The sequence below is a fragment of the Pseudaestuariivita atlantica genome, assembly GCF_001205715.1.
GTDB classification, from domain to species: domain Bacteria; phylum Pseudomonadota; class Alphaproteobacteria; order Rhodobacterales; family Rhodobacteraceae; genus Pseudaestuariivita; species Pseudaestuariivita atlantica.
Window position 1 is genome coordinate 1 of the sequence record NZ_AQQZ01000009.1, and the last position, 56,174, is coordinate 56,174.

Sequence of the window (56,174 nt, forward strand, 5' to 3'; positions counted from 1 at the left end):
ACTCTCCGGTAAACCCGGGGCGGTTCAGATCGCCGCACTTTCCACCGTGCGCGTCCGGCTCCGCTCCGCCCGTCCCTTGACCGAAGCAAAGAGATCGTCGAGCGACAGATACCGCTCGTCGTCGGGCCGTGAGAACCACTCGGACGACACGCGGTCCACGTTCTCGCCGCGCGACACATCCACCTTGTAGCCGCCGCTGAAATTACGCCCGGCATCGATGATTTCGGTGTTCATTGGGAAGCCTCCGCGACGGGCGCCGGAGGCCTCTCCTCCAGCCCTCAACCCGTCACGGCCCTCCCTGCCCGCCTCTGGCTCTCAGAAACGCGGTGAACGTCCGCAGGAACACCCGCCGATTTGATCGCATTGCGTCCTATTTGTTCGCCACCTGTCGCCGCCGCGTGCCGCCCTTTTCACGATCAAGGACCCTGCTCCCGCCAAACGCCGCCGCCCGCTCGCATTGATGAACAACGCGGCTGAGGTCAGGATGCGGAGGAGAGAAACCACCGAGACTGACCGATGAACACGCTTTTTCTCCTGATGGCTCAATATGATGGCCGCGCGGTCGTGCCAGTCGATGCGGTCTGCAAAGACTACTTTTCCCATCTGACCTTGCCGAAGTTCCTTAGGAAGGTCAGTTCCGGTGAAATCGATCTGCCGCTGGTGCGATCGGAGCGCAGTCAGAAGAGCGCGAAGGGTGTCCATCTCTCGGATCTCGCCGCCTATCTCGACAAGCGCCGCGAGGTCGCGCTGTACGAGCGGGACGCCTTCAAGTAGTGACTATCGGCTCTTCAGAAGAGGCTCTTCCCAGACCCCAAAACACCGGTTGGATTTGATCTGGGGAGCGGTTTTCTCACCGATTCGGTCCGTCCAATCCAAGTGGCTCAAACCCCATCGCCCAAAATTCGCGCAAAGCCGGTCCGGAAAAAACTTAAACAAATGAAATTAAATGATAAAATGAGATCACTTGGCGATAAAGGGTGAAATTCTCCGCCTGATTTTTGTGCGCAGGGCCGGGACGGACTTACAACATGATTTACAACACGAGTTACAACATGACCTCAAGAAATTGAAAAATCACAGGCTTTTCGAACCGTCGGTCCAATCCATCATCGGCGCGACCGAAAGGCGCGCGGCTGTGTCGAGCGTGGGGGCCATGGCGTCCCCTACCAAAGGCGCGGAGCGGCGTCGATAGCGGGGCGCCGTCACGAGCCATGGCTTGGATGTGCGAATGCCATTGTCGGGCGCATGGTCGGGGATGTCCTTGCCTTCCGGGCGATGTCAGGCGCCTTGGGCGAGGCGCTCGTTCCCGGCGATCAATTCTTCGACGAAAAGGCTGATGAACTGGGCGCGCCCGTCGGAGTTCGATTTGGCGTAGATACTGGTCGCCTGCGCCCGGACCGTCCCCGACGCGGTGTTCCGGACCCGTGCGATCGCGTCATTGTCCAACCCTTTCAGGATCATGAGGGCGACGTCTCTTTCCGCCTGCGTCAGGTTCCACTCGTCGAAGAACTCCCCGACAATCGCCGCCATATGCCCGTGCGCGATATCGAGTCCCGTCTGCATGTCCGACATCCGCGACATCAATCCGCGCAATTCGATCATCAGGAAGATCACACCGGACACCAGTGCCACGGCAGCGATCGATTCAAGCAGCAGGTGGGGGTTGTCGAGATGCCCGTCCTCGCGAAAATCGAGAATCACGTCACCGATGAAAAACAGCGCCGATACGCCCTGCAAAAGGATAAGGCCCGCAAGAACTGTTGCGCGCCTTTCCTTGGTTTTCGCAGGCCAGAGCCCGAGTTTCATTGGACCTTGCGCCCTTCGGGAATTGTCTTCCTGCCGTTTATCATGGCGCGGACCAGATTGACACCGGACCACCATGTATCGAATGCAACGCCCGCAACGTGCAGGGATACCGAGAAAAGAAGCCAGCCGAAGAGGACCTCGTGCGCTTCCTCGACCCACTCCACGCCGAAGAACGTGATCGTCGTCATCATGTAGCCGGTCACGCCAATGGCGATCACGCTTGCCCAGATGTTGTAGACCATCAGCGTCCCGAGGGGGTTGTGCGACAGATGGACCGACCTGTTGCCGCGAACGATCGCGCGCAGGTGTCTCACGGCGCGTGCGGGGCTGGGCGGAAAGGCGGAAAAGCGCGCATAGGCCGGCCCGAACAGCGCCCAGACGAGGCGCAAGCCGACCAATCCGAGAGCGACATAGCCGATCCACTCATGGGCTTTGCTTTCCTCCTCCACGAACGCGCCGTTGAGCAGGATGGTGAGCGCAAGCGACCAGTGGATCAGCCGCACCAGCGGGTCCCAGACGACGACCTCGCGGGCGCTTGCGCGCCCGCTGGCTGTCTGTTCGACGGTGATCATGGCGTCAGCTCTTGAGCTTGAGCTTCGTCACGGCACCGGTCTGCGGGTTGACGTAGACCTCACCCCTCTCGCGGTCGCGGACGAAGTAGACCTCGATCATGCCGTCTTCCATCTCCGCCTTGCGAACCTCGTAGCCCATGGCGGCCAGCGAGGCCTGGACCTCTTGCATCGTGGTGCCAAGAACGCTGTCCATCGTCAGGTCTTCGGCAAGCGCGGGGGTGGCAATAGCCATCAGCGCGATCAGTGCGAATTGGCGCATGTGTCTTTCCTTTGATCGTGGCACCGAAGATGTGGTGCCGAAACGCGGCAACCCATGTTGTCGCTTGCCGTGATGTCGGGGAAGAGATCGCGCAAGAACAGTGGCCAGCGGTTTATGAACCGCCAAATAAACACGTGCTTATGGCGGATCATTGCCCGCTCCGTCGTCGCAGCCATGGAACCGCTTCCCGCATCCGAAGGCGTGAACCTGTAGAACCAGGGAGTTGCGGTAATCGGGGCAGAAATCGGCTGTCGACCCGCACGCCCGCTGCACCGATCAGTTCCCGGCGAACCTGTCTCTCCACCGGTTCGCAAAACGATGAGCTACGTGGAAAGGCACGGCGCGTGGGCCGCACCATCGGTCCGGTGGTCCCGACGCGTAGTGCGCACCGGTTGCGTGCATGTCCGGGAGGGGGCGGCGGCTTGTCAGCCGTCCCGGTTGATCGCGCGCCAGCCGATGTCGCGGCGGGCAAAGCCTTCGGGCCAGTCGATCGCGTCGACCATGGCATAGGCGCGGTCGCGGGCCTCTTCCAGAGTGTGGCCGCGCGCGGTGCAGTTCAGGACCCGGCCGCCGGCAGCCACGGTTGCGCCACCGGCGACCTTGGTGCCGGCGTGGAAGCAGGTCTGCCAGCTGTCATCCGGCAGATCGTCGAGCCCGCCGATGACGCTGCCCTTGGCATAGGCACCGGGATAGCCCTGCGCGGCAAGGACGACCGTCATCGCGTGGTCGTTGCCCCAGTTGGGCGCGACTTCGGCCAGCTTGCCCTCGGCGCAGGCCTGCATCAGGTCCAGCGCCTGCGCGCCCAGCCGCAGCATCAGGACCTGGCATTCCGGGTCGCCGAAGCGGACGTTGTATTCCACCAGCCGCGGCGCACCGTCCTTGATCATCAGGCCGGCATACAGGACCCCTTGGTAAGGCGTGCCGCGCCGCGCCATTTCCGCCACCGTGGGGCGCACGATCTCGTCCAGCGCGCGTTCGGTCACGGCATCGGTCATCACCGGGGCCGGGGAATAGGCGCCCATGCCGCCGGTATTGGGGCCGGTATCGCCCTCGCCCACGCGCTTGTGGTCCTGCGCGGTACCGATGGCGCAGATGTCCGTGCCGTCGCAGAGAATGAAGAACGAGGCCTCCTCGCCCTCCATGAACTCTTCGATCACCACCTCGGCGCCGGCATCGCCGAAGGCGCCGCCGAACATCTCGTCAACCGCCGCGCGGGCTTCCTCGACCGTCGCGCACAGGATCACGCCCTTGCCCGCAGCAAGCCCGTCGGCCTTCACGACCAGCGGCGCGCCCTGCTCCTCGACATAGGCGAGTGCCGCGTCGCGGTCGGTGAAATGGCCATAGGCCGCGGTCGGTGCGCCGGATGCGTCGCAGATCTCCTTGGTGAACGCCTTCGAGGCTTCGAGCCGCGCCGCCGCAGCACTTGGCCCGAAGACCAGCACGCCCGCCGCGCGCAGCCGGTCGGCCACGCCCGCGGCCAGCGGCGCCTCGGGGCCGATGATGACGAAATCGACGGCCTCGGCCTCCACGAATTCCGCGACGCGGCCCCCGTCGAGGATGTCGATCTCGGCGCATTCCGCCAGCCCGGCCATCCCCGCATTGCCCGGAGCCACGATCAGCCGGTCGCATTTGGGGTTCTGGGCGCAGGCCCATGCGAGGCTGTGTTCGCGCCCGCCGCTTCCAAGGATCAGAATGTTCATGCGTCCCGCCCCGCTGGCTCCCGTCTTGGCCTTTTCGTCGGGGCGTTCTAGGCTTGCGCGAGGCCAAGAGCAACAACCGAGCCCCATGGACCTGATCGACGATCCCCAACCCGGCCGCAACGTGCCGGAATTCACCGTCACGGACCTTGCCGGGCGGGTGAAACGGCTGGTCGAGCGCGAGCTTGGCTATGTCCGCGTCAGGGGAGAGGTGGGCCGCGTGGTGCTGGCGCGGTCGGGGCATCTGTATTTCGACCTCAAGGACGATCGCAACGTCCTGTCCTGCATGACGTGGAAGGGTCAGGTCGCGGGGCTGGGCCTGCGCCCCGAAGAGGGGATGGAGGTCGTGGCCGAGGGGCAGATGACCGCCTCGGGCTTCCAGTCCAAGTTCGCGCTGAACGCCACGCGCCTGCAACTGGCGGGCGAAGGCGCGCTGATGGCGATGCTCGAACGGCGGCGCAAGGCGCTGGCCGCCGAGGGGCTGTTCGACGACGGCCGCAAGAAGCCCCTTCCCTACCTGCCGCACATCATCGGCGTCGTGACCTCGCCACAGGGCGCGGTGATCCGCGACATCCTGCACCGCCTGCGCGACCGGTTCCCGCGCAAGGTGCTGGTCTGGCCGGTGCTGGTGCAGGGACAGGGCAGCGCCGAACAGGTGGCCCGCGCCATCGAAGGGTTCAACGCGCTGACCCCCGGCGGCGCGCTGCCCCGGCCCGACCTTCTGATCGTCGCGCGCGGCGGTGGCTCGGTCGAGGACCTTTGGTGCTTCAACGAAGAGGTCGTGGTGCGCGCCGCGGCCGCGTCCGACATCCCGCTGATTTCCGCCGTGGGGCACGAAACGGACACCACGCTGATCGACCACGCCGCCGACCGGCGCGCGCCGACGCCCACGGCGGCGGCGGAAATGGCGGTGCCGGTGCGCCGGGACCTGCTGGCATGGTGCGAGGAACAGGGCGCGCGCATGACCTCGGCGCTGAACACTCGGCTCGACCAGCGGCGGCAGCGGCTGGCCGACCTCGCCCGCGCCCTGCCGACGCCCGACCGGTTGTTCGACGGCGCGCGGCAGCGGATCGACCGCGCCGATGCCGACCTGCCCCGCGCGCTGCTGGCCGGGATCCGGCTGCGGCGGCTGGCACTGAGCGAGGCCGGGGCCCTGCGCCCCTCCCTGCTGACCGCGCGGCTGTCGCGCGCCGCCGACATGCTGGCCACCCGTGCCGCGCAGCTCGATCCCGCGCTGCACCGCGCCGTGCGTCAACGGCGCGACGCGCTCGACCGCGCCTCGGCCCGGCTTGTCCCGCCGCGCACCGCATTGTCGCGCAACGCCGCTGACCTCGACCGTCTGGCCGCGCGGCTCGTTGCCGTCGGTGCCCAGATCGCCCCGCGCGCGGCGCAACGGCTCGACGCGCAGGCGCGCCTGCTGGAGACGCTCAGCCATCGCGGCACGTTGGCGCGCGGCTATGCCATCGTGCGCGGCGATGGCGAGGTCGTGACCACCGCCAAGGCGGCCAGCAAGGCGCAATCGCTCGAAATCGAGTTCCGGGACGGGGTCGTGACCCCCGGCGCGCCCGCCGCCGCGCCCAAACCCAAGGCCCGCAAACCGAAACCCCCGCCGCCCGAACAGGGCACGCTGCTGTAATCCAGATCGAGGCGACCCCCGTGACCAACCACCTGATAGAGGCGCTTGGCCTTTCGGCCCGCCCCGACGCCCCGCTTGCCCGGATGCCGGACGGGGCCACCGTGACCTATGGCGCGTTCCATGACGGGGCGGCGCGGATCGCCGCGCTGCTGGCCGCCGAAGGCGTGCAACCGGGTGACAGGGTTGCCGCGCAGGTTTCCAAGTCCTTGACCGCACTGCAACTTTACGTGGGCACCGTGATGGCGGGCGGGGTCTTCCTGCCGCTCAACACCGGCTATACCAGCGCCGAATTGCAGCATTTCATCACCGATGCCGACCCGCGCGTCTTCGTCTGCGACCCCGACGCCAAGGCCGACATCGCCGCGCTCACCCCTGCCTCTCTGATGACGCTCAATGCGTCGGGCGGGGGCAGCCTTGCCGACGGGGCGGCGGCGCAACCGGCGGGCTTCGACCCGGTGCCGCGCGGCCCGGATGACCTAGCGGCGATCCTTTATACCTCGGGCACGACCGGCAAGCCCAAGGGCGCGATGCTGAGCCACGGCAACCTAGCCGACAACGCGCGCACGCTGGCGGAATACTGGCGGTTCACGGCGGATGACGTGCTGATCCACGCGCTTCCGATCTTTCACACCCACGGGCTGTTCGTGGCGACCAACGTGACGCTGGTGGCGGGCGGGCAGATGATCTTCCAGCCGGGCTTCGACGCGCAGGCGATCCTAGACGCGCTGCCACACGCGACCGCGCTGATGGGCGTGCCGACCTTCTACACCCGGCTCTTGCAGCAGGACGGGCTGGCCGAGGCCGCGCGCGGCATGCGCCTTTTCGTGTCGGGATCGGCCCCGCTGCTGGCCGAGACGCATGTTCAGTGGGAAGCGGCGACGGGCCACCGCATCCTCGAACGCTACGGCATGACCGAAACCAACATGAACACGTCGAACCCCTATGACGGGGAGCGGCGCGCGGGCACCGTGGGCTTCCCCCTGCCGGGGGTCGACCTGCGCCTGACCGACGGCAAGGGCACCCCGGTCGCCGACGGCGACCCCGGCATCGTCGAGGTGCGTGGGCCGAACGTGTTCAAGGGCTATTGGAACCTGCCCGAAAAGACCGCCGAGGAGTTGTTGGCCGACGGCTTCTTCGTCACCGGCGATATCGGGCGGATCGACGCGGACGGGTACCTGCACATCATCGGGCGGGCGAAGGACCTTGTCATCTCGGGCGGCTACAACGTCTATCCCAAGGAAGTCGAGGTGCTGATCGACGACGTGCCGGGCGTGGTCGAAAGCGCCGTAATCGGCGTGCCGCATCCCGATTTCGGGGAGGCGGTCGTGGCGATTGTCGTGGGCACCTCCAGCGACCCGGCCACGCCGGACGCCATTGCCGCCGCCATCGCGCCCGACCTCGCGCGCTACAAACAGCCCAAGTTGATCGAGATGGTCGACGCGCTGCCGCGCAACACGATGGGTAAGGTGCAAAAGAACGTGTTGCGAGAGACTTACGGCAACCTTTTCACGTAACGCCTGAAGTCAGGGCCGGTGCAGCGCCATCGCCACGCCCTGCCCGACACCCACGCACAGCGTCACCAGCGCCGCCGTCGCGCGCCCCTTGCCGATGTCGTGCGCCGCCGTGCCCGCAAGCCGCGCGCCGGTCATGCCCAGCGGGTGGCCCAGCGCGATGGCCCCGCCATTGGGGTTGAGGTGCGGCGCCACCGGGTCGAGGCCCAGATCACGACACACGGCGATGGCCTGCGCGGCAAACGCCTCGTTCAACTCGATCCGGTCAAACGCATCCACGCTCAGCCCCGTCTGCGCGCACAGTTTCCGCACCGCCGGCACCGGACCGATCCCCATGACGCGTGGCGCGACCCCGGCACTCGCTGCCCCGCCATAGCGCGCAAGCGGCGTCAGGCCGTGGCGCTTGACCGCCGCCTCGCTCGCAAGGACCAGCGCCGCCGCGCCGTCGTTCACGCCCGAGGCATTGCCCGCCGTGACGCTGCCGCCCTCGCGGAAGGGCGTGGGAAGGCTGGCAAGTTTTTCAAGCGTCGTGGCGCGGGGATGTTCGTCTTGCGAGACTTCCACCGGCGGGCCCTTGCGTTGCGCAAGGCTCACCGGAGCGATCTCTTCCGCCAGTCGGCCCGAGGCCTGCGCGGCGGCGCACCGTTCCTGGCTGGCAAGGGCGAAGGCATCCTGATCGGCGCGGGCGACGGACCAGTCGGCGGCCACGTTTTCCGCCGTCTCGGGCATCGCATCGGTGCCATAGGCCTTGGCCATCGCGCGGTTGACGAACCGCCAGCCAATGGTCGTGTCAAAGACCTCGGCCCGCCTGTCGAAGGCCGCCGTGGCCTTGGCCATGACGAAGGGCGCGCGGCTCATGCTCTCTGATCCACCCGCGATCACAAGGTCGGCCTCCCCCACCTGCACCTGCCGCGCGCCCGCGATCACCGCGTCGAGGCCGGAGGCGCAGAGCCGGTTGACCGTTACCCCCGGTACCTCGGGCGGGAGGCCCGCCAGAAGCGCCGCCATGCGTGCAACGTTGCGGTTGTCCTCCCCCGCCTGGTTGGCCGCGCCCCAGACGACCTGGTCCACCTCGGCGGGATCGAGGCCCGCCGCGCGCGCCATCAACACGCGGATCGGATGCGCGGCCAGATCGTCCGCCCGCATCCCCGACAGCGCACCGCCGTACCGCCCGATGGGCGTGCGCACGTAGTCGCAGATGAACACCTCTTTCAGCGCGTCGGCCATGCGTCACACTCCCACCAGTCGTTCCGATATGTCGGGCGTGAGGTCGGCCATTCCACCCTGCCACGCCGTCTTGCCCCGTTCGAGGATCACCGCGCGATCCGCGACCTGCGCCAGTTCCCGCACCGATTTGTCGATCACGAGGATCGCAAGCCCGGTATCCCGTTTCAGCCGCGCGATCGCCGCCCAGATTTCCTGCCGCACCAGCGGGGCCAGCCCCTCGGTCGCCTCGTCGAGGATCAGAAGGCGCGGGTTGGTCATCAGGGCGCGGCCGATGGCCAGCATCTGCTGTTCGCCGCCCGACAGCGAGCCCGCCCGTTGGCCCGACCGTTCGCCGAGGCGCGGGAAGAGGTCCGCGACCCGTTCGAGCGTCCAGTCTCCCGTTCGTGCCGCCGCGATCAGGTTCTCGCGCACGGTGAGGTCGCGGAACGGGCGGCGGCCCTCGGGCACCAGCCCGATCCCGGCGCGCGCGATGCGGTGACTGGGCCAGCCCGCAAGGTCCGCGTCGTCGAACCGGATCGTGCCCTCCCACGGCAGCATCCCGCAGATGGCCTTGACCGTCGTGGTCTTGCCCATCCCGTTGCGGCCCATCAGCGCCACCACCTCGCCCGCGCCGATGTCAAGCGACACGTCGAACAGCGCCGGCGCCGCGCCGTAGCGGGCGGTCAGGGCAGAGACATGCAGCAGGCTCATGCGCTGTCCCCGAGATAGGCCGCCTGCACGGCGGGGTCGCGGCGGATCTCGGCCACGGTGCCGGTCGCGATCACGCGGCCCGACACCAGCACGCTCACCCGGTCGGCAAGGGCAAAGACGGCGTCCATGTCGTGTTCGACCAGCAGGATCGGCGCCTCGTCCCGCAACCCGTCGAGGAAGCCGGTCATGCGCCGCGATCCGTCCGCGCCGAGGCCCGCCATGGGTTCGTCCATCACGAAGGCGCGCGGTTGCAGCGTCAGCGCCACCGCGACCTCCAATTGCCGCCGCTGGCCGTGCGACAGGGCAGAGACCGGCGTGTCCGCCGCGTCCTGAAGCCCTACGCGTTCCAGCGCCGCCATGGCGCGGTCGCGCAGGGCGGCGTCGCGGGCGACGGGGCGCAGGAAGCGCCACGGCCTGCCACTGGCCCCCAGCGCACCGAGCGCGGCGTTCTCGAACACGCTGTCCTCCATCGCCAGCGCCGAGATCTGGAACGTGCGCGCAAGACCCGCCCGCGCCCGCGCCTCGACACTGCGGGCGGTCACGTCCCGGCCCTCCAGCCGCACGCTGCCCCGGTCGGGGCGCAGCGCGCCGCTCACCTGTGCGATCAGGGTCGACTTGCCCGCACCGTTGGGGCCGATCAGGGCGTGGATCTCTCCCGGTCGCAGGTCGAGGCTCACCTCGTCCGTCGCCTTCAGCGCGCCGAAGGCCTTGGACAGGCCACGGGTTTCCAGAACGGCGTCAGACATGCGGCCCCGCCTTCCCGGTCAAGAGCCCGATCACCCCGCCGCGCGCGAACAGGACCAGCCCCAGAAGGATGCCGCCCAGCGCGATCAGCCAGTATTCCGTCAGCCCGCCCAGCCAGTGCTCCAGCGCCACGAACAGCGCCGCGCCCACGACCGGGCCCATCAACCGCCCCACCCCGCCGATGACGATCAGCACGATCAGCTCGCCCGACAGCTGCCAGCTGAACATGGTGGGCGACACGAACCGGTTGAGATCGGCATAAAGCGCGCCTGCAAGCCCCGTGACCGCACCCGAGATGACGAAGGCCACGAGCTTCAGCCGTGCCGGATCGAGCCCTACCGCCGCCACCCGCGCAGGTGCCTGCCGCGCGGCGTTCAGGGCGAGGCCGAAGGGCGATGACCGCAGCGCGGCAAACAGCACCAGCGCCGCCAACAGCACAGCGAAGGTCAGCCCGAAGAACTGGATCGGGACCAGCGTGTTGAGGCCGGGAAAGCCGTTGCGGACATAGATCGAAAGCCCGTCCTCGCCGCCATAGGCGCTCCACGAGATGGCGAAGTAGTAAAGCATCTGCCCGAAGGCGAGCGTGATCATAATGAAATAGACGCCGGTTGTCCGCAGGCTCAGCTTGCCGATCACCCATGCAACCAGCGCCGAGGCGACAAGCGCGGTGATCCAGATCACCGGCATCGACTTGGTCCCGGCGATGGTCAGCGGCCCGATCTCCAGCGGTGCATAGGTCTGCGCATGGTGGGCGAGGATGCCCATGGCATAGCCGCCAAGGCCGAAGAACGCCGCGTGGCCAAGGCTCACCAACCCGCCGATCCCCAGCGCGATGTTCAACCCCACGGCGGCCAGCGCGAGGATCGCGGCGCGGGTGGCGAGCGTTATGGTGAAGGGCTCGTCCGCCCAAAGCGCCCAGAGCGGCACGGCGGCGAAGGCCAGCAGGATACCGGCGTTCAGAACGTTTTCGCGTATCATGCGGCGCGCGTCCCGAACAGGCCCGCAGGCCGCCAGACCAGGACCAGCCCCATGAGGATGTAGATCGCCATCGATGCCAGCGCCGCGCCCGTCTGCGTTGCGGCATCAGGTGCCATGAACAGCCGGAACAGCGCGGGCAGGAACAGCCCGCCCAGCGTGTCGGTCAGCCCCACGAGCAGCGCGCCCACGAAGGCGCCCTTGATCGACCCGATCCCGCCGATGACGATCACGACGAAGGCGAGGATCAGCACCGGCTCCCCCATCCCGACCTGTACCGACTGGATCGCCCCCACCAGCGCGCCCGCAAGGCCCGCAAGTGCCGCGCCCAGCGCGAAGACGAGCGTATAGAGGCGCGAGATATCGACGCCCAGCGCCGCGATCATCTCCCGGTCGTTTTCGCCTGCGCGGATGCGGATACCCAGCCGCGTGCGCGCCGTCAGCCACCACAGCCCCAGCGCCACCGCGATCCCGATCGCGATCAGGGCAAGGCGGTAGCGGGGGTACTCGATCCCGCCCGGCAGCGTCACCGGGCCCGACAGCGCGTCGGGGATGTCGAGGTAAAGGGGGAAGGACCCGAAAAGCCAGCGCGTGCCTTCGGAAAAGATCAGGATCAGCGCGAAGGTCGCCAGCACCTGGTCAAGGTGCGGCGCGGCGTAGAGCCTTCGGATCACCGCGATCTCGATTACAGCACCCGCCAGCGCCGCCGCCGCCAGCGCCGCCGCCAGCGCCAGCACGAAGGACCCCGTCACCCCCGCGACGGCAGCGGCGGCAAAGGCCCCCACCATGTAAAGCGAGCCATGGGCGAGGTTGATCAGCCCCATCACCCCGAAGATCAGCGTCAGGCCCGCCGCCATCAGGAACAGCATGACGCCGAATTGCAGGCCGTTCAGGACCTGTTCGATCAGAAGGATCGTGCTCATGCCGCCCGCGCCATCATCTGTGCCGCGGCGCGCAGGAGGTCCGCGTTGGACGGCGCGGGCGTGCCGTCGGGCATGTGCAGCACGTCCTCGTACCCGATCCGGGTGTCCAGCCCGCGCCGCGCGGCTTCGGCCACGCAGGCCCATGCGCTTTGCCCTTCGCCGTGCAGCAGCAGCGGGGCGGTCACGCCGCCCCTTTCCAAAATGCCGATGATGTCCGCAGCTTCCGTCAACGCCTCGTCCGGCGTCACATCCTGAATTTCGATCAACACGCGCAGCAGGGCCGGTGCAGCGGCCCCGGCCACCAGCCGGTGCGCGTCATCGGTGGTCCAGACCCCGGCCTCTATGCCGATGCCCTTACCCGCCATGATCTGCATGACGTCGAATGCATCCGCCTCGTTCAGGTTTATGGACACGTAATCGGGGCAGACCTGCCACCCTTCCAGCGCCTCGGCCCGGCTTTTCCCGCCGGTATCGGACCAGAGGCCGGTGCCCAGCCCCACGGGCAGGCCCGGCGCGGCGGCGCGGATCGCGGCGACACAGGTCGCCACGATCTCGGGCACAAGGCATTCGCGCCCTTCGTCATCCCGCGCATGCACGTGCACGCCCCCTGCGCCCGCCTTGTGCACAAGGCGCGCGTCCTCCGCGATCTCGGCGGCGGAGATGGGAACGCGGGCCGCTTCGGCCCGCGTCCGCCCCCCGTTCAGGCAGGCTTGCAACAGCATCGCGTGCGTTCCGACCGCTTACATCTTGCAGTCGTCCACGTAGGCGTTGCCGTGGTTTTCCAGCGCGACCCCGACGATGCGGTTGGTGATGACATCACCCTCCTGCACCACCTCGCGGGCATAGATGTCCTGGATCGGGTGCTGGTTCGACGCGAAGGAGAAGTCCCCCCGCACGCTGTCGAACTCGGCCTTGCGCAGGGCCTCGCGGAAGGCGTCCGGGTCCTCGGCGGGATGCGCCACGTCAAAGGCCGAGATCATCAGGTTCGCCGTATCGAACCCCTGGCTGGCATAAAGCGACGGCAGGCGACCGTATTCCGCCTGGAAGCTTTCCACGAAGGCCGCGTTGGCCGCGTTGTCGATGTCCTTCGACCATTGCGAGGTATTGACCACGCCCAGCGCCGCTTCGCCCACCGCCTTCAGGATGCCCTGGTCGAACGAGAAGGCCGGCCCGACGACGGGAATGTCGACGCCCGAATCCGCGTATTGCTTGAGGAAGGAAATCCCCATCCCGCCCGGCAGGAAGAAGAACACGCTGTCGGCGCCCGAGGCGCGGATCTGCGCGATTTCCGAGGCATAGTCCGTCTGGCCAAGGTCGGTATAGATCTCGGCCGCGATGTCACCGCCGAACATGCGCTTGTAACCCGTCAGCGCGTCCTTGCCCGCCGGGTAGTTGGGCGCAAGGATGAAGCTGTTCTTGTAGCCCGCGCTGGTGGCATAGCCGCCCGCGGCCTCGTGCAGGTTGTCGTTCTGCCACGCGACGTTGAAATAGTTGGGGTGGCAGCCCTTGCCCGCCAGCGCCGACGGCCCGGCATTGGGCGAGAGGTAGAACTTGCCCTGCGCCGTCGCCGACGGAACCACCGCCATGGCAAGGTTCGACCAGATGATGCCGGTCAGCACGTCGACCTTTTCGGACTGGATCATCTTGTCGGCCAGTTGCACGGCGATGTCGGGCTTGCGCTGGTCGTCTTCGACCACGACCTCGATATCGTCACGGCCCGCCTGCTTGACGGCCAGCAGGAACCCGTCCCGCACGTCAAGGCCAAGCCCCGCGCCGCCGCCCGAAAGGGTGGTGATCATGCCGACTTTCAGCCCGCCATGCCCATCGGCCAGCGCGGCGCCCGCCGTGAGGCCCAGCGCGGCAAGTGTTGCGATCCAAGTCTTCATCCGTCTCTCTCCCTTGTTGTCCCTGATCGACCGGGTCTGGTGCCCGCCAACCGGCTCTGCGGGACTATTCCGTGCTTCGCGCGCGCCGACAAGCCCCGCGCGCCACCTTGCGTGCCCGCGCGCTGCCCCGTACCACTCGACCCGACCCCGCAGCCGGAAGAGCCCGCATGACCGTTTCCGTCACCCGCACCGGCGCCATCGCCCGCGTCACCATCGACAATCCGCCGGTCAACGCCGCCAGCCACGCGGTCCGTTCGGGCCTGATGAAGGCGGTTGCGGATTGCGAGGCCGACGCGGCCGTCACCGCCGTGATCCTGCATTGCGCCGGCCGCACCTTCGTCGCCGGTGCCGATATCCGCGAGTTCGACGCTCCGCCGCAGGAACCGCACCTGCCCGACGTGATCGCCGCCATCGAAGGCGCGTCGAAACCGTGGATCGCGGTGTTGCACGGCACGGTTCTGGGCGGCGGGCTGGAACTGGCGATGGGCTGCCATGCCCGCGTGGCCGCGCCCGGCACGCGGCTGGGCCTGCCCGAGGTCAACCTTGGCCTAATCCCCGGCGCGGGCGGCACGGTGCGCCTGCCCCGCCTTGTCCCCGCCGATGTCGCGCTCACCATGATCGCGGGCGGAAAGCCTGTCCCGGCGGACGCGGCGCTGGCCTCCGGCCTGATCGACGCGGTGGCAGGGGGAGACCTGCTCGACGCCGCAACGGCGCTTGCGGGCGATGTGACGCCGGAACCCACGCTCGACCGGGCGGTGCGCGCGCCGCAAGACCGCGATGCGTTCGACAGGCAGGCGGCGACACTGGTCGCCAAGGCGCGCGGGCAGGTCTCGGTCGCCGAGGCGGTGCGCGCCGTGGAACGCGCGCTGGACCTGCCCGCAGCCGAAGCATTGGCCGCCGAACGCGCGGCCTTCCTCGATCTCAAGGGCCATCCGCAGGCGCGCGCGCTGCGGTACATCTTCTTTGCCGAACGCGGCACGCTTTCGGACCCGCGCTGCAAGGGCGCGACCCGCCCGGTGGAGCAGGTTGCCGTGGTGGGCGGCGGCACGATGGGATCGGGTATCGCTGCCGCCTGCCTGTTCGCGGGCCTGACCGTGCACCTTATGGAACGCGACGCGCCCGCGGCCTCTGCCGGGTCGATGCGGGTCGCGCAGATCCTCGACGGCGCGGTCACGCGCGGGCGCATGACGCAAGGCGCGCGGGACAGCCTGCAAATGCGCTTCTCGGCCTCCGCCGCGCCCGCGGACCTTGCGCAAGCGGACCTCGTGATCGAGGCGGTGTTCGAGGATCGGGATGCCAAGACCGAGGTGTTCGCGATGCTCGACGCGCAGACGCGGGCCGATGCGATCCTTGCGACCAACACCTCCTATCTCGACGTGACCGCGCTGGCGCGGACCGTGGCGGACCCGTCGCGGGTGATCGGCCTGCACTTCTTCGCGCCCGCGCATATCATGAAGCTGCTCGAAATCGTGGTGCCGGATGGCGTGGCGGACGATGTCGTCGCCACGGCGGCGGCCCTGTCAAAGCGGCTGGGCAAGACAGCGGTGCTGGCAGGCGTCTGCGACGGGTTCATCGCCAACCGGGTGCTGACCGCCTACCGGCAGGAGGCCGACGCGCTGATCGAAGGCGGCGCGTCGCCCTACGAGGTCGACGCCGCCATGCGCGGCTTCGGGATGCCCATGGGCGTGTTCGAAATGCAGGACCTGTCGGGGCTCGATATCGGCTGGGCCGCCCGCAAGCGCCGCGCGGCGGCGGGCGTGCCGGGGTACCGGCCCGCGCCCATCTCGGACGCGCTGTGCGAGGCGGGATGGTTCGGGCGCAAGACGGGACGCGGCTGGTACCGATATGACGAGGGCGCTGCCGCCCCCTGCCCCGACGTGGCCGCGCTGCTGGCGCGCCACCGCCCGGACCGGCCCATCGACGCCGACCGGATCATGGCCCGCATCCTTGGCGCGATGCAGCGCGAAGGTGCCGCGATCCTCGACGAGGGGATCGCGGCGCGTGCATCCGATATCGACGTGGCGATGGTCGCGGGGTTTGGGTTTCCGCGCTGGCGGGGCGGCCCGATGTTCCTGTCGGACACGCCCTGAGCGATCCGCCTCAGACGGTGTAGTTCAGCCCCATCCGGCCCCCGTCGACATAGACCGTCTCTCCGGTGACGTAGCTTGCCTTCTTCGAGGCGAGGAAAGCCACCACGTCCGCGATCTCGCGCGCTTCGCCGACGCGGCCCAGCGGCGTGCGCGACATGACCCTGGCCATCGCGTCGGGATTGGCGTTCACGCCCGCCATCATCGCCGTGTCGATCGAACCCGGTCCCACCGCGTTGACGCGGATGTTGTGCGGCGCAAGCGCCAGTGCGGCGACCTTGGTCAGCTGGTTCACACCACCTTTCGAGGCGCAATAGGCCGGGATCGCGGGGATGGCGAGCTGCGCGTTGATCGACGACATGTTCACGATCGCGCCTTCGATCCCGTTGGCGATCATCGCCTTCGCGGCGCGCTGCGTCGCAAGGAACACGCCCGTGAGGTTGATCGCGATCACCTTCTGGAAATCGTCGAGGCTGTAGTCGAGGAAATCCCCAGGCATCGCCACGCCCGCATTGTTGACCAGCACCGATACCGGGCCCAGCGTTTCCTCGATCGTGTCGAACATCGCCGCGATCTGCCCCGGACCCGACATGTCGCAGGGCAGGCCCACCGTCCCGCCGCCCAGCCGGTCGGCGGCCTCGCGCACGCCCTCGGCATTGATGTCGGAAAGAACGACCTGGTAGCCGTCCTCCTTCAGCGCGGCGCCGCAGGCATATCCGATGCCCTGCGCCCCGCCGGTGACCAGCGCGATGGGTTTGTCTGTCATGGGGGTCTCCTTCGATCTGTCCGGCTTGAGGGCGCGGAGCCTGTGTGCCAGCCTAAGCAAAACCCGCAGCCGAGGACAATCTATGCCCATGCCCAAGCTGAAAAAATCCGCGGCCCGGATGGTCGCCGAGGCCCGCGCCCGGATCGAGGAGGTGGAAACCGCCGACCTGATCGCCCGCGTCGGCGACCCCGACACCGTGATCGTCGATATCCGCGACCCGCGCGAACGCGCGCGCACCGGCTATATCCCCGGATCGGTGCACGCCCCGCGCGGCATGGTCGAGTTCTGGGTCGATCCCGAAAGCCCCTATTTCAAGGAGGTTTTCGGGCAGGAGGGCAAACGCTTCGTGTTCCACTGCGCCTCGGGCTGGCGCTCGGCGCTGACGGTTGCCACCCTGCAGGACATGGGCTTCGACGCCGCCCACCTGCGCGAAGGCTTTTCGACATGGGAAAAGCAGGGCGGCCCGGTGGAACGCGACGACGACTGAGCGGCCCTTGCTAGTTACAAACCCAACCGTATCTTGCAGGCCAGGACCACGAAAGGAGCTCGCATGACCAAAGCCTTCGCCAGCCAGGGGGACATGGCCGACAAGGACGTCACCTTTTCCGAGATCGGCGAGGGCCTGTGGGCCTTCACCGCCGAGGGCGACCCGAATTCGGGCGTGATCATCGGCGATGACAGCGTCATGATCGTGGAGGCTCAGGCGACCCCGCGCCTTGCCCGCGCGGTGATCGAGAAGGTGCGCGAGGTCACCGACAAGCCGATCACCCACCTCGTGCTGACGCATTACCACGCCGTGCGCGTGCTGGGCGCGTCGGCCTATGGCGCGGGGCAGGTCATCATGAGCGAAAAGGCCCGGTCGATGGTGGCCGAACGCGGGCAGGAGGACTGGGACAGCGAGTTCGACCGCTTCCCGCGCCTCTTCCAGGGGCACGAGGAAATACCGGGCCTCACATGGCCGACAACGACCTTCAACGACCGGATGAGCGTCTACCTTGGCAAGCGGCGGGTGGACCTGATGCGGTTGGGCCGGGCGCATACGGCAGGCGACATCGTGATCTATGTCCCCGACGCCAACGTCATGTTCACCGGCGACATCATCGAATACCACTCCGCCTGCTATTGCGGGGACGGGCATTTCCACGACTGGCCCGGCACCGCCGAGCGCATCCGTGCGTTCAACCTCGACGCCATCGCGCCCGGACGCGGCGACGCGCTGGTGGGCCGCGACATGGTCAATGCCGGCATCGATTCGACCATCGATTTCGTCCGCTCCACCTACAGCCCCGCCGCGCGGGTGGCGCTGAAGGGCGGCTCGCTGAAAGAGGCATGGGACGCGGTGCGCGCCGAATGCGACCCGAAATTCAGCGACTACGCGATCTACGAACACTGCCTGCCGTTCAACGTGGCCCGCGCCTATGACGAGGCGCTGGACATCGACACGCCGCGCATCTGGACGGCCGAGCGCGACAAGGAGATGTGGGCGGCGCTGCAGGGCTGAGGCACGGCACGGATGGAGATCGGCCCTCCGGGGGCCATATTTGGAAAGAGAAGAAGCCGTCAGGGAGGCGCATCATGGGCCACGGTCCGACACGCGGCGAATTGCTGTTCCGGCTGGCGTTTTCGCTGGCGGGGCTTGTGTTGCTGGCAGTTGCGCTGTTCGTGCGCGGCGTGCCGCAGGGGCCGGCGCTGGTCGAGGTGGTGGTCGTCGCGGGCGGGTTCTTCGGCGGGACGGCTGTGTGGACGCTCTGGAAGCTGGGGAAGGCGAAATGAACGCCTGGGCCAGCCGGTATACGCGGGCCTTTGCGCTTTATCCCTATACCCGCCACGCCGATCAGGACCGGGACGCGCCGGTTCGGCACCCGGTGGTGATCGTGGGTGGTGGGCCCATCGGGATGGCACTGGCTCTGGACCTGGGGCAGCGGGGCGTCGGCGTCGTGGTGCTGGACGACCATGACGGCGTCGGACAGGGCAGCCGCGCGATCTGTTTCGCCAAGCGCACGCTGGAGATCTGCGACCGGCTGGGCCCCGGCCAGCGCATGGTCGACAAGGGCGAGCAGTGGAACCTTGGCCGGGTGTTCCGGGGCGAGGACGAGATCTATACCTTCAACCTGTTGCCGGAGGACGGCCACCGCCGCCCGGCCTTCATCAACCTGCAGCAGCCCTATTTCGAGAAATTCCTCGTCGACGCGATCCGCGAGGCGCAGGAGGCGGGCGCGCCCATCGACATTCGCGGCTGCAACCGCGTGGTGGCTTGCGATCCGAAGGACGACCACGTCGCGCTGGAAGTGGACACGCCCGATGGCCCCTACCGGGTGGAGGCGGACTGGCTGGTGGCCTGCGACGGGGCCAATTCGCCGATCCGCGACGGGATGGGGCTGGGGTTCGACGGGCGCGTGTTCGAGGACAACTTCCTGATCGCCGACATCCGCATGCAGGCGCCCTTCCCGACCGAACGCCGTTTCTGGTTCGACCCGCCATTCAATCCGGGCCAGACGGCGCTGATGCACAAGCAGCCCGATGACGTCTGGCGGCTCGACTTCCAGCTGGGATGGGACATCGACCGGCAGGCCGAACTGGACGAGGACCGCATCCGCGAGCGGGTGCGCGGCATGATCGGCGACCGGGCGTTCGATATGGTCTGGACCTCGATCTACACCTTCCGCTGCTGCACCATGGACCGCTACGTGCATGGCCGGGTGATCTTCGCGGGCGACAGCGCGCACCAGGTCTCGCCCTTCGGGGCGCGGGGCGCCAACGGGGGCATGCAGGATGCCGACAATCTGGGATGGAAGCTGGCCGCCGTGCTACAGGGCCCCGCACCAGAGGCGCTGATCGAAAGCTACCATGTCGAGCGCAAGCATGCGGGGCTGGAAAACATCCGGAATTCAAGCCGTACCGCGGACTTCCTCACCCCGCGTTCGCCCGCCCATGCGCTGTTCCGCGACGCGGTTCTGGACCTTGTCGAAGACCATGCCTTTGCCCGCCCGATGGTCAATTCCGGGCGGCTTTCGGCTCCGGCGAGCTATGACGGATCGCCCCTGAACGGGGCGGATGACCTGCCCGGTGCACCGGCCCGATCGCGGCCCGGCAGCCCCTGCCCGGATGCGCCGCTGGGCGACGGCTTCCTGCTCGATCACCTGACCGAGGCCTGCCTGCTGGGCATCGGCGCGCCGGTGCCCGAGGCGGTGACGATCGACGGCGTGACGCTGAAGGGCCTGACCCTGCCCGCGGACGGCCTGATCGCGGAACGCTATCTCGGCAGCGCAGCGCGTAGCATCTACCTGATCCGCCCCGACCAGCACGTCGCCGCCCGGTGGGAAGCCTTTGACCCCGGCCCCGTCGCATTGGCGGTCGGCCAGATGATGGGGCGCGCATGCTGAACACCGATCCGAACCTCGCCGTCCCCGATGACTTCTATGCCGCGCTTTTGCGGGCGCACGAGGGCCTTGATGCCGACGAGACTCACGCGCTCAACGCGCGCCTGATCCTGATCCTCGCCAACCATATCGGCGACCTCGCCACGCTCGAAGAAGCGCTGGCGCTGGCCCGAGGCAAAGTGGTTGAAGGCGATGCGACAACCTCCTGAAAGGAGACGGAAATGAACGTGCAAGATGCCCGCCGGATGACCCAGGCGCCCGACACGCATGCGACCTCTCCGGGATACATGCCCGGCTGGGGCAACGATTTCGAGACAGAGGCGCTGCCGGGTGCCCTGCCTCAAGGCATGAACTCACCGCAGAAATGCGCCTACGGGCTTTATGCCGAGCAGTTGTCCGGCACCGCCTTCACCGCCGACCGGCCCGAGCGCACGTGGTGCTACCGCATTCGCCCGTCGGTCAAGCACTCCGCCCGCTATCGCCGGATCGAGGTGCCGTACTGGAAAAGCGCGCCGCACGCGCCGGCGGACGTCACCTCGCTGGGTCAGTACCGCTGGAACCCGGTGCCGCATACCGACGAACCGCTGACATGGATCACCGGCATGCGCACGATGACGACCGCCGGTGACGTCAACACGCAGGTCGGCATGGCGGCGCATGTCTACCTTGTGACCGAGTCGATGGTGGATAGCTATTTCTACAGCGCCGACAGCGAGTTGCTGGTCGTTCCTCAGGCTGGGCGACTGCGGTTCTTCACCGAGCTCGGCATCATCGACCTTGCCCCGAAAGAGATCGCGATCCTGCCGCGCGGTCTGGTCTACCGTGTCGAGGTTCTGGACGGTCCCGCGCGCGGCTTCGTCTGCGAGAATTACGGCCAGAAATTCGACCTGCCCGGCCGCGGACCCATCGGTGCCAACTGCCTCGCCAACCCGCGCGATTTCAAGGCCCCGGTCGCAGCGTTTGAGGACCGCGAGGTGCCCTCGACCCTCACCATCAAGTGGTGCGGCGAGTTCCACGAGACCGAGATCGCGCAATCCCCGCTCGACATCGTGGCGTGGCATGGCAATTACGCTCCCGTGAAATACGACCTCGACGCCTATTGCCCGGTCGGCGCGATCCTGTTCGACCACCCCGATCCGTCGATCTTCACCGTGCTGACCGCGCCGTCCGGCGTGCCGGGCGTGGCGAACATCGATTTCGTCCTCTTCCGCGAACGCTGGCTGGTGGCCGAAAACACCTTCCGCCCGCCGTGGTACCACAAGAACGTCATGTCGGAACTCATGGGAAACATTTACGGAATCTACGATGCCAAGCCCGAAGGCTTCGTCCCCGGCGGCATGTCGCTCCACAACATGATGCTCCCCCATGGCCCCGACCGCGACGCCTTCGAGAAGGCCAGCAATTCCAACCTCGGCCCCGACAAGCTCGACAACACGATGTCGTTCATGTTCGAGACGAGGTTCCCCCAGCACCTCACTGAATTTGCAGGAAAAGAGGCGCCCCTGCAGGACAATTACATCGACTGCTGGGCGGACCTTGAAAAGCATTTCGACGGCACGCGCGGCGGTGTGTAGGTGATCGACTTCCTGTCCTCCCTGTCGATCCTCGGCTGGCTTCTGATTGGTCTCGCCGGATTTACGCTGTGGCAGATGCCGACGATCCTGCGCATGATGTGGCGCATCCTGTCGACGGGCGCGGGATCCGCCGTCAGGCGCGAACGGATGCCCGGCGATCACACCTCGCTCCCCGACCGGAAGGACCGGCGATGAAACTCTACTCCTACTGGCGGTCGACCACGTCCTACCGGGTGCGCATCGCGCTCCATCTCAAGGGCCTGGCGTTCGAGACCGTTCCGGTCGACCTCGTCGCCGGGGACCAGCGCGACCCCGCCTATGCCGATCTCAACCCGATCAAGGGCGTGCCGACGCTGGTGACCGACGACGGCACCGCCCTCACCCAGTCGCTCGCGATCCTCGACTACCTCGACGCCATCGCACCGGACCCGCCGCTCCTGCCCGGTGACGCCATCCTGCGCGCCCGCATCCTTGGCGCGGCGCTGGTCATGGCGACCGACGTGCACCCGGTGAACAACCTCAAGGTCGTGCAGAAACTGCAAGCGATGGGCCACGACCAGGACGCCTGCATCGCGTGGATGCACCACTGGATGACAGAGGGGCTGACCGCCTATCAATCGCTCATCGACCCCGGCACGCCTTACGCCTTCACCGACGCGCCGGGCTTTGCCGACATCTGCCTTGTCGCGCAGCTCTACAACGCGCATCGCTGGGGCCTCGACCTCGCCCCCTTCCCCCGCCTCACCGACATTGAAACCCGTTGCCTCGCGCTCGACGCCTTCCAACAGGCCCGGCCCGAGGCGCAACCGGATGCACCTGCCCCATGACCCGACGCCTTACCTCGTGGATCGACAGCGCCAACACCGCCGACACCGACTTCCCGCTCAACAACCTGCCCTGCGGCGCGTTTTCGACCGATGACGGCCCGGCGCGATGCGGCGTCGCCATCGGCGACAGGATCCTCGACGTCGCCACGCTGGAAGAGACCGGCGCCCTTGCCTTCGGCGGCGCCCTGCAGACGGGGAACTGGACGCGGTTCATGGGGCTTGGCCCGGCGGCATGGGACGCACTGCGCAGCACGCTCACGACCGCGCTCGGGGAGGGCGGCGACACCGCGCTCGCCGCCCACCTCGTCCCGCAGGCAGCCGCGCGAATGCACCTGCCCTTCCGGGTTAGCGAATTCACCGATTTCTACGCTTCGCGCCACCACGCCACCAATGTCGGCACCATGTTCCGCGGCGCGGAAAACGCGCTCCCCCCCAACTGGCTGCACATCCCCATCGGCTATAACGGCCGCGCCTCTTCGGTCGTCGTCTCCGGCACCGACATCATCCGCCCGCACGGGCAACTCAAGGGCCCGAACGACGACGCCCCCCGCTTCGGCCCCTCGCAACGCTTCGACATCGAACTGGAACTGGGCGCCATCGTCGGCCAACCCTCCAACCGCCCCATCTCGGTCGCCGAGGCCGACGCCAACATCTTCGGCTACGTCCTGCTGAACGACTGGTCCGCCCGCGATATCCAGGCGTGGGAATACCAGCCCCTCGGCCCCTTCCAGGCGAAGGCCACCGCCACCTCCATCAGCCCATGGATCGTGACCGCCGCCGCCCTGCAACCCTTCCGCACCTCCACCCCCGAACGTGCCGTGCCGCTCCTCGACTACCTGGCAGAGCCCGGCCCCATGCTCTACGACATCCACCTCGCGGTCGGCCTCACGCCACAAAACGGCACCGAGACGATCATCGCCCGCACCAACTATTCGGAAATGTATTACTCCTCGGCCCAGCAACTCGCGCATCACACCACGTCCGGCTGCCCCATGCGGGTGGGCGACCTGCTCGGCTCCGGCACCATCTCCGGCCCCGACCGCGACAACCGCGGCTCGCTTCTCGAACTCAGCTGGGGCGGGAAAGAGCCGCTCACCCTGCCCGACGGTACCACCCGCAGCTTCATCGAGGACGGCGACACCCTCACCCTCTACGGCCACGCGCAGGCCCCCGACCACCGCATCGGCTTTGGCTCCTGCACGGGACGTATCCTTCCCGCACGCAGCTGACCGTTTCTTCTCTTTGCAAAATATGTCCCCCGGAGGGTCGGCCCGCCCCAAGCGCCTCGCCCGGTCAAAAAGGCCGCCGATCCGCCACCCCGCGCCACGATAAAGCGCGGCGCAGCCGCTCCTTCAGGTCACAGCACGCTGTCCTTGTCGAGGTTCAGCTTGACGATCTTGTCGTTGAGCGTGCGGCGGCCGATCCCCAGCCGGTCGGCGGCCTCGTCCATGCGTCCGCCGGCTTCCCGCAAGGCACGGGCGACCATGTCGCGTTCCAGCGCCGCGACCGCCTCGCGCAGGGTTTCGGGATGCCCGGCCTCGTCCGCGCCCGCGATCGCGGCCCGCGCGCCCATGGACCGCCCGCGCCGCAGCGCCAGCACCTGCCGTTCGGCCACATGCGCCAGTTCGCGCAGGTTGCCCGGCCAGTCATGCGCGATCAGCGCGGCGACGTCGTCGGCAAGGGGCTCCGGCGCCACCACGCCATGCACCCGCGCCGCGCGGTCGAGGAAATGCCGGTGCAGCAGCGCCACGTCCCCGGCCCGCGCTGCAAGTGGCGGCAGAAACAGGCTGACCGCGTTCAGCCGGTACATCAGGTCCGCCCGGAACCGGCCCTCGCGCACGTCCTCTTCGAGGTCGGCATGGGTGGCGCTGACGATGCGCGCCTCCAGCGGGCGCGTGTCGGTGGCCCCGACCGGTCGGTAGAGCCCCGTCTCCAGCACCCGCAAAAGCCCCGCCTGCACCTGCCCCGGCATGGCCGCGACCTCGTCGAGGAACAGCGTGCCACCCCCCGCCGCCGCCAGAAGGCCCTCGCCCGCGCCCGCCTTGCCGAACAGGTCCGCGGCGAACCCCGCCTCGGTCAGCGCCGCGCAATTGACGGCGAGGAACGGCGCGTCGGCCCGCGGCCCCAGATCGTGCAGCGCCCGCGCCACCACGTCCTTGCCGGTGCCCGTCGCCCCGCGCACCAGCACCGGGACATCCACCTGCGCGAGGTCCAGCACGTCGTCGCGCAGCGCGCGCATCGCCGGGACCTCGCCGATCAGCACCCGGTCGAGCCCCGCCATGTCCACCAGCCGCGCCTTCAGGCGCCGGGTCGCCTCGCGCAGCCTGTGCTGTTCGGACGCATTCTTGAGGACGTTCAGCAACCGCTTGGGATCGAACGGCTTTTCAAGGAAGGAATAGGCCCCGTCCTGCATCATGCCGACCGCCGTGGGCACATCGCCATGCGCGGTGATCACCACCAGCGGCGGTGCGTCCTCCGGCAAAGCGCGCAGCAGGGCGTCGCCCGTCATCGCGGGCATCTGCAGGTCGCTCAGGATGACATCGGGCTTCATCCGGTCCAGCCGGTCAAGCGCCCGGCGGGCATCGGCCATCGCCTCCGCCTCCCATCCCGCCTGCGCGCAGAGCGCCACCAGCGCCGCCCGCATCTCGCGGTCGTCGTCGAGGATCAGCACCCGGCGCGGCATGGCGGAAGAGGTCATTCCGCCGCCTCCCGCGCCGCCACGTCAAGCGGCAGCGCAATCGTGAACACCGCCCCGCCCTCGGGCCCGTCCCGCGCGTCGAGCCGCCCGCCATGGTCGGCAAGGATCCCGGCAGAGATCGCAAGGCCCAGCCCCATCCCCTCGCCCGAGGCGCGGGTGGTGTGGAAGGGCTCCACCAGCGTCTCGACCGACTGGCCGCCAAGCCCCGGCCCGTTATCGGCCACCCGGATCGTCCCGCCGGGATCGAGCGTGACCGAGATCGCGGGCGCGTACTGCCCCGCCACCGCGTCGGCGGCGTTGCGGATCACGTTGACCAGCACCTGTTCCAGCCGCATCGCGTTGCCGCGCACGGGCACCGCACCTTCGGGCATCGACACCTCCGGCAAGATCCGCGCCTCGGCCAGTGTCGGTGCCAGCAGGTCGAGCGCGCCGCGCACCGCGTCCCGCAGGTCGACCCGCGCCATCCCGTCCGGCACCGGGCGCGAGAAGAATTTCAGCTGGTCGGTGATCGACTGCATCCGTTCAAGGATGCCGCCGATCCGCGGCAGCGCCGCGCGCGCATCGCCCATCTCGGCCACGGTGAGGTAGGTGCGCATCGCGGTGATCGGCTGGCCCAGTTCATGCGTGACCGACGCCGCCAGCTTGCCCAGCGCCGCAAGGCGCGAGGTGCGCGCCAGTTCGTCCTGCGCGCGCGCCAGCCGGGTTTCCGCCGCGCGGCGCTCCTCGATCTCGGTCTCGAGCCGCCGGTTCGCGGCGCGCAGGGCGGTGCGGTCGGCCTGCGCCACCGCCAGCGCCGCGCCGATCCGCCGTGACCGCCGCGCCAGTGCCAGCACGCCCAGCGCCAGCGCCAGCGCCGCCGCGATCACCACCGCACCCCATGCCTGCCCGCGCAAGGGCGCCTCGCGGGCGAGGTAGATGAGCCGCCAGCCCGCATCCCCCACCGGCGCCTCGACGCTCAGGTACCGCGCCTCATCCAGCATCACCTGGTCCTCGGCCACCGCCGATATCGGCAGGGGATCGAGCGGCAGGCCCGCGAACTGGCGGGCGGCGTCGATCTCGGCCCGACGCGCGGCCGGGATCGGGTCCAGCGTCGCATAGCGCCAGTCGGGATCCGAGGCGAGGATCACCACCCCGTCGGCATTGACCAGCAGCACCGTCTCCCCGCTGCGGCTCCATTCGCCTTCGAGCCGGCCCAGCCCCACCTTCACCGCGATCACCCCCGCGATGCCGTCGCCGCCCGCATCCGTGACCGGCCCGGCGAGGAAATAGCCCGGTATGCGCGTGGTTGCCCCGATGCCGTAGAACCGCCCCTCCTGCCCGCGCAGCGCGTCGATGAAATAGGGGCGGAAGGCGTATGAATTGCCCTCGAAGGTCGCGGCGCTGGCATGGTTCGACGCGGCGATGGTCAGGCCGGTCCGGTCCATGAGGAAGATCGCGTCGACACCGGCCTGCGCCGCCGCGCCTTCCAGCCGCGCCCGCACCTCGTCCAGACGCGTCCCGCCCAGCGCGGCGGCCAGCGCGCCGTCCTGCGCCAGCACGAAAGGCAGGTGGGCAAAGCGGCGCACCTCGTTCTCGATGGTCGACCCGAAGAGCGCCGCGCGCGCCTCCGCCGCCGCGCGGCCCGTCGCCTCGGCACGGGCATAGGTGACGGCGTAGACGAGGTAGCCGACCGCGCAGGCGGCAAGGATGGCCGCGGCCCAGCGCGCGCCCCGGCGCAGCGAAGGACCCCGCGCGGTCAGAGATACACCCGGCGCAGCGTGTCCGGGAAATCGGCCCAGCGGGCAAAGACCGCATCATGCGGGATCTCGGCCGCGGGGCGTTTGCGGTAGCCTTCGGTGAACAGGATGAAGGGCACGTTCGCGGCCAGCGCCGTGGCCGCGTCCACCTCGCTGTCCCCCACGAGGAGCGCGGTTTTCGATCCCAGCCGGTCGGCCACTTCGATCATCATGCGGCGGTCGGGCTTTTGCACGTCAAGCGAGTCGCCGCCCACCACCGCGCCGAAATATTTCGCCAGGCCCAGCGCGTCGAGGATCGCGCGGGTCGGGCCTGCCGGCTTGTTGGTGCAGATGCCCATGCGGTGCCCCTGCCCTGCCAGCCGCGCCAGTTCCTGCGGGACGCCCGGATAGGTCACCGTGTCGCCGGGCGGCAAGGCGGCGTAGATTTCCACGAACCGCTTGGCCTGCGCGTCCAGCGCCGCGCCTTCGGCTGGCTGGCCCGCCGCCGCCAGCAGGCGTTCGGTCAGCTTCACCGCGCCGTTGCCGACGAAGCTCTTGACCGCGTCAAGCGTCTGCACCGGAAGGCCCTTCTCGGCCAGGAAGGCATTGGCCGCCTTGTGCAGTTCCGGCGCGCTGTCGACCAGCGTCCCGTCGAGGTCGAAGACCAGAGCCGCCATCAGGCGACCTGCCCTGTCGCCTGTTCCGCCGCGGCGCGGATCGCCGCGATGTTGGTGCCGTAGGGCGCGGGATTCTCGACCGAACCGCCCCGGAACGCCGCCGACCCGGCGACGAGCACGTCCGCGCCTGCGGCCGCGACCAGCGGCGCGGTGGAGGGATCGACGCCGCCGTCGATCTCGATATGCACGGGGCGGTCCCCGATCATGGCGCGCAGGTCGCGCAACTTCTCCACCTGCGAATGGATGAAGCTCTGGCCGCCGAAACCGGGGTTCACCGTCATCACGCAGACGAGGTCCACGAGGTCCATGACGTGGGCGATGGCCGACAGCGGGGTGCCGGGGTTCAGCGCGACGCCGGCCTTGGCGCCCAGCGCGCGGATCGTCTGCAGCGTGCGGTGCAGGTGCGGTCCGGCCTCGGCATGGGCGGTGAGGACGTCGGCGCCCGCCTTGGCGAAGGCTTCGAGCGAGGCATCGACCGGCGAGATCATCAGGTGCACGTCCATCACCGTCTTGATATGCGGCCGGATCGCGGCGCACATGGCCGGGCCGAAGGTCAGGTTCGGCACGAAATGGTTGTCCATCACGTCCACGTGGACCCAGTCGGCACCCTGCGCCTCGATGGCGCGGATCTCGGCCCCGAAATTGGCGAAGTCGGCGGCGAGGATCGACGGGGCGATCTTGATCTGGCGGGTGAAGGTCATCGGGGGCGCTCCTGCATCTTTGCCCGCCGTTTTGCGCCGGGACGGGGGATTTTGCAATCCGCACGGGGGGACGTGTCAGTCGAGCCAGTCGGCAAGGTGCGCCGTGGTCGCCTCGGGCTGTTCCAGCGTCGGCAGGTGGCCCGCGCCGTCGATCACCGCAAGCCGCGCCTTCGGGACAAGGTCGCGCATCAGGGTGTGGCGGTGGAGCGGGCAAAGGCTGTCCTCCGCCCCGCACAGGATCAGCGTCGGCACGTTCACGCCGCGCAGCGTGTCCTGCCGGTCGGGCCGCGTCTGCAACGCGCGGGACTGGCGGATGAACACGTCCGGTCCCATGGCTTCGGCCATCGCCATGCAGGTGTCGAGGATCGCGCCCTGTCGCGGCCCGTCGGCGAGATAGTTGGGCTTCATCTCGTCCCGCATCACGGCGCGCAGTTCGCCGTTCCGGACCTTGGCGATCTGCGGCTCGCGGGCGGCGGCGATGGCGGGCGCCTCGGCCTTGGGGTTGGTGTCCATCAGGCACAGGCGGGTGACGCGGTCGGGCGCGCGCGCGATCACCGCCATCGCCACGATGCCGCCCATCGACAGGCCCGCCAGCGCGAAGCGTGGCGGGGCGTCAGCCAGCACCGCATCGGCGAGCGCGTCGATCGTGTCATGCGCGTGGATCGGGGCCACCATGAGGGCGCGGTCGGCCGACAGGGCGGCGATCTGCGGAGCGTAAAGCCGGGCATCGCACATCATGCCCGGCAACAGGACAAGCGGATCAGCCAACCCAGGTCGGTCCGGCGGGATCGTCGTTCGAGCGGACGCGGAACATCGACGCCTCACCGGACATCGACGGCGTCACCGAATGGCGAAGGCCCGGTGGAACGGCGCAGGTGTCGCCGGGGTTCAGCACGACCGACCCGCCATCATAATCCAGCCGCCAGTGCCCGCGCATGGGCATCAGGACGTGGTGGCTGTCCATGGCCTGTTCCTCCACCGGGGTGGTGTGGGAGATGAAATCGACATCGAAACCGGGCTTGTCGACCAGCATCGCGTCGGGCCCGATCACCGGCGCGGGCGCGCGGTCTGACAGGGCCATCATGTCCCAATACCGCGCCACGTAGCGCGGTACGACCTCTCCGGTCGTGGGTTCGGGCATCCGCGCCAGCACGTCATCGGCCAGAAGCGGCATCGGGCCGACACCGTCGGGCAGCTTTTGCCCCTTCTTGCTGTCGTAGAGCTTGCCGTTCTCGCCCAGCACCAGCCCGTGATCCTTTGCATCCTCGATCACCTGCGGCGCCCAGAGGACCCCGCCCCCGGCATCGTCGCCGCCGAGGATCGCCATGATCATCCCGTAATCGGTGCCGATGTTTTCGAACCCGCGGAAGATGCCCGTGGGGATGTTGAAGATGTCGCCTTCTTCCAGCGTCACCTCCCCCGCCTTGCCCCAGCGGCCCCAGAAGAACCGCCAGCGGCCCTTGAGGACGAAGAACACCTCGGCCGTGCGGTGCGAGTGCAGCGAGTTGCGGCATTTCGGCGGCTGGCCTGCCGCGCCGATGTTGAAACCGGGCGTGTCCTTGATGTGGACGTGCTGGTCGGGGCTTTCGCTGACGCCGCCGCCGATGATCGTGAAGTTCTCCTTCTGGTCCGATCCGGGCGTGTGCGCGTCGATGAAGGCGGTCTTGCAGGGCACCAGATCGCCGTAGCGGACGATGCGGGCTTCCATTTCGGCGGGGGTCATGGGCGGGCTCCTTGGTGGTCCGGGGATGACCATGCGGCGCTTTGCATACGAATGCAAGCCATGAATGCCGCGCATCGACGGGCCGCGGTGCGTCGATCCACAAGTGGTGCGGCGCGCTTTATAGTCGCCAAATCCGTGCACCGCTCCAGCGACGTGCCCAGCCCCACCAAATCGACGTGCCGGGGGGCGGCCCGTCGATGCGCGGCGGCCTGCGGCCTTGATTCCGCGCCGGGGTGCTACCGTCGCCGCGCCAGCCACACCGTGTGCTGGCCGCATTCCGGGTCCTCGGCCACGTGGTGCAGCACGTCGAACCCCGCCGCGTCCAGACAGGCGCGGTACTCCTCGGGGTCGAGGCTGGCATGGTAAAGCGGCTCACCGAACATCTCCCCCATCGCGACCCCGTTCGAGGTGCCGGAGGTAAAAAGCAGCACCGCACCCGGCGCGGCATGGGCGCGGAAGGTGGCGAACATCGCGCGCTGGTCCGGCGGGGACAGGTGGAAGAAACTGTTCCACGCCAGCACCCCGTCGAACGCGGTGCCCAGATCAAGCCCCCGCATATCGCCCACGATCCAGTCCTCGTCGGGAAAATCCGCGCGCGCCCGCGCGATTAGGGGCGCGGACGTGTCCACCCCGGTCACCGCGCATCCCCGCGCGACGAGGTAGGCCCCGAGCGGCGTGCCGAACCCGCACCCAAGGTCAAGCACCCGCCGACCGGCGGGCATCGCGGCCACGAAACGGTCCAGCCAGACATGCCGGTCGATGCGCCCGCGCCGCCGCGCAACGAACGCCTCGGCATGGCGCTGGTAGAACCCGATGATGTCGTCTTCCGCCCCCATCCGCCCACGCTACCAGCGCGCGCCACGCGGGCAAGGCCGCGCGGATGGTCCGCCAAAAATTTGAACATTTGGTCAATATTTTGCCACCCGACCCTTGCAATCCGCCCCCAATCCTCAAGGATGGTGCCATCAACAAGAACGGGGAGACATCAAGATGACGATCCACAAAACGGTTCTGGCCTGCGCGCTGATGGCATCGGTGGCGATGCCCGCCACGGCCGAAACGATCCGCTGGGCCCGCGCGGGTGACGCGCTGACGCTCGATCCGCACGCCCAGAACGAAGGCCCGACCTCGGCACTGGCGCACCAGATCATGGAGCCGCTGGTGATGCGCGACATGACCGGCGCGATGGTGCCGGCGCTCGCGACCGAATGGGGCCCCTCGCCCGACAACCCGAATGTCTGGGTGTTCAAGCTGCGCGAAGGCGTGTCCTTCCATGACGGGGCCGAGTTCGACTCGGGCGACGTGGTGTTCAGCCTGAAACGCGCGATGACGCCCGACAGCGACTACAAGGAGCTGCTGGCCTCGGTCGTCGATGTCCGCGCCACGGGTCCCGCCACGGTCGAGATCGAAACCAACGGTCCGAACCCGATCATGCCCAACAACCTCACCAACCTCTTCATCATGGATGAAGGCTGGGCCAACGCGAACAACGCGGTGAAGGTGCAGGATTACGAAGGCGGCGAAGACACGTTCGCGGCCAAGAACGCCAACGGCACCGGCCCCTACAAGCTGGTCAGCCGCGAACCCGACGTGAAGACGGTGCTGACGATCAACGACCAGTACTGGGGCACCGGGCAGTTCCCGATGGAGGTGACGGAAATCGTCTATACCCCCATCCAGAACGCCGCGACCCGCGTGGCGGCGCTTCTGTCGGGCGAGGTCGACTTCATCCAGGACGTGCCGGTGCAGGACCTTGCCCGCGTGGCCAGTGCCGACGGGCTCGACGTGCGCACCGCGCCGCAGAACCGCGTCATCTTCTTCGGGATGAACATGGGCGACGCGGATCTGGCCAACGACAATGTCGAGGGCAAGAACCCGCTGGCCGACGTGCGCGTGCGCCGCGCGATGTCGATGGCGATCAACCGCGATGCGATCAAGCAGGTCGTGATGCGCGGGCAATCGCAGCCCGCGGGCATGATCTCACCCCCGTTCGTGAACGGCTGGGATGCCGAGATGGACGCCTCGTCGAGGACCGACATCGCAGGTGCCAAGGCGCTGATGGAAGAGGCGGGATACGGTGACGGCTTCTCGATCCAGCTGGATTGCCCGAACGACCGCTACATCAACGATGAAGCGATCTGTCAGGCCGCCGTGGGGATGCTGGCGCAGATTGGGGTCACCGTGAACCTCGACGCCAAGCCCAAGGCGCAGCACTTCCCGCTGATCAACACGCTGGCGACGGATTTCTACATGCTGGGCTGGGGCGTTCCGACCTACGATTCCGAATACATCTTCAACTTCCTCGTCCACACCAAGGGCGAGAAGTACGGGTCGTGGAACGGCACGCGGTATTCCAACCCCGAACTGGATGCCAAGATCGAGGCGCTGGCATCGCAGACCGATCTGGAGGCGCGCAACGCGTCGATCGCCGAGATTTGGGCCGTGGTTCAGGAAGAACAGCTGTATATCCCGATCCACCACCAGGTTCTGAACTGGGGCATGAAATCGAACATCGGCACCGTCGTCGCCCCCGATGACGCCGCCAAGTTCAAGTATTTCACGATCAACTGACCCCATGGGTGCGGGCCCTACCCTTTCGGGGCCCGCACCACTCGATCATTGCCCGATCGATACATCCGCCGCTAGGGTCCGGGGCGGCATCACGAAAGGACCCGCCCCATGCGTTCGAGCGACGGTGAAACCCGCGACCTTGTCACCTCCCGCCCCGGCGCCGGCTGGGATTACGGGCTGACCCGCCACCCCTATCACCGCATCGAGGCACCCAAGGGCCCGCATTACTGCGTCTACAACCGCCGCCACATGGCCGTCTGTTTCGACGATCATTCGACCGAGGACGGATACTGGCTCTTGCGCCAGAAGGCCGCCGTGCTGCACACGGGCGAGTTCCCCCTGCAATTCCAAGGCCCGGATGCCGAGGCGTTGCTGAACAAGCTCTTCACCAAGGACATCTCGAAGGTGAAGGCGATGCGCTGTGGCTACGGGCTGGCCTGCTATCCCGATGGTGGCCTCTTGGTGGACGGCATCCTGCTGCGGCTGGCCGAGGACACGTTCTGGTACGCGCAGGCCGACGGTGATTTCTATTCATGGGCGCGCGCGCATGCCGCCGGAATGGACGTGGCGATCACCGACCCCGACGTCTTCGTCAGCCAGGTTCAGGGACCTGCCGCGCTCGACATCCTCGCGGCGGCCAGCGACACCGGGATGCCCGACAGGTTCGGCTATTTCGCCGTCGCCCGCGTGCCCTTCGGCGGGCAGGAGGTGGTGATCTCCCGCACCGGGTACACCAACGAGTTGGGCTGGGAGTTCTACACCGAACCCCACCACGATGCCGAAGCGCTCTGGGCGCATCTGTCCGCTGCGGGCAAGCCTTTCGGGATGGAGATCTTCGGCCTCGACGCCATGAACATCCGCCGGATCGAGGCGGGGATCCTCAATGCCGGGTCCGATTTCAACACCTCCACCACACCCTTCGACGTAGGGCTGGGCCGGTTCGTGGACATGGACAAGGCCGATTTCATCGGCAAATCGGCGCTTGCCGGGGCAGCCACCGAGCCCCGCCTGCACGGGATCAGGTGCGACGGCGGCGAGCCGCTGATCGCGGCGAAGGTACAGCTGGACGGGAAGGATGCGGGCGTGGTCACGGCGGGCGCGCATTCCCCGTTCCTCGGCCACGGGATCGGCTATGCCCTGATGGACAGCGCGGAACACGGGATCGGCACGCGGATCACCGTGGGTTGCCGCGACGGCGCGCAGCATCCTGCCGAACTGGTCGCGCTGCCGATGTACGACCCGCAGGCCGAAATCCCGCGCGGCAAACGCGTCGACATTCCCGTGCGGCCATAGCGCGCGGCGCGGCTCACCGTACCCAAGGAGGTTCCCATGTCAGTCCCCACAGCCCCGGCCGACCCTGACCCGAACCTCTTCAACGGGCACCTGCCCCGTACCGATTTCCAGGAAGAGCTGGTCAAGACGGTGCTGGAAACCGCCGTCAGCGAAATCCCGGAAATCGGCGGCATCGCCGGGTCGCTCATGGGCCTGTTCTTCGTCGCGACCGACAAGGGCAGCGCGGCGGAAATCGAACGCTATATCAAGGACTACTGCAATTATGCCGTCCTGAAACAGGTCCGCAAGGACCGCGAGGACGACCTGCTGGGCTTCATGGCGCAGTTGCGCGAGGCCGGACGCGCCGCGAATGACCAGATGCGGGCGGGCATCCTGAAAGACCTCGAAACCGCGCTGACGCGCGAGTTTCCGCACGTGAACTACCGCACACCCGAGACACCGGTCGCCGACGCTTCGATCCCCGCGCGGGACATGCTGGTGTTGTTCGGCGCGCTGGCGGTCTTTCACCTCAACGTGCTGGGCCAACTGGCGCGGATCGACCCGGACGAGACGTCGCGCCACTGGTACAAGGACCGCCTGACAGACCGGCGCACGGCCTATCGCACCCACGCCACGAACGAGATGGCCCGCGCCAAATCAGAGCGTCAGGCGAAGATCGCGCCGCTGGAGCATGACCGCGATCCCTCGCTTGCCACGATCACCCGCGGCCCGGTGGGAGAGACCGAACTCGGCCGGTCCGACAGCTTTTACGTGGTGCGCGATGCGGACCGCCCGGACCTGACCCTGCGCGCGCGCAGCTACGACGACGGGATGCAGATGGCGTGGAACTACAACGACGCCACCCTGCGCCTGACCGAGAATTTCTACCTGCAGAACGTGGTCGGCCCGATCGCGGGCACCACCGTGACCCGCACCGCAAGGGACGCGCTGGTCGAAATCAACGACAGGCTCTATTCCGCGCTGCCTGTCACCTATTGCAACTACAGCCCGCCCCGCCGGGCCGATCCGATCCTGACATGGACGTCCAGGGGGCGTCGCTGGGCCTATGATCCGAAAACCGGCGACATGCTGAGTTCCACAGGCGATTTCGATCCAGACGCGCATGAATACGACCTGCGCGACACCAAGGGCGTCGAACCGGGGCTGCGCGCGGTTTGCGCCCTGGGCGAGGGTCTGTTCGCGATCACGGGCGCGCCGGACGATCCGTTCATCGAGACCGCGACCTACGAATTCCACGACGACGGCAGTTGCACAAAGATCAACGGCGGCGCGATGGGCGGGTCTTTCCTGCGGCTGGAACAGCGCCAACCCGGCACCCTGTCCTACGTGGCCGCCTCGGGCGAGGCGCAAACCCTCCCGCTCGAAGGCAACGACCTTCTCATCAGCAAGCTCTGACCGCCCATTTGCGAGGCCGCCCATCAGGGCGGATGAGCACACCCCTGCGCCGCGCTGGACAAACGGCGCGCCATTTCGTCTCCTGTCCCCGACCAAATAGGGAGACTGCCATGACCACCCTGATGAAATCCGTCACCGCCGCCAGCCTGCTGGCCCTGATGACCTCCACCGCCGCCACCGCCGGCGGGCACCTTTGCTGGGAAGGCAAGACGATCGAGGAAGGCAAGCTGACGCTCGCCACCGGCAACCCGGCCTACTTCCCCTGGGTGATCGACGACGCGCCCGAGGCGGGCAAGGGGTTCGAAGCCGCGGTCGCCGCCGCCGTCGCCGAAGAGATGGGCGTACCCGCCGACGCGGTCGTCTGGGTGCGCGCGGGGTTCGACGAATCGATCCAGCCGGGCGCCAAGAATTTCGACATGAACCTGCAGCAGTTCTCGATCACCGCCGACCGCGACAAGGTCGTCGATTTCTCGGCCCCCTACTACTCGTCCGCCATGGCCGTCCTGACGACGCAATCGGTGGTCGATGGCGGCGCGACCGCCACGATTGACAGCCTCAAGGGTCTGAAATGGGGCGCGGATGCCAATACCACCGCCGTGCCGATGCTGACCGACCTGATCGGCCCGGACAGCGATCCGCTTCTCTATAACGACAACACCGACGTGACCGCCGCCATGCAGGCGGGCCAGATCGACGCGGCGCTGTTCGACCTCCCGACCGCGCTCTACCTCGCGGCGGTAGTCGTCGATGGCGGCGTGATCCTCGGCCAGTTCCCCGCCGACCGGACGGACAATCCCGACCAGTTCGGCATGCTGATGGAGGAAGGCAACCCGCTGAAAGCCTGCGTCGATGCCGCGATCGAGGCGCTCTCCGCCTCGGGCAAACTGGCCGAGATCGAGGCCGCGTGGCTGTCCGAGACGACCGGCGTGCCGGTCATCGAATGAGCGATGCGCGAGCGGGTCTGACCCGCCGCCAGGCCCATGAAAGGGACCTGCGCCGCAGGTCCCTTTTGATCGCCGGGGGATCGACGCTGGCGGTGATCCTCGCCATCGTGTTCCTCGTCCCGCTCGCGCCCGGCTGGGAACGGGTGCAGCAAAGCTTCTTCAACGCCGAGGTCTTTGCCCGCACCTTCCCCAAGCTCCTGAACGCCTTCCTGCTGGACGTGGCGATCTTTGCATGGTCCGCGCCCCTGATCGCCGCGCTTGGCCTCGCCGTCGCGCTGGCCCGCGATGTGCGCAATCCCGTCCTCTACCCCCTGCGCCTGTTCGGCACCGTCTATACCGACATCTTCCGCGGCGTGCCGGTGGTGCTGGTCGTCTACCTGATCGGGTTCGGCATCCCCGGCCTCGGCCTGCCGCGCCCGTGGAATTCACCCTACATCTGGGGCACCGTCGCGCTGGTCCTGACCTATTCGGCCTATGTCGCGGAAATCTTCCGCTCCGGCATCGAAAGCGTGCACCAGTCGCAGCGCAACGCGGCCCTGTCGCTGGGCCTCTCGGGCGGCGACTCGATGCGCTACGTCGTCCTGCCGCAAGCCATCCGTCGCGTGATCCCGGCGCAGATGAACATGCTGATCGCATTGCAAAAGGACGTGGCGCTTCTGTCCTTCATCGGACCCGTAGAGATCTTCCGGCAGGCGGGCGTCTTCAAGTCGCTTCTGGCGAACTTCACGCCCTACGTCGTGGCCGCCTGCATCTTCCTCGTCATCACTGTCCCTGCCACACGCCTCGCCGATCACCTGATCGCGCGGCAGAACAGGGCGCGGTCATGAAACTGCGGCTCGACAACGTGCAGAAAAGCTTTGGCGCCACCCGCGTCCTCGACGGCATCTCGCTCGACGTCGCGAAGGGAGAGATGGTCTGCCTGATCGGGGCTTCCGGTTCGGGCAAATCCACGCTCCTGCGCTGCATCAACCTGCTCGAACCGCTCGACGACGGGGCGATCTGGCTGGATGGCGAGGACATCGCCGAACCCGCGCTCGACCCGCAACCGATCCGGCAGCGCATCGGCATCGTGTTCCAGTCCTTCAACCTCTTCCCGCACATGACGGCGGTCGAGAACGTGATGCTCGCCCCGCGCCGCGTCCGGAAAGAGACGCGCGAGGCGCTTCGCCCCGAGGTCACGGCGCTGTTCGACCGGTTCGGCCTTGCCGACCGCATGGGCCATTACCCCGACCAGTTGTCGGGCGGGCAGCAGCAGCGCGTCGCCATCATCCGCGCGCTCGCCATGCGGCCCGAGATCATGCTGTTCGACGAGATCACCTCGGCCCTCGATCCCGAACTGGTGGGCGAGGTCCTGCAGGTGCTGAAGGCGCTGAAGGAGGACGGCATGACCATGATCCTTGCCACCCACGAAATGGCCTTTGCCCGCGACGTGGCGGACAGGGTGTGTGTGCTGGATCATGGCCGCATCATCGAAGAAGGACCGCCTGCGCAGGTCTTCACCGCCCCGCGCGAGGCGCGTACCCGCGCCTTCCTGTCCCGCGTGCTGCAGCCGGTCTGACCCCCCGGCGGGTCAGAAGAACAGCGCCATCCCGGTCATCGACACGATCAGGAACAGGATCGTCATGATCCCGCCCGACCGGACGAAATCGATCACGCGATAGCCCGCCGGACCCATGATCAGCGCGTTCACCTGGTGGGTGGGTATCAGGAACGAGTTCGAGGTCGAGATCGCCACCGTCAGGGCAAAGATCGCCGGGTCGCCGCCCGCCGCCACCGCAATCGACACCGCCAACGGCACCAGCAGGACCGTCGCGCCGACATTCGACATGACCAGCGTGAAAATCGTCGCCAGCACCGCGATGCCCGTCTGCAAGGCCCAGATCGGCCAGCCATCCAGAAGCCGCAACACGCCCTGCGCGATCCACTCGGCCGTGCCTGTGGCCTGCACCGCCTGTCCCAGCGGGATCAGCGAGGCGAGGAGGAACACGGTGTTCCAGCCAACCGCCTCGTAAGCCTCGTCGATCGACAGGACACGGCTCAGGATCATGCCGATGGCGCCGGTCAGCAGGCACAGCGACAGCCGGACATCGGTGAACAGGATCAGCGACAGGGTCAGCGCGAAGAAAGCAAGCGCCCAGCCGACCTTGTGCGGGCGCAGTTCTTCTTGCGGGAAGTCGGAGGTGACGATCACGAAATCGCGGTTCCGCTTCAGCCGCGTCAGGCGGTCCCACTGGGTGTGCACCACCAGCGTGTCACCTGCCTGGAAGGGGACAAGGCCGATATGTGTCGCCTCGTGATCCTCGGTCTCGACATGGCTCATCGTCTCTTCGCCGCGATGGATCGCCAGCAGAGACAGGCCGTGCGTCTGGCGCATGCGGATATCGGCGGAACACTTGCCGATCACGGCAGATCCGGGCGGCACCACGACCTCGGCCACGCCCGACTGGGTGGGCGCGAAATCGTCGGCGAAGACGTCAAGCGCGGGCATGATCTCCAGCCCGTAGGGTTCGGCGAATTCCTTCTCCACCACCCGGCGCAGGCCCAGCACGGCCAGCCTCGCGGGGGCCTCGATGGTGGTGTCGGCCATCGGCGCGATCACCTTCTTGCCGCGATAGGACGTGCCGAGGATGTAGAGGTGGTGGGCCAGCATCACGTCGGTCAGCGTCTGCCCGATCAGGATCGATCCTTCGGGCACGCGGACCTCGAACATGTCGGCCTTCAGGCCATAGGTGCGCTGGATATAGGCCTGCATCGTCTGGCCCGAGGACGCGTCCGACCCGCGTTCACGCTTGGCCGGCAGGACCCAGCGACCGAAGATCACGAAATAGAGGATGCCGGTAACGACAAGCATCAGCCCCACGGGCGTCACGTCGAACAGCTCGAACGGCTGCATCTTCTGCCCCTCGGGCAGCATCGCGTTGGCGCTCATGATCAGGTCGTTCAGCAGGATCAGCGGCGAGGAACCGACCATCGTGATGGTCCCGCCGAGGATCGCGCAGAACCCCATCGGCATCAGCAGCCGCGACATCGGCAGCCCCGTCCGGGCCGAGATGCGGCTGACCACCGGCAGGAACAGCGCCGCCGCGCCCACGTTCTGCATGAACGACGACACGATGCCCACGGTGCCCGAGATGATCGGGATGATCCGCGCCTCGGTCGTGCCGCCCTTCTTCATGATCAGCGCCGCGACCTTCGACATCAGGCCCGTCTTGTCGAGCCCCGCCCCGATGATCATCACCGCGATGATCGACATCACCGCGTTCGAGGCGAACCCGTTGAAAAGCTGTGTCGCATCGGCAAGGTTGCCCAGCCCCGGCAGGTAACTCATCCCGCCCAGCAGCACCATGACCGACACCGCGGCCACGTCGATCCGCACGATTTCGGACACGAACAAGGCGACCGTCAGGCCCAGGATGGCCAGCACGACCATCATCTCGAATGTCAGGGTCAGCGGTTCCACGCCTGGCTGGTCCTTCCTTTTCCGCGAGTTATCACGCCGTGGCCTCGCTTTCACACTTCCAGTCCGCTCGTGGCAATAGGGCCAGACGAAAAAACGGCGCATTCCGGGGGAATGCGCCGCCTTGTTTTCACGATCCGTGGGGTGACCGGCTACTTGGTGATGAGTTCCGGCCCCATGAAGGTGTTGGGCAGGAAGGTACTGAGCCACGGAATGTAGGTGACCATGATGAGGAACACGAAGAGCACGGCGAGGAACGGCAGCGCCGCCCGCACCACGGCCATCATCGGCATCCCCGCCACGCCCGAGGTCACGAACAGGTTCAGACCCACGGGCGGCGTGATCATCCCGATCTCCATGTTCACCACCATGATGATGCCAAGGTGGATCGGGTCGATCCCCAGCTCGATGGCAATGGGAAAGACCAGCGGCGCCACGATGACCAAAAGGCCCGACGGCTCCATGAACTGGCCGCCGATCAGCAGGATCACGTTCACGATGACAAGGAACATGACCGGGCCGTAGCCGGCCTCCAGCATGGCCGAGGCGATGGCCTGCGGCACCTGTTCGTCGGTCAGCACGTGTTTCAGGATCAGCGCGTTGGCGATCACGAACAGAAGCGTGATCGTCAGGCGCCCCGCCTCGAACAGGGTGCGCTTGGTGTCGGGATGTACCAGTGCCGTCACCAGCGCCCACGGTTTCTGCAGAAGCGAGATCTTGCGCGTGCCCTCCACCGTCGCCAGCGGCCCCATGTCGCGATAGACGAAGGACGCGATGAAGAAGGAATAGACGGCGGCAACCGCCGCGGCCTCGGTCGGGGTGAAGACACCGCCGTAGATCCCGCCAAGGATGATGACGATCAGGAACAGGCCCCACGCGGCTTCCCGCGCCGAAATGAAGACCTCGCTCCATCCCTTCCAGTCGCCCTTGGGCAGGTTCTTGACCTTGGCGATGCCGTAGATCGTGACCATCAGCATCAGGCCCGCGGTCAGGCCGGGGATGACACCGGCAAGGAACATCCGGCCCACCGACACCTCGACCGCGGCGGCGTAGACGACCATCACGATGGAGGGCGGGATCAGGATGCCCAGTGTGCCCGCGTTACAGATCACGCCGGCGGCGAATTCCTTGGAATAGCCCACTTGCCGCATGCCGGTGATGACGATCGTCCCGATTGCGACCACGGTCGCGGGCGACGAACCCGACAGGGCGGCGAACAGCATGCAGGCGAACACGCCCGCAATCGCCAGCCCGCCCGGCAGGTGCCCGACGCAGGCGATGGAAAAGCGGATGATCCGCCGCGCCACGCCGCCGGTCGTCATGAAGGACGAGGCAAGGATGAAGAACGGGATCGCCAGCAGGGTGAAATGGCCCTGGAATGCCTCGAACAGGGTGCCCGCGATTGAGGCGAGCGAGGACGAGGAGAACAGCAGCAGGAAGATGGTCGACGACAGACCGAGCGACACCGCGATGGGCACACCGATCAGCAGAAGGCCGATCACCATCGAGAAGAGCAGAATGACATCCATCAGCGCGTCTCCTCGTGGCCCTGGCGCAACTCGTCCAGTTCGTCCTCGACCTCGTGCGAGGCAACCAGCAGCGTGATGTCGCCCTTCCACATGGCCACGGCGGCCTGCAGGAAGCGGAACAGCAAAAGCGCCATCGACAGCGGCAGGACAAGGTAGGGCACGGCGCGCGGCACCTTTTCGTACTCCTCGCCGTAATTGATCAGGTCTTCGAGAAACCGCAGCGGCGCGACCATCGGGATGTCGTTGGTCTCGTAATAACTGAGACTGCGGAATTTCTCGGCAAAGCCGGTGGGGAACCAGCGGCCCGTGGTGGGCGGCAGATCGGCGAAGACGGACCAGTAATCATAGGCGCCCTTGGTCAGGAAGATGCCGAACAGGATGCAGCAGGCCACGGCGAACAGGCCCACAATGCGCCGCATCGGCGCGGGCATGATGTTGACCAGCGCGTCGACGCCCAGATGCACGTTCTTCTTCACGGCATACGATGCGCCCAGCAGGACGAGCCACGCGAACATGAAGACGGTCATCTCCAGCGCCCACAGGATGTTGCTGTTGAACACGTAGCGGGCGACGACGTTTGCGAAGGTGATCGCCGTCATCAGCCCCAGGAGGAGCGCGATCAGCGTCTCCTCGATCCGGTCCATGACCGAGGATGTGGTCGAGGTGTCAGACATGTCCCCCCCTTCGTCAGACTGTCCGTCATTCAGACAAAGGGCGCGGCACCGGTGATGATGCCGCGCCCCATGGTTACACGATGTCAGGGCGTCGTTCAGAGGCCGGCGTTGATCGCCTGCGCCGCGTCGATGTTTTCCTGGCCGACGTCGTCGCGGAATTTTTCCCAGACGGGCTTCATCGCGGCGACCCACTCGGCCCGCTGTTCGGGCGTCAGCTGGCGGATCACGCCACCGGCTTCGAGGATCGATGCCTTGGCGGCCTCGTTCACGGCGAAGGCTTCGGCGTTGCGGGTGGCGGTGACTTCGCCGAGGATCGTCATGAACTGGTCACGCACGTCCTCGGGCAGGTTGTCCAGCCAGTCGACCGACGCCACGACGAGGTAGTCGATGATGCCGTGGTTGGTTTCGGTCACGCCGTCCTGCACTTCAAAGAACTTGCGGCCGTAGATGTTCGACCAGGTGTTCTCCTGTCCGTCGACCACGCCCTGCTGCAGCGCGCCGTAGACTTCCGAGAAGGCCATCTTCTGCGGGTTGCCGCCAATGGCTTCCATCTGCGCGACCAGCACGTCGGACGGTTGCACGCGGAACTTCAGGCCTTTCGCGTCGGTGGGCGAGATGAGCGGCACGTTGGCCGACATCTGCTTCAGGCCGTTATGCCAGAACGCCAGCCCCTGCAGGCCGCGGCGCTGCATGCTGTCCTTCATGGACTGCCCGGTTTCCGAGTTCTGGAACGCGTCGACCGCTTCCATGTTCTTGAACATGAAGGGCAGGTCGAACAGGCGGAACTGCTTGGTGAAGGTTTCGAATTTCGACAGCGACGGTGCCGCCAGCTGCACGTCGCCCTGCAGCAGCGCTTCAAGCACCTTGTCATCGTTGTAAAGCGTGGAGTTCGGGAAGACCTCCATGCAGGCCTTGCCGTTCATCTCGGTGTTCACGCGCTCGGCCAGAAGCGTCGCCGCGATGCCCTTGGGGTGCTTGTCGGTGTTGGTGACGTGGCTGAACTTGATGACGATCTCGCCCGGGTCGCAAGCCGCGAAGGCGGTCGATGCCGACAGGGCCAGCGCCGTGGCGGCGGTTGCCAGGAATTTCATGTGCAATCCTCCCATGATTGTCTGTGGCGGTGGTCGCTCCCACCGTCGCGCCATATCAAAGGGAAGTTGCGTCACCGGCTCAAGCGGCGCGTTGATTTTCCGCCCGAATTTTCGGCAACCCGTTTGAATCCAATTCGTTAACGCCCGGTTTCGTTGCGGTTTGACCTGCAAGGCGACGGCCCGGTGCGGAAAGCCGCACAGCGCGACATGCGGAGTGTGCGGATTTCCGCACAACTCAGCGATAGGTCTCGGGCTTCAATCCATAGCGCGCCAGCTTGTCGTAGAACGTCTTGCGCGGCAGCTTCAGGGCGCGGGCGGTCTCGCTCGCCTGCCCCTTGTGCCGGGTCAGCGCGTTCACGAGGAGCGAGCGTTCGACCTGCGCCATCTGCTCGGCCAGCCCCATGTCCGCCGCGCCGTCCGGCCCCTCGCCCACTCCAAGGACGAACCGCATCGCCTCGGTCATCAGGGCGCGGGCATTGCCGGGCCAGTCGCGTGCCATCAGGCCCGCGATCACCGCCGGTGTCACCTCGGGTGCGGGCTGGCCCGATTGCTCTGCCGCCTGCGCCACGTAGCGGCGGAACAGTTCGGGGATGTCTTCGGGCCGTTCGGCCAGCGGCGGGATGCGCACCGTCATCACGTTCAGCCGGTAGTAGAGATCGGCGCTGAACCCGCCTGCCCCGACCTCGGCCTCCAGCGCCTCGCCGGCGCCCGCGATCACCCGTGCCGTGGCGCCCCGTTCCAGCACGTCGGCAAGGTGCACCTGCCCGTCCGCGCCGAGCGCCCCGATATCGTCGAGAAACAGACTGCCCCCCTCGGCCCCGGCAAGGCCCGCGTCGATCGCGTCGGGCGTCAGTCCGCGCGCCGCCGCCTTGACGAACGGGCCGTTGGCGCGGGGTGCGCAAAGGTGCAGCGCCTCGGCCACCTTGCTGACGCCGCCGCCGGGCGGCGAGATCACCAGCGCCTCGGTATCCGCGCGGCCCGCCGCCCGGACCGCCGCGCGCAGGGCCTCGCTGCGGTCCGACAGCCCGAAGATCAGGCGCGAGGCGGCATCGCCTTCCTCGGTCCGACGGCGTTCGGCGCGGTCGCGCAGCACGGCCTGCCGCGCGTCGAGCGCACGGCGCAGCACCGCGACGAGGTCAGTGGGCGCGCAGGGCTTCTCAAGGAAGTCGAACGCGCCTTCACCCATCGCCCGAACCGCCATGGGGATGTCCCCCTCTCCGGTCAGAAGAACCACCGGCAGGTCGGAATCGACCGACCGGGTGAAATCCAGCAGGTGGAACCCGTCGCGGCCCGGCATGCGGATGTCCGACAGGATCACGCCGGGAAAGGCGCGGCTGATATGGTCCTTCGCCTCGATGAACGACCCGGTGACGGTGGCGGCGATGTCGTTCAGTTCCAGCGTCTGCGCCAGCGCCTCGCGCACGGCGGCGTCGTCATCGACCAGGAGCACCCGTTGCGTCATGCCGCGTCCCGCGCCTCGGCGGCCTCCAGCGTCACGCGGAACACCGCGCCCGGCCCGTCCTCGCGGTTGCGCCCCCGGATCGCGCCGCCGAAGCTTTGCACAAGGCCATAGCTGATCGACAGTCCGAGCCCCATGCCCTCGGACGCGCCGACCTCCTTGGTGGAATAGAACGGGTCGAAGATCTTCTCGGGGTCGCTCAGGCCCGGCCCGGTATCGGCCACCTCGATCACCGTGGACGCGCCCTCGCGCGCGACGCTCAGCGTCAGCACCTTGTCGGTGCCGCCCTGCATCGCGTCGCAGGCGTTCGAGATCAGGTTCACGATCACCTGGCTCAGCCGCACGTCGCCCGCCTCGGCCCAGACCGGCGCATCGGGCGCGGTATAGTCGAGCGTCACGCCATCCCGCGCGCGGCGGTCCTCGGTCATCTCCAGCGCGGCGTCGATGGCGGTGCGCACGTCGATCGCGCCGAAGGGTTCGCTTTCCTGCCGGGCAAAGGCGCGCAGGTTCTTGATGATCCGCCCCATCCGCCGCGCGAGTTCGGAAATCCGCGTCAGGTTTTCCGCCGCCTTGTCGCCCTTGCCCCGGTCGAGGAAGGCCGCGCCGTTCTCGGCAAAGGACCGGATCGCCATCAGCGGCTGGTTCAACTCGTGGCTCAGTCCCGCGCTCATCTGCCCCAGCGCCGACAGTTTCGACGCCTGCACGAGGTCGGCCTGCGCGCGCGTCAGCGCGGCCTCGGCCTCCTGCCGCTCGGCCACCTCGTGGCGGAGCGCGCTGTTGGCGTCCTGCAGCGCCTCGGTCCGGGCGGCGACGCGGTCTTCCAGCACGGCGTTCGCCTCGGCCAGCGTGCGGCGCCGCACCATCGCCACGCCCAGAAGCGCCGAGAAAAAGAGCATCAGCCCACCCACCGCCGCCGCCTGCAACGCCGCGATGCGTCGGGCCGGGGCCACGTCGATCAGCGCCTCGCCGGTCAGCCCGATCACCGGCAATTCCCGCGTCAGGTGCAGCGCGCGGGCGGGGACGTAGGGGCTCCAGTCCTGGCGCCAGATCTCCAGCCCGTCGACGCGGGTCTCGCGCAGCGCGGGCGCACCGTCGGGCGGGACCAACCCCGCCCCGTCCGGCCCCCGCGACCAGAACAAGAGCTCTGACCGGTTGGAGACGAAAACCTCGCCCGCCTCGTCCACGAAATAGACGGCGGGCCGCGCGCCGCGCCACTCGGCCTCGACATTGTCGACATCGGCGGCGACGACCAGCACGCCCTCGACCCGGCCATCGCGGCCGAAACCGGGCGCGGCATAGAAATAGGCGCGGCGGCCCGACCGCGCCTCGATCCCCGACCGCGCACCCAGGGCACCCGTCAGCGCGCGGCGGAACTGCGGCTCGGCGGCAAGCGTCGCGGGCGCCCCGGCATGGGAGGCCGCCAGCACCCGCCCGTCCGGTGCCGCGTAAAGCAGCACGAGGGCCGAGGTCTTGTCGGCGGTCCCCAGCAGCAGCGCCTCTGCCGCGCGCACGTCGCCGCCGTCATGCAGCGCCGTGAGAAGCGGATGATCGGCCAGCAGGACCGCCACCTCCTGGTAGCGTTGCAGCTGCGCGGTCAGCCGGTCGGCGGCAAGGTCGAGGTCCGCCTCCCCCCGCCGCGCGGCCTGCGTCAGCGCCTGCCCGTAGCCCAGCCGCCAGACCCCCGCCGACACGGCAAGCGTCAGGGTCAGCGCCACGAGGCCAAGGAGCAGCAGGTATCGTCCGCTTCGCGTCATGGTCCTTGTCATACCAAGGTCGGGCTTGCCTTGGGAAGCGCCCTGCGGTTTGTCGGTGTCATGCAAAGGCTGCACCAATCCCCGACCGATCCCGCCTTCGTGCAGGACCCCTACGCCACCTATGACCGCGCCCGCGCCATGGGGCCGCTGGTGTGGTGGGAGGAATACGGGATGCCCGCCGCCTTCGGCCTCGACTTCGTGCAGGCGCTGCTGAAGGACCGCCGGTTCGGGCGAGCGCCGGTCTCGCCGCCGCCGGTGCGCCCGCATCTGGAGGCGTTCGACGCGGTCGAGGCACATTCGATGCTCGACCTCGAACCGCCCGTGCACACCCGCCTGCGCGGGCTGGTCCTGCGCGCCTTCACGTCGCGCCGGGTCGCGGCGCTGGCGCCCGAGATCGAGGCGCTGGCGCATGAGTTGATCGATGCCTTCCCCGCGCACGGCCCCGTCGACCTGATCCCCGCCTTCGCCACGCGCCTGCCCGTCATCATCATCGCGCGCCTGCTCGGCGTGCCCGAGGACCGCGCCGACGACCTGCTGGCATGGTCGAACGCGATGGTGGCGATGTACCAGGCCCGCCGCGACCGCGCGGTCGAGGATGCCGCCAACGCCGCCGCCGCCGCCTTCACCGCCTTCCTGCGGGATCATATCGAGGCACGCCGCGCCCGGCCCGCCGATGACCTCCTGACCCACCTGATCGCCGCCGAGGAAGACGGCGCGCGGCTCTCGACGGACGAGATGATCGGCACCTGCATCCTGCTTTTGAACGCAGGCCACGAGGCGACGGTGCACACGATCGGCAACGGCGTGAAGGCGGCGCTGGAAAGCGGCACCGCCAGCGCCTTCGCGGACCCGGACTGCGACAATGCGGTCGAGGAAGTGCTGCGCTTCGATCCGCCGCTCCACATCTTCACGCGCATCGCGTCCGAACCGGTGACCATCGCGGACCACGATTTCGTGCGCGGTGACGAGGTCGCGCTGGTCCTCGGTGCTGCCAACCGCGACCCCGCCGGATGGGAGAGACCGGGCATCTTCGACCCGACCCGCGCGCCACGCCTGTCGACAAGTTTCGGCGGCGGGATCCATTTCTGCCTCGGCGCGCCGCTGGCGCGGCTGGAGCTGAAGATCGCGCTGCACGCGCTCTTCACCCGCCTGCCCGACCTGCGGCTTGCCGGAACGCCGCGCTACGCCAACCTCTACCACTTCCACGGGCTGGAACGGCTCGACGTGACATGGGGGGCGCGAACGGGTCGGTAGGACGGGTGATGTCACCCGTCATCAGGCGTCGGGAAATGTAGGGCGGGTGATCCTCACCCGCCTCCGGCCTCGGCCTTCTTCTCCCACCGGCCGCCTTCCTGCGACCAGTATTGCGCGGCGCACCCGGCCTCGGTCAGGGCTTTCCACTGGCCGCGCGCGGCGGCTACCGCCGCCTCGTCATGGCCGTCGAACAACAGGCAGACCCGCTCCAGCCGCGCGACCTCCGAGGCGTCGACCACCGCGCCGTCCACCGCCATGACGCAGGCGGCCTCGTTGGGCGCATCGCTGGCCGTGGTCAGAAGCACCGGCTGGCGCGCGTCATGGGGGCCGCCGGCGCGGCCATGCGGCAGGAACTGGTCCTCCGCCCCCAGCCACAGCCGTTCGTCCAGCCAGTCGAGCCGCGCCTCGTCGGTGCCGCGCACCGCTACGCGCCACCCCGCGCCCATGGCGCGGGACAGAAGCTGCGGCAGGGCAACTTCCAGCGGTTCCCGCGTCAGGTGGTAGAAATAGACCGCGCCCACCGCCTGCCTACCTTTCGGCCAGCGGTGCCGCGCGGGATGCGAGCGGCGCGCTCACGCCTCCTCGCACATGTCCGCGACCAGCCGGTTCAGCGCCATCACGCCCCAGCCCGTCGCCCCCTTGGGGGCCAGCGCAGTCGCCGACTTGACCGAGGCGACGCCCGCGATGTCGAGGTGGATCCAAGGCATGTCCGCCTTGATGAAGCGTTGCAGGAACTGCGCCGCCGTGACCGACCCGGCAGCCCGCCCGCCCACGTTCTTCATGTCCGCGATCCGGCTTTTCAGCATGTCGTCATAGGCCTGACCCAGCGGCATCCGCCACGCGCCCTCGTCCTCGGCCTTGGCGGCGCGCAGGAAAGCGTTGCAGAGCGGGTCGTCGTTCGAGAAGACGCCCGCATTCTCGTGCCCGAGCCCGATGATGATCGCGCCCGTCAGGGTGGCGAGGTCGATCACGCCGCGCGGCTCGAACCGCTCCTGCGCGTACCAGAGGACATCACACAGGACGAGCCGGCCCTCGGCGTCGGTGTTGATGATCTCGACCGTGTCGCCCTTCATGGATTTCACCACGTCGCCCGGTCGCGTCGCGCGGTCGGAGGGCATGTTTTCCACCAGCCCGATCAGGCCCACGACATTGGCCTTGGCCTTGCGCAGGGCCAGCGCCTTCATCACGCCCGCCACGACGCCCGCGCCGCCCATGTCCATCGTCATGTCTTCCATGCCGCCAGCCGGTTTCAGGCTGATGCCGCCGGTGTCGAACACCACGCCCTTGCCGACCAGCGCCAGCGGGGCCTCGTCACCGCCGCCCTGCCACTGCATCACGGCGACCTTCGACGGGCTGGCCGAACCGTGGCCGACGCTCAGAAGCGTACGCATGCCAAGTTCTTCCAGCTTGTCCTCTTCCAGCACCTCGACCTTCAGGCCCAGTTCCTCCAACGCCGCGACGCGGTTGGCGAATTCGGTGGTGGTCAGGACGTTGGCGGGCTCGTTCACGAGGTCGCGTGTGAAGAAGACGCCTTCGGCCACCGACAAAAGCGGCGCGGCGGCATCGGCGGCCTCTTCCGGCTTGCCGCACATCACGGTGATGTCGGCGGCAGGCGCGCTGTCCTTGGACTTGTGCGGGGTGAACCCGTAATCGCGCAGCACCACGCCCAGCGCCAGCTCCTGCGGCCGGGCAAGCGCGCCCGCCACGATGGTCAGCGCCGCCTCGCCCCGGCCTTTCGCCAACGCGGCACCGGCCTTGCGCGACAGGGCGGCATCGGCCCGGCGCGGCAGGCGGCAGACATGCAGCGCCTCGGCGGCCATGCCGACCGGAAAGGCCAGCGTGATCACGTCGCCGTCCTTGGCCTCGGTGAACCGTTCCGCCTCGACCAGCCGTGCCACCGCGCCCTTGGTCAGCCGGTTGGCCCGGCGCGCGCCGGGGTCGAGCTTGCCCTCGGGCGTCACCACGATCGCGACATGGCCCCCGGCAGAGGCAAGCGCGTCCAGATCGACGTCGACGAAGGAAACGGGGGCGGGACGGGTCATGGGCAAACTCCTGCTGATCTGACACAGGGGTACTGGTGCAGGCCCGCAATGACCAGATACCAGTTTTCCCCGGACTGCGATTAAGTTAGTCTGCTCCGTGAGCAGAACAGGCAACGAGGGTGGGTTTTGGCCAGATTCGACAGATACATGCTGTCGCAGCTGTTGGCCCTGTTCGGCTTCTTCTCGCTTGTGCTGGTGTCGGTCTACTGGGTGAACCGCGCGGTGGTGCTGTTCGACCAGCTGATCGCGGACGGCCAGCCGCTGCGCGTTTTCGCCGAATTCACCGCCCTGTCGCTGCCGCCGGTGATCGCGCAGATCCTGCCGATGTCGACCTTCGCCGCCGCCGTCTACGTCACCAACCGCCTGTCGTCGGAATCCGAACTGACGGTGATGCAGGCGACCGGCTATTCGCCGTGGCGGCTGGCGCGGCCGGTCCTGACCTTCGGCCTGATCGTGACCGTCATGATGGGGGCGCTGACGCACCTGCTGGTGCCCTCGGCGCTGGAAGAGCTGAAGAAGCGGGAAAAGGAGATCTCGGCCTCGGTCAGCGCGCGGCTCCTGCGCGAGGGCACCTTCCTGCATCCCGCCGACGGCGTGACCTTCTATATCGGCGAGATCACCCCCGAGGGCGAGTTGCGCGATGTCTTCCTGTCCGACCGGCGCGTGCCCGAACGCTCGGTCGCCTATACGGCGGAACAGGCCTACCTGTTCGTCGACGATGCCGGTCCCAAGCTGGTGATGGTGAACGGGCTGGCGCAGGTGCTGCAATCGGAAAGCGGGCGGCTGTCGACCACCAACTTCACCGATTTCTCCTATGACATCAGCGGGCTGGTCACGCGCGCCGGGATCGGGCGGCCCAAGCTGCGGCATGCCTCGACATGGGACATGCTGACCGACCCCGCCACCGTCGCGGCCGAGACGAAATCACGCCCCGGACAGGTGGCCGAGGAGTTGCACATGCGGTTCCAGCAACCGCTTCTGTGCGCGGTGGCGGCGCTGATCGGCTTCTCGACGCTCCTGATCGGCGGGTTCAGCCGGTTCGGCGTCTGGCGGCAGATCCTGCTTGCGATCTTCTTCCTCGTCCTCGTGAAACTGGTCGAAAGCCTCGTGACCGACCCGGTGCGCCACGACGCGCGGCTGTGGCCGCTGGTCTATGCGCCGTCGGTCGTCGGGCTGGGTATCGTGTGGGCGATGCTGTTCCGCGCGGCGCACCCGGTGTTCCGTGCCCCGCCGCCGCGCATGTCCGAGGCCGCACCATGAAGCTGCATGCCTATTTCGCGCGCCGCTTCGCCATGGCCTTCCTCGCCACCTTCGGCGTGTTCTTCCTGTTCATCCTGCTGATCGACGTGGTCGAACAGTTGCGCCAGCTCGATTCCTCGGTCGGGTTCGGCGACGTGCTGCGCCTGACCCTGCTGAACGCGCCCGAGGGCCTTTACCAGTTCCTGCCGCTGATCCTCATCATCGCCTCCATCGCGCTGTTTCTCAACCTCGCGCGGTCGTCGGAACTGGTGGTCGCCCGGTCGGTGGGGCGGTCGGGCCTCGCCTCGCTCCTCGGGCCGCTTGCCGTGACCGCGCTGATCGGCGTGCTGGCCGTCGCCATGGGCAACCCCATCGTCGCCGCGACCTCGCAGGCCTACCACGACCTGCGCGAGGATTTCCGGTCGGGCGGGTCCGACAGCTTCTCCATCGGGTCCGAAGGGCTGTGGCTGCGGCAGGGCGATGCCGCGGGTCAGACCGTGATCCGCGCCAGCCGCGCGTCGCCCGATGCCTCGGTCCTCTACGATGTCAGCTTCTTCACCTACGCGCCGGGCCGGGGCCCCGTGCGCCGGATCGAGGCGGACACCGCCACGCTGACCGACGGCGCATGGCAGTTGCAGGGGGCCAAGGTCTGGCCCATCGCCGCACGCGGCAACCCCGAGGAAGGCGCCCGCCTGTTCGACGTCACGACCGTGTCCTCGACACTCACCCGCGACCGCATCCTCGAAAGCCTCGGCACGCCGTCGGCGGTGTCGGTCTGGGACCTGCCGCGTTTCATCGAACGGCTGGAACATGCCGGGTTCAGCGCCAACCGCCACCGCGTCTGGTTCCAGATGGAGCTTGCCCGGCCCCTGTTCCTGATCGCCATGGTGCTGGTGGGCGCGGCCTTCACCATGCGCCACTCGCGGTTCGGCGGCACCGGGATCGCGGTGCTGGCGGCGGTGATGCTGGGCTTCGGGCTCTACTACATCCGCAACTTCGCGCAGATCCTCGGGGAAAACGGCCAGCTTGACCCGCTGCTTGCGGCGTGGGCGCCGCCGGTGGCGTCGATCCTGCTGGCCACCGGCCTGATCCTGCGGACGGAGGATGGATAGCGATGCGCGCGCTCCGCCATATCGCCGCCGCCTTGCTGGCCGCCTGCCTCGCCCTGCCGCTGGCCGCGCAGGATGCAGGCCCGCCACCGTCGCAATCGGCGCTGCTGGTGGCCGACGCGGTGCTGCTGGAAGGCGAGACCCGCCTGATCGCCACCGGCAACGTGCAGGCCCTGCAGGACGGCACGATCCTTTATGCGTCGCGCGTGATCTATGACCGGACGACCGACACGATCATCATCGAAGGCCCGATCCGCATCGAGGATCCGAACGGCACGATCCTGATCGCCGACCAGGCGGAGCTGAGCCAGGACCTGCAGAACGGCATCCTGAACGGCGCGCGGGTGGTGCTGGACCAGCAATTGCAACTGGCCGCCGCGCAGCTTCAGCGCGTCGGAGGGCGCTACACGCAGCTGAGCAAGGTCGCCGCGACCTCGTGCCAGGTCTGCGGGCCGAACGCCGTGCCCCTGTGGCAGATCCGCGCCAAGCGCGCGGTGCACGACCAGGAAGCGCGGCAGGTGTATTTCGAGAACGCGCAGTTCCGCGTGCTGGACCTGCCGGTGTTCTACCTGCCGCGCCTGCGCCTGCCCGACCCGACGCTGAAACGCGCGCGCGGCTTCCTGTTCCCCTCGATCCGGCAAACCTCGCTTCTGGGTCTGGGGATCAAGGTGCCCTACTTCATCCCGATCGGCGATCACCGCGACCTGACGATCACGCCCTACCTGTCGCAGAACACGCGCACCTTCGAATTGCGCTACCGGCAGGCGTTCCGCGCGGGCCGGGTCGAGTTCAACGGCGCGATTTCCAACGACACGCTGAAACCCGACACGCGGGCCTACCTGTTCGGGGAAGGCTCGTTTGACCTGAACCGCGATTTCAAACTGGCCTTCGATGTCGAGGTGGTGAGCGACCGCACCTACCTTGACGATTACGATTACGGCGGCAAAAGCCGGCTCGACAGCGAGGTCGCGCTGACGCGGGTGTCGCGGGACGCGCTGTTCGACGCGCGGCTGGTCCATTTCCAGTCGCTGCGTGCGGGGGAGGACAACACCCTGATCCCGTCGATCGCGGGTGATCTGGTCTACCAGCGCCGGTACTTCCCCATGGGGCCGCGCGGCGGCGAATTGCGGTTGGACCTTGCCGGGCACAGCCACTACCGCTCGTCCACGACGGATATCCTTGGCCGCGACGTGTCGCGCATGACCGGCGCGTTCAGCTGGCGCAACCGATGGACGCTGCCAGGCGGGCTGCGTGCCGGCCTGACCGGAGAGCTGGCCTTCGACGCCACCGCGACCGAGCAGGACAGCACCCGCACCCCGACCACGTCGGACCTGAGCCCCGCCGCCGCCGTCGAACTGCGCTGGCCGTGGACCATGCGCGCGGCGAACGGCGCGCGGCACCTGATCGAACCGGTCGCCATGATCGGCTGGACGGGCGGCGAGCGGCCCGACACGGCCAACGACGAAAGCGACCGCGTCGAATTCGACGAGGGGAACCTGTTGTCCCTGTCGCGCTTCCCCGCGACCGACCGCCGCGAGCGCGGCAGGCAAGCCGCCGTGGGCGTGCGCTGGCTGATGCATGACGCCGACGGGTGGAGCACCGGCCTGACCGTGGCGCGGGTCTTCCGCGACACGGCAGACCCCGAATTCAGCCGGTCTTCGGGCCTTGGCGGGACGTCGTCGGACTGGCTGATCGCCGGGCAGATCCGCAGCCAGGGCGGGTTGAGTTTCACCGCGCGCGGCCTGCTCGACAGCGATCAGCGCTTTTCCAAGGCCGAGGCACGGGCAGACCTGCTGAACGACCGCTGGAACCTCGGCGCGTCCTACGTCCTGCTGGTGCAGGACCCGGCGGAAAACCGCGCCTCCGCGATCTCGGAATGGTCGCTCGACGGGGCCTATCGCGTCACCCGGTATTGGACGGTGTCCACCGACTTCCGCTATGATCTGGTTTCGGACCAGTTCGCGCGGGCCGAGGTGGGGCTTGGATACCAAAACGAATGCGTCGAGGTTGATTTTTCCGCCCAGCGCAGATTTACCTCGTCCTCGAACGCGACCCCGTCGACCTCGTTCGGGCTGACGGTGGCGCTGAAAGGGTTCAGCACGGGCGGCAGCGCCCGCGATTACCGACGGTCGTGCAAGTACTGACATGACCGCGACACATCTGAGGGGAGAGCGCAGATGACACAGCACCGCCAGTTTCTCGCCGGCCTGATCATGGCCTTGGCGATGGTGGTCGGCGGCGCGGGCATGGCCGCGGCGCAGAATGCCTTTTCGACCGCCATCCGGGTCAATGACGGCGCGATCACCTATTTCGAGCTGGAACAGCGCGCCCGCATGCTGGCCCTGCTGCGCGCGCCCGGCGATCCGCAGGAAGTCGCGCGGGAGCAGCTGATCGACGACCGCCTGCGCGTGCAGGCCGCCCGCGCCAACGGCATCAACCCCTCGCGCGCCGAGATCGAGGAGGGCATGGCCGAATTCGCGGGCCGCGCCAACCTCACGACCAAGGAATTCGTGAAGGCGCTCGCCTCGGGCGGCGTCGAAGAGGAAACCTTCCGCGATTTCGTGGAAGCCGGCCTGGCATGGCGATTGCTGGTGCGCCAGCGCTTCGGCGCGCGCGCCCAGCCGTCCGAGGGCGAAATCGACCGCGCGCTCAGCAATACCGGCGGGTCCTCGAACATCCGCGTGCTGATATCGGAACTGATCATGCCCGCCCCGCCCCCGCAGGCGCAGGCCGTTCTGCAACGCGCGCAGCGCATCGCCGCCTCGGGGTCCGAGGCCGAGTTCTCCCGCGCCGCGCGCCGCTTTTCCGCGACGCCCACGCGCCGCAGCGGCGGCCGTCTGCCGTGGCAGAACCTGTCGGACCTGCCCCCGGCGCTGCAACCGATCATCCTCGGCCTTGCGCCGGGCGAGATCACCGCGCCTTTGCAGATCCCCAACGCCGTGGCCCTCTTCCAGCTGCGCGCGATCGAGGAAGGCGCCTATAACGCGCCAAGCTATGCCGCGGTCGAATACGCGACCTATTACATCCCCGGCGGGCGGTCCGACGCCGCGCTGGCCGAAGCCCGCCGCGTCAGCCGCCGCGTCGACCGCTGCGATGACCTTTACGGCATCAACAAGGGCCAGCCGGACGAGCGGCTGGAACGCACCAGCCTCGCGCCCGACAAGATCCCGACCGACGTCGCGTTCGAACTGTCCAAGCTCGACCCCGGCGAGACGTCCTATGCACTGACCCGCGCCGAGGGGCAGACGCTTGTCTTCCTGATGCTCTGCGGACGGACCACGGCATTGCCCGAGGTCGAGGCCGCGCCCGAGGTGGCCGACGGCGCGGATGCCGCCCCTTCGGCGCGCGAGGAGATCACGCTGGGACTGCGCAACCGGCGGCTGACGACCTTTGCCGACAGCTACCTTGCGCAATTGCGGGCCGACGCGCGCATCCGCGAATGAACGTGGCGGCGGTCCCGCCGGTCGTCGCGGTCAGTTGCGGCGATCCGTCGGGCATCGGGCCGGAACTGGCCGTGAAGGCGCGGGCGGCGCTGGGGCCGTCCCTGCCCTTCGTCTGGATCGGCGATCCGGCCCACTTGCCGCACGGCGCGGCGGTCGCCGAGGTCACCCGCCCCGCCGATGCGCTGTCGGTGCCGGGGGACCACCTGCCCGTGATGCCCCTTTCATTTGCCGCGCCGGCCCGGCCCGGCAAGCCCGACCCCGCGAACGCGGCGGGCGTGATCGCGTCCATCGATCGGGCCGTCGCGCTGGTTCGGCAGGGCGAGGCATCGGCCGTTTGCACCCTGCCCATTGCCAAGAAGGTGCTGCAGGACGGGGCGGGGTTCGCCTATCCGGGCCATACCGAGTACCTCGCCGCGCTTGGCGGGGTGGAGCGCAGCGTGATGATGCTGGCCTCCGACCGCCTGCGCTTGGTGCCGGTCACGATCCATATCCCGCTGGCCGAGGTGCCTGCCGCCCTCACGCCAGAGCTTCTGGAAGACACCCTGCGCATCACCGCGTCCGGGCTGGCGGCCCGCTTCGGCATCGCGCGCCCGCGTATCGCGGTGGCCGGGCTGAACCCGCATGCGGGCGAAGGCGGCAAGATGGGCCGGGAAGAGATCGACCTGATCGCCCCCGTGCTCGACCGCCTGCGGGCCGAGGGGATGGACCTGACCGGCCCCCTGCCCGCCGACACGATGTTCCACGCCGCCGCGCGCGCGGGCTATGACGTGGCGGTCTGCATGTACCACGACCAGGCGCTGATCCCGATCAAGGCGCTCGATTTCGACCGGGGCGTGAACGTGACGC

General features: G+C 68.0%; 52 protein-coding genes and 1 pseudogene (1 of these 53 running past the window's edge). 25 read left to right on the forward strand and 28 right to left on the reverse strand.

Annotated elements, in window-relative coordinates; genetic code table 11:
* Positions 1-27: 27 nt before the first annotated feature.
* Positions 28-234, reverse strand: a pseudogene (locus tag ATO11_RS16970) (DUF932 domain-containing protein); the annotation flags it as partial.
* A gap of 282 nt (positions 235-516) precedes the next feature.
* Here ATO11_RS16970 and ATO11_RS16975 point away from each other — a divergent pair.
* Positions 517-774: a pyocin activator PrtN family protein gene (locus ATO11_RS16975; protein ID WP_050532115.1), complete on the forward strand. Its 258-nt coding sequence runs from the start codon at positions 517-519 to the stop codon at positions 772-774.
* Between the two features lie 504 nt (positions 775-1,278).
* On the opposite strand, the gene ATO11_RS16980 is transcribed toward ATO11_RS16975, so the two are convergent.
* The 4 genes from ATO11_RS16980 to purD all read right to left on the reverse strand — a co-directional run bounded on the left by ATO11_RS16980 (position 1,279) and on the right by purD (position 4,337).
* Positions 1,279-1,806 (reverse strand): helix-turn-helix transcriptional regulator, encoded by a 528-nt coding sequence (locus tag ATO11_RS16980; protein ID WP_050532116.1) that lies wholly within the window; start codon positions 1,804-1,806, stop codon positions 1,279-1,281.
* On the reverse strand, positions 1,803-2,378 hold the full coding sequence (locus tag ATO11_RS16985; RefSeq protein ID WP_050532117.1) for a cytochrome b/b6 domain-containing protein: 576 nt from the start codon (positions 2,376-2,378) through the stop codon (positions 1,803-1,805). The genes ATO11_RS16980 and ATO11_RS16985 overlap by 4 nt, the downstream gene beginning before the upstream one ends.
* A gap of 4 nt (positions 2,379-2,382) precedes the next feature.
* The gene (locus tag ATO11_RS16990; protein ID WP_050532118.1) at positions 2,383-2,637 is read right to left on the reverse strand and encodes a PepSY domain-containing protein; all 255 of its coding nucleotides are present in this window, start codon (positions 2,635-2,637) and stop codon (positions 2,383-2,385) included.
* Positions 2,638-3,062: 425 nt separating this feature from the next.
* Positions 3,063-4,337, reverse strand: coding sequence for a phosphoribosylamine--glycine ligase (gene purD / locus ATO11_RS16995; protein WP_050532119.1), 1,275 nt, complete (start codon positions 4,335-4,337; stop codon positions 3,063-3,065).
* 85 nt (positions 4,338-4,422) lie between these two features.
* Here purD and xseA point away from each other — a divergent pair, with 85 nt between their 5' ends.
* On the forward strand, positions 4,423-5,970 hold the full coding sequence (gene xseA, locus ATO11_RS17000) for an exodeoxyribonuclease VII large subunit (RefSeq protein WP_050532120.1): 1,548 nt from the start codon (positions 4,423-4,425) through the stop codon (positions 5,968-5,970).
* A gap of 20 nt (positions 5,971-5,990) precedes the next feature.
* Positions 5,991-7,484, forward strand: coding sequence for a malonate--CoA ligase (locus ATO11_RS17005; RefSeq protein WP_082176407.1), 1,494 nt, complete (start codon positions 5,991-5,993; stop codon positions 7,482-7,484).
* Positions 7,485-7,493: 9 nt separating this feature from the next.
* Here ATO11_RS17005 and pcaF read toward each other — a convergent pair whose 3' ends face one another.
* The 7 genes from pcaF to ATO11_RS17040 are packed head-to-tail and all read right to left on the reverse strand — an operon-like array spanning position 7,494 to position 13,926.
* A complete protein-coding gene (pcaF, locus tag ATO11_RS17010) occupies positions 7,494-8,696 on the reverse strand; it encodes a 3-oxoadipyl-CoA thiolase (protein WP_050532295.1) in 1,203 nt (400 codons plus the stop codon).
* A gap of 15 nt (positions 8,697-8,711) precedes the next feature.
* Positions 8,712-9,398, reverse strand: coding sequence for an ABC transporter ATP-binding protein (locus ATO11_RS17015; protein ID WP_050532122.1), 687 nt, complete (start codon positions 9,396-9,398; stop codon positions 8,712-8,714).
* Positions 9,395-10,144: an ABC transporter ATP-binding protein gene (locus tag ATO11_RS17020; RefSeq protein ID WP_050532123.1), complete on the reverse strand. Its 750-nt coding sequence runs from the start codon at positions 10,142-10,144 to the stop codon at positions 9,395-9,397. The genes ATO11_RS17015 and ATO11_RS17020 overlap by 4 nt, the downstream gene beginning before the upstream one ends.
* On the reverse strand, positions 10,137-11,120 hold the full coding sequence (locus ATO11_RS17025; protein ID WP_050532124.1) for a branched-chain amino acid ABC transporter permease: 984 nt from the start codon (positions 11,118-11,120) through the stop codon (positions 10,137-10,139). The genes ATO11_RS17020 and ATO11_RS17025 overlap by 8 nt, the downstream gene beginning before the upstream one ends.
* Positions 11,117-12,040: a branched-chain amino acid ABC transporter permease gene (locus ATO11_RS17030; protein WP_050532125.1), complete on the reverse strand. Its 924-nt coding sequence runs from the start codon at positions 12,038-12,040 to the stop codon at positions 11,117-11,119. Before ATO11_RS17030 ends, ATO11_RS17025 begins: the two co-directional genes overlap by 4 nt.
* On the reverse strand, positions 12,037-12,762 hold the full coding sequence (locus ATO11_RS17035; RefSeq protein ID WP_050532126.1) for a 3-keto-5-aminohexanoate cleavage protein: 726 nt from the start codon (positions 12,760-12,762) through the stop codon (positions 12,037-12,039). The genes ATO11_RS17030 and ATO11_RS17035 overlap by 4 nt, the downstream gene beginning before the upstream one ends.
* Before the next feature lie 18 nt (positions 12,763-12,780).
* Positions 12,781-13,926, reverse strand: a complete 1,146-nt coding sequence (locus ATO11_RS17040) for an ABC transporter substrate-binding protein (protein WP_050532127.1) — start codon at positions 13,924-13,926, stop codon at positions 12,781-12,783.
* Positions 13,927-14,093: 167 nt separating this feature from the next.
* Here ATO11_RS17040 and ATO11_RS17045 point away from each other — a divergent pair, with 167 nt between their 5' ends.
* Complete coding sequence (locus tag ATO11_RS17045; RefSeq protein WP_050532128.1) at positions 14,094-16,016, forward strand: 3-hydroxyacyl-CoA dehydrogenase NAD-binding domain-containing protein; 1,923 nt, start codon at positions 14,094-14,096, stop codon at positions 16,014-16,016.
* Between the two features lie 10 nt (positions 16,017-16,026).
* Here the strand turns inward: ATO11_RS17045 and ATO11_RS17050 are convergent, their stop codons facing one another.
* The gene (locus ATO11_RS17050) at positions 16,027-16,779 is read right to left on the reverse strand and encodes an SDR family NAD(P)-dependent oxidoreductase (protein WP_050532129.1); all 753 of its coding nucleotides are present in this window, start codon (positions 16,777-16,779) and stop codon (positions 16,027-16,029) included.
* An 88-nt stretch (positions 16,780-16,867) separates the two neighbouring features.
* Here ATO11_RS17050 and ATO11_RS17055 point away from each other — a divergent pair, with 88 nt between their 5' ends.
* From ATO11_RS17055 to fahA, 9 genes are all read left to right on the forward strand, one after another.
* Positions 16,868-17,266, forward strand: a complete 399-nt coding sequence (locus tag ATO11_RS17055; RefSeq protein WP_050532130.1) for a rhodanese-like domain-containing protein — start codon at positions 16,868-16,870, stop codon at positions 17,264-17,266.
* A gap of 63 nt (positions 17,267-17,329) precedes the next feature.
* Entirely contained in the window at positions 17,330-18,280 is a 951-nt protein-coding gene (locus tag ATO11_RS17060; RefSeq protein ID WP_050532131.1) for an MBL fold metallo-hydrolase, read from the forward strand.
* Positions 18,281-18,354: 74 nt separating this feature from the next.
* The gene (locus tag ATO11_RS17065) at positions 18,355-18,552 is read left to right on the forward strand and encodes a hypothetical protein (RefSeq protein ID WP_050532132.1); all 198 of its coding nucleotides are present in this window, start codon (positions 18,355-18,357) and stop codon (positions 18,550-18,552) included.
* Complete coding sequence (locus ATO11_RS17070; protein WP_050532133.1) at positions 18,549-20,162, forward strand: FAD-dependent oxidoreductase; 1,614 nt, start codon at positions 18,549-18,551, stop codon at positions 20,160-20,162. The genes ATO11_RS17065 and ATO11_RS17070 overlap by 4 nt, the downstream gene beginning before the upstream one ends.
* Positions 20,156-20,368, forward strand: a complete 213-nt coding sequence (locus tag ATO11_RS17075) for a DUF2783 domain-containing protein (RefSeq protein ID WP_050532134.1) — start codon at positions 20,156-20,158, stop codon at positions 20,366-20,368. The genes ATO11_RS17070 and ATO11_RS17075 overlap by 7 nt, the downstream gene beginning before the upstream one ends.
* Positions 20,369-20,380: 12 nt before the next feature.
* Positions 20,381-21,733, forward strand: coding sequence for a homogentisate 1,2-dioxygenase (gene hmgA / locus ATO11_RS17080; RefSeq protein ID WP_050532135.1), 1,353 nt, complete (start codon positions 20,381-20,383; stop codon positions 21,731-21,733).
* Positions 21,734-21,928, forward strand: coding sequence for a hypothetical protein (locus ATO11_RS17085; protein ID WP_050532136.1), 195 nt, complete (start codon positions 21,734-21,736; stop codon positions 21,926-21,928).
* Positions 21,925-22,560: a maleylacetoacetate isomerase gene (gene maiA, locus ATO11_RS17090; protein ID WP_050532137.1), complete on the forward strand. Its 636-nt coding sequence runs from the start codon at positions 21,925-21,927 to the stop codon at positions 22,558-22,560. Before ATO11_RS17085 ends, maiA begins: the two co-directional genes overlap by 4 nt.
* Complete coding sequence (gene fahA / locus ATO11_RS17095) at positions 22,557-23,789, forward strand: fumarylacetoacetase (protein WP_050532138.1); 1,233 nt, start codon at positions 22,557-22,559, stop codon at positions 23,787-23,789. Before maiA ends, fahA begins: the two co-directional genes overlap by 4 nt.
* A gap of 128 nt (positions 23,790-23,917) precedes the next feature.
* Here fahA and ATO11_RS17100 read toward each other — a convergent pair whose 3' ends face one another.
* From ATO11_RS17100 to ATO11_RS17130, 7 genes are all read right to left on the reverse strand, one after another.
* Entirely contained in the window at positions 23,918-25,258 is a 1,341-nt protein-coding gene (locus tag ATO11_RS17100) for a sigma-54-dependent transcriptional regulator (RefSeq protein ID WP_242601451.1), read from the reverse strand.
* On the reverse strand, positions 25,255-26,823 hold the full coding sequence (locus ATO11_RS17105; protein WP_050532139.1) for a sensor histidine kinase: 1,569 nt from the start codon (positions 26,821-26,823) through the stop codon (positions 25,255-25,257). Before ATO11_RS17105 ends, ATO11_RS17100 begins: the two co-directional genes overlap by 4 nt.
* A 170-nt stretch (positions 26,824-26,993) precedes the next feature.
* Entirely contained in the window at positions 26,994-27,650 is a 657-nt protein-coding gene (gph, locus tag ATO11_RS17110; RefSeq protein WP_050532140.1) for a phosphoglycolate phosphatase, read from the reverse strand.
* Positions 27,650-28,351, reverse strand: coding sequence for a ribulose-phosphate 3-epimerase (gene rpe / locus ATO11_RS17115; RefSeq protein WP_050532141.1), 702 nt, complete (start codon positions 28,349-28,351; stop codon positions 27,650-27,652). The genes gph and rpe overlap by 1 nt, the downstream gene beginning before the upstream one ends.
* A 75-nt stretch (positions 28,352-28,426) precedes the next feature.
* Positions 28,427-29,119, reverse strand: a complete 693-nt coding sequence (locus ATO11_RS17120; RefSeq protein ID WP_242601452.1) for an alpha/beta fold hydrolase — start codon at positions 29,117-29,119, stop codon at positions 28,427-28,429.
* Positions 29,112-30,074, reverse strand: a complete 963-nt coding sequence (locus ATO11_RS17125; protein WP_050532142.1) for a cupin domain-containing protein — start codon at positions 30,072-30,074, stop codon at positions 29,112-29,114. Before ATO11_RS17125 ends, ATO11_RS17120 begins: the two co-directional genes overlap by 8 nt.
* A gap of 236 nt (positions 30,075-30,310) precedes the next feature.
* Positions 30,311-30,910 (reverse strand): class I SAM-dependent methyltransferase, encoded by a 600-nt coding sequence (locus ATO11_RS17130; protein ID WP_050532143.1) that lies wholly within the window; start codon positions 30,908-30,910, stop codon positions 30,311-30,313.
* Positions 30,911-31,064: 154 nt separating this feature from the next.
* Here ATO11_RS17130 and ATO11_RS17135 point away from each other — a divergent pair, with 154 nt between their 5' ends.
* The 6 genes from ATO11_RS17135 (at position 31,065) to ATO11_RS17160 (ending at position 37,835) form a co-directional block, all read left to right on the forward strand.
* A complete protein-coding gene (locus ATO11_RS17135; protein WP_110553749.1) occupies positions 31,065-32,645 on the forward strand; it encodes an ABC transporter substrate-binding protein in 1,581 nt (526 codons plus the stop codon).
* 108 nt (positions 32,646-32,753) lie between these two features.
* Complete coding sequence (locus ATO11_RS17140; RefSeq protein ID WP_050532144.1) at positions 32,754-33,938, forward strand: aminomethyl transferase family protein; 1,185 nt, start codon at positions 32,754-32,756, stop codon at positions 33,936-33,938.
* 36 nt (positions 33,939-33,974) lie between these two features.
* Entirely contained in the window at positions 33,975-35,333 is a 1,359-nt protein-coding gene (locus ATO11_RS17145) for a hypothetical protein (protein ID WP_050532145.1), read from the forward strand.
* A 122-nt stretch (positions 35,334-35,455) separates the two neighbouring features.
* Entirely contained in the window at positions 35,456-36,277 is an 822-nt protein-coding gene (locus tag ATO11_RS17150) for an ABC transporter substrate-binding protein (RefSeq protein ID WP_050532299.1), read from the forward strand.
* Positions 36,274-37,104: an amino acid ABC transporter permease gene (locus ATO11_RS17155; protein ID WP_050532146.1), complete on the forward strand. Its 831-nt coding sequence runs from the start codon at positions 36,274-36,276 to the stop codon at positions 37,102-37,104. The genes ATO11_RS17150 and ATO11_RS17155 overlap by 4 nt, the downstream gene beginning before the upstream one ends.
* Positions 37,101-37,835, forward strand: coding sequence for an amino acid ABC transporter ATP-binding protein (locus tag ATO11_RS17160; protein ID WP_050532147.1), 735 nt, complete (start codon positions 37,101-37,103; stop codon positions 37,833-37,835). The genes ATO11_RS17155 and ATO11_RS17160 overlap by 4 nt, the downstream gene beginning before the upstream one ends.
* Before the next feature lie 12 nt (positions 37,836-37,847).
* Here the strand turns inward: ATO11_RS17160 and ATO11_RS17165 are convergent, their stop codons facing one another.
* The 6 genes from ATO11_RS17165 to ATO11_RS17190 form a co-directional block, all read right to left on the reverse strand.
* Positions 37,848-39,710 carry an SLC13 family permease gene (locus tag ATO11_RS17165; RefSeq protein ID WP_423212717.1) on the reverse strand — a complete coding sequence of 621 codons (1,863 nt, stop codon included), beginning with the start codon at positions 39,708-39,710 and terminating at the stop codon, positions 37,848-37,850.
* A 176-nt stretch (positions 39,711-39,886) separates the two neighbouring features.
* The gene (locus tag ATO11_RS17170; RefSeq protein ID WP_050532149.1) at positions 39,887-41,263 is read right to left on the reverse strand and encodes a TRAP transporter large permease; all 1,377 of its coding nucleotides are present in this window, start codon (positions 41,261-41,263) and stop codon (positions 39,887-39,889) included.
* The gene (locus tag ATO11_RS17175; protein WP_050532150.1) at positions 41,263-41,937 is read right to left on the reverse strand and encodes a TRAP transporter small permease; all 675 of its coding nucleotides are present in this window, start codon (positions 41,935-41,937) and stop codon (positions 41,263-41,265) included. The genes ATO11_RS17170 and ATO11_RS17175 overlap by 1 nt, the downstream gene beginning before the upstream one ends.
* A 95-nt stretch (positions 41,938-42,032) precedes the next feature.
* Positions 42,033-43,028: a DctP family TRAP transporter solute-binding subunit gene (locus ATO11_RS17180; RefSeq protein ID WP_050532151.1), complete on the reverse strand. Its 996-nt coding sequence runs from the start codon at positions 43,026-43,028 to the stop codon at positions 42,033-42,035.
* Between the two features lie 235 nt (positions 43,029-43,263).
* On the reverse strand, positions 43,264-44,490 hold the full coding sequence (locus ATO11_RS17185; RefSeq protein ID WP_050532152.1) for a sigma-54-dependent transcriptional regulator: 1,227 nt from the start codon (positions 44,488-44,490) through the stop codon (positions 43,264-43,266).
* Positions 44,487-46,241: a sensor histidine kinase gene (locus ATO11_RS17190; RefSeq protein WP_242601453.1), complete on the reverse strand. Its 1,755-nt coding sequence runs from the start codon at positions 46,239-46,241 to the stop codon at positions 44,487-44,489. Before ATO11_RS17190 ends, ATO11_RS17185 begins: the two co-directional genes overlap by 4 nt.
* 60 nt (positions 46,242-46,301) lie before the next feature.
* On the opposite strand from ATO11_RS17190, the gene ATO11_RS17195 reads away from it, so the two are divergent.
* Positions 46,302-47,495 (forward strand): cytochrome P450, encoded by a 1,194-nt coding sequence (locus ATO11_RS17195; RefSeq protein ID WP_050532153.1) that lies wholly within the window; start codon positions 46,302-46,304, stop codon positions 47,493-47,495.
* Positions 47,496-47,548: 53 nt separating this feature from the next.
* Here ATO11_RS17195 and ATO11_RS17200 read toward each other — a convergent pair whose 3' ends face one another.
* Together ATO11_RS17200 and ATO11_RS17205 are read right to left on the reverse strand one after the other, a co-directional pair.
* Positions 47,549-48,016, reverse strand: coding sequence for a DNA polymerase III subunit chi (locus ATO11_RS17200; protein WP_050532154.1), 468 nt, complete (start codon positions 48,014-48,016; stop codon positions 47,549-47,551).
* Between the two features lie 51 nt (positions 48,017-48,067).
* Complete coding sequence (locus ATO11_RS17205) at positions 48,068-49,537, reverse strand: leucyl aminopeptidase (protein ID WP_050532155.1); 1,470 nt, start codon at positions 49,535-49,537, stop codon at positions 48,068-48,070.
* Between the two features lie 147 nt (positions 49,538-49,684).
* On the opposite strand from ATO11_RS17205, the gene lptF reads away from it, so the two are divergent.
* The 5 genes in view from lptF to pdxA are tightly spaced (at most 33 nt apart) and all read left to right on the forward strand, a layout consistent with a single transcriptional unit that may run on beyond the window.
* Positions 49,685-50,797: an LPS export ABC transporter permease LptF gene (gene lptF, locus ATO11_RS17210; protein WP_050532156.1), complete on the forward strand. Its 1,113-nt coding sequence runs from the start codon at positions 49,685-49,687 to the stop codon at positions 50,795-50,797.
* Complete coding sequence (gene lptG / locus ATO11_RS17215) at positions 50,794-51,888, forward strand: LPS export ABC transporter permease LptG (RefSeq protein ID WP_050532157.1); 1,095 nt, start codon at positions 50,794-50,796, stop codon at positions 51,886-51,888. The genes lptF and lptG overlap by 4 nt, the downstream gene beginning before the upstream one ends.
* 2 nt (positions 51,889-51,890) lie before the next feature.
* Positions 51,891-54,029 (forward strand): LPS-assembly protein LptD, encoded by a 2,139-nt coding sequence (locus ATO11_RS17220; RefSeq protein ID WP_050532158.1) that lies wholly within the window; start codon positions 51,891-51,893, stop codon positions 54,027-54,029.
* Positions 54,030-54,062: 33 nt separating this feature from the next.
* Positions 54,063-55,328, forward strand: a complete 1,266-nt coding sequence (locus ATO11_RS17225; RefSeq protein WP_050532159.1) for a peptidylprolyl isomerase — start codon at positions 54,063-54,065, stop codon at positions 55,326-55,328.
* Positions 55,325-56,174 carry the 5' portion of a 4-hydroxythreonine-4-phosphate dehydrogenase PdxA gene (pdxA, locus tag ATO11_RS17230; protein WP_050532160.1) on the forward strand. 134 nt of this gene lie beyond the right edge of the window, so only the first 850 of its 984 coding nucleotides appear in the window; its start codon is at positions 55,325-55,327; the stop codon falls past the right edge of the window. Before ATO11_RS17225 ends, pdxA begins: the two co-directional genes overlap by 4 nt.

Excerpts from the sequence above, each read along its gene's own strand:
- ATO11_RS17180 (WP_050532151.1), bottom strand. The coding sequence starts at position 43,028 with ATGAAATTCCTGGCAACCGCCGCCACGGCGCTGGCCCTGTCGGCATCG.
- ATO11_RS17175 (WP_050532150.1), bottom strand. The coding sequence starts at position 41,937 with ATGTCTGACACCTCGACCACATCCTCGGTCATGGACCGGATCGAGGAG.
- ATO11_RS17045 (WP_050532128.1), top strand. The coding sequence starts at position 14,094 with ATGACCGTTTCCGTCACCCGCACCGGCGCCATCGCCCGCGTCACCATC.
- fahA (WP_050532138.1), top strand. The coding sequence starts at position 22,557 with ATGACCCGACGCCTTACCTCGTGGATCGACAGCGCCAACACCGCCGAC.
- ATO11_RS17075 (WP_050532134.1), top strand. The coding sequence starts at position 20,156 with ATGCTGAACACCGATCCGAACCTCGCCGTCCCCGATGACTTCTATGCC.
- gph (WP_050532140.1), bottom strand. The coding sequence starts at position 27,650 with ATGGCGGCTCTGGTCTTCGACCTCGACGGGACGCTGGTCGACAGCGCG.
- ATO11_RS17025 (WP_050532124.1), bottom strand. The coding sequence starts at position 11,120 with ATGATACGCGAAAACGTTCTGAACGCCGGTATCCTGCTGGCCTTCGCC.
- ATO11_RS17145 (WP_050532145.1), top strand. The coding sequence starts at position 33,975 with ATGTCAGTCCCCACAGCCCCGGCCGACCCTGACCCGAACCTCTTCAAC.
- ATO11_RS17040 (WP_050532127.1), bottom strand. The coding sequence starts at position 13,926 with ATGAAGACTTGGATCGCAACACTTGCCGCGCTGGGCCTCACGGCGGGC.
- ATO11_RS16980 (WP_050532116.1), bottom strand. The coding sequence starts at position 1,806 with ATGAAACTCGGGCTCTGGCCTGCGAAAACCAAGGAAAGGCGCGCAACA.
- hmgA (WP_050532135.1), top strand. The coding sequence starts at position 20,381 with ATGAACGTGCAAGATGCCCGCCGGATGACCCAGGCGCCCGACACGCAT.
- ATO11_RS17205 (WP_050532155.1), bottom strand. The coding sequence starts at position 49,537 with ATGACCCGTCCCGCCCCCGTTTCCTTCGTCGACGTCGATCTGGACGCG.
- ATO11_RS17135 (WP_110553749.1), top strand. The coding sequence starts at position 31,065 with ATGACGATCCACAAAACGGTTCTGGCCTGCGCGCTGATGGCATCGGTG.
- ATO11_RS16975 (WP_050532115.1), top strand. The coding sequence starts at position 517 with ATGAACACGCTTTTTCTCCTGATGGCTCAATATGATGGCCGCGCGGTC.
- ATO11_RS17220 (WP_050532158.1), top strand. The coding sequence starts at position 51,891 with ATGCGCGCGCTCCGCCATATCGCCGCCGCCTTGCTGGCCGCCTGCCTC.
- ATO11_RS17190 (WP_242601453.1), bottom strand. The coding sequence starts at position 46,241 with ATGACGCGAAGCGGACGATACCTGCTGCTCCTTGGCCTCGTGGCGCTG.
- ATO11_RS17150 (WP_050532299.1), top strand. The coding sequence starts at position 35,456 with ATGAAATCCGTCACCGCCGCCAGCCTGCTGGCCCTGATGACCTCCACC.
- purD (WP_050532119.1), bottom strand. The coding sequence starts at position 4,337 with ATGAACATTCTGATCCTTGGAAGCGGCGGGCGCGAACACAGCCTCGCA.
- ATO11_RS17065 (WP_050532132.1), top strand. The coding sequence starts at position 18,355 with ATGGGCCACGGTCCGACACGCGGCGAATTGCTGTTCCGGCTGGCGTTT.
- ATO11_RS17185 (WP_050532152.1), bottom strand. The coding sequence starts at position 44,490 with ATGACGCAACGGGTGCTCCTGGTCGATGACGACGCCGCCGTGCGCGAG.
- ATO11_RS17055 (WP_050532130.1), top strand. The coding sequence starts at position 16,868 with ATGCCCAAGCTGAAAAAATCCGCGGCCCGGATGGTCGCCGAGGCCCGC.
- ATO11_RS16990 (WP_050532118.1), bottom strand. The coding sequence starts at position 2,637 with ATGCGCCAATTCGCACTGATCGCGCTGATGGCTATTGCCACCCCCGCG.
- ATO11_RS16985 (WP_050532117.1), bottom strand. The coding sequence starts at position 2,378 with ATGATCACCGTCGAACAGACAGCCAGCGGGCGCGCAAGCGCCCGCGAG.
- lptF (WP_050532156.1), top strand. The coding sequence starts at position 49,685 with ATGCTGTCGCAGCTGTTGGCCCTGTTCGGCTTCTTCTCGCTTGTGCTG.
- ATO11_RS17050 (WP_050532129.1), bottom strand. The coding sequence starts at position 16,779 with ATGACAGACAAACCCATCGCGCTGGTCACCGGCGGGGCGCAGGGCATC.
- ATO11_RS17060 (WP_050532131.1), top strand. The coding sequence starts at position 17,330 with ATGACCAAAGCCTTCGCCAGCCAGGGGGACATGGCCGACAAGGACGTC.
- ATO11_RS17140 (WP_050532144.1), top strand. The coding sequence starts at position 32,754 with ATGCGTTCGAGCGACGGTGAAACCCGCGACCTTGTCACCTCCCGCCCC.
- ATO11_RS17165 (WP_423212717.1), bottom strand. The coding sequence starts at position 39,710 with ATGATGGTCGTGCTGGCCATCCTGGGCCTGACGGTCGCCTTGTTCGTG.
- ATO11_RS17155 (WP_050532146.1), top strand. The coding sequence starts at position 36,274 with ATGAGCGATGCGCGAGCGGGTCTGACCCGCCGCCAGGCCCATGAAAGG.
- maiA (WP_050532137.1), top strand. The coding sequence starts at position 21,925 with ATGAAACTCTACTCCTACTGGCGGTCGACCACGTCCTACCGGGTGCGC.
- ATO11_RS17015 (WP_050532122.1), bottom strand. The coding sequence starts at position 9,398 with ATGAGCCTGCTGCATGTCTCTGCCCTGACCGCCCGCTACGGCGCGGCG.
- ATO11_RS17070 (WP_050532133.1), top strand. The coding sequence starts at position 18,549 with ATGAACGCCTGGGCCAGCCGGTATACGCGGGCCTTTGCGCTTTATCCC.
- ATO11_RS17195 (WP_050532153.1), top strand. The coding sequence starts at position 46,302 with ATGCAAAGGCTGCACCAATCCCCGACCGATCCCGCCTTCGTGCAGGAC.
- rpe (WP_050532141.1), bottom strand. The coding sequence starts at position 28,351 with ATGACCTTCACCCGCCAGATCAAGATCGCCCCGTCGATCCTCGCCGCC.
- ATO11_RS17130 (WP_050532143.1), bottom strand. The coding sequence starts at position 30,910 with ATGGGGGCGGAAGACGACATCATCGGGTTCTACCAGCGCCATGCCGAG.
- ATO11_RS17035 (WP_050532126.1), bottom strand. The coding sequence starts at position 12,762 with ATGCTGTTGCAAGCCTGCCTGAACGGGGGGCGGACGCGGGCCGAAGCG.
- ATO11_RS17020 (WP_050532123.1), bottom strand. The coding sequence starts at position 10,144 with ATGTCTGACGCCGTTCTGGAAACCCGTGGCCTGTCCAAGGCCTTCGGC.
- ATO11_RS17225 (WP_050532159.1), top strand. The coding sequence starts at position 54,063 with ATGACACAGCACCGCCAGTTTCTCGCCGGCCTGATCATGGCCTTGGCG.
- ATO11_RS17160 (WP_050532147.1), top strand. The coding sequence starts at position 37,101 with ATGAAACTGCGGCTCGACAACGTGCAGAAAAGCTTTGGCGCCACCCGC.
- xseA (WP_050532120.1), top strand. The coding sequence starts at position 4,423 with ATGGACCTGATCGACGATCCCCAACCCGGCCGCAACGTGCCGGAATTC.
- ATO11_RS17125 (WP_050532142.1), bottom strand. The coding sequence starts at position 30,074 with ATGACCCCCGCCGAAATGGAAGCCCGCATCGTCCGCTACGGCGATCTG.
- ATO11_RS17100 (WP_242601451.1), bottom strand. The coding sequence starts at position 25,258 with ATGACCTCTTCCGCCATGCCGCGCCGGGTGCTGATCCTCGACGACGAC.
- lptG (WP_050532157.1), top strand. The coding sequence starts at position 50,794 with ATGAAGCTGCATGCCTATTTCGCGCGCCGCTTCGCCATGGCCTTCCTC.
- ATO11_RS17030 (WP_050532125.1), bottom strand. The coding sequence starts at position 12,040 with ATGAGCACGATCCTTCTGATCGAACAGGTCCTGAACGGCCTGCAATTC.
- ATO11_RS17170 (WP_050532149.1), bottom strand. The coding sequence starts at position 41,263 with ATGGATGTCATTCTGCTCTTCTCGATGGTGATCGGCCTTCTGCTGATC.